The organism is Actinoplanes sp. NPDC051537, assembly GCF_055586105.1.
Window position 1 is genome coordinate 334,519 of record NZ_JBVJIU010000006.1, and the last position, 56,440, is coordinate 390,958.

The window sequence follows — 56,440 nt, forward strand, 5'->3', positions numbered from 1 at the left end:
GGTGCCGATGAACTTCCTCAACCCGCGCCCGGGCACGCCGCTCGGCGATCAGCCGGTGGTGGAGGGGAAGGACGCCTTGCGCGCCATCGCCGCCTTCCGCTTGGCGATGCCGAAGACCATCCTCCGGTACGCCGGGGGCCGCGAGATCACGCTTGGTGACCTGGGTACGCGCGACGGCCTGCTCGGCGGCATCAACGCGGTGATCGTCGGAAACTACCTCACCACGCTGGGCCGCCCCGCCACCGAGGACCTGGCCCTGCTCGAAGACCTGAAGATGCCGGTCAAGGCCCTCTCGGCGACGCTCTGATGTACTGCGACCGGTGCGGTCTCGTGGCCGCCGACGGTGACCACGCGGAGTGTGCGGCGGCCCGCGCTTTCGAGCCGCCGCGTTACTGCGCCGAGTGCCGCCGCCGGATGAAGGTGCAGGTCGTGCCGACCGGCTGGACGGCCACCTGCGTCGAGCACGGCGTTATTGGACCGGCTCCTCGACCTTCTCCCGCTTCTCCTGGCCCGCGACCGGCAGCGTCACGCTGACCATCGCGCCGTCCCGCTCGGCCCGACCGGCGCCGAGCCGCCGCAGCGTGCGCAGCATCGCCACGTTGTCGGCGGCGGTGTGCGCCACCAGCGCGGCGAAGCGACCCTTCTCGGCCCACGCCAGCAGGCGGCGGACCAGGGCGGTGCCGATGCCGCGCCGCTGCCAGTCGTCCTCGATGAGCACCGCGATCTCGCCGAGGTCGCCCTCGGCCAGCAGGTTGGCCATCGCCACGACCCGGCCGTCGGCGGCGACCGCGAGCAGCGTGCGCCCGCCGGCCGGCTCGAGCAGCCGGCGCAACCGGGACTCGGCCGGCGCGCCGCCGCCCAGGTAGCGGCTCGCGAGCGAGTCGGCCGAGGCGCGCCGGTGCAGGTCGATGACGCCCTCGGCGTCCTCCGGCGTGGCGGTGCGGACGGTCAGCTCGCGGCCGTCGGGCAGCAGCAGCACGGTCTGCTCCTGCCGGTGCCGGCTGCCGGCCACCTCGACCAGGGCGCGGGCTCGCGCGTACTCGGCCGGGGTGAACGCGGGGCGAGCGCGCAGCACCTCGTAGGACCCGCCGGCCGGGTCGGCCAGCGTCATGCGCGCGTCGTCGTAGCCCGGGCGGCCCGGCAGCGGCTCGGGCCGCCAGCGCACCTCGGCCGCGTCGAACAGGGCGACCAGCGCCTCGCCCAGCGTGTCGGGGTCGCGCACCAGCCGCCCGGCCAGGGCGAGTGCCCGGGTCGGCTGGTCGGCGAGGCCCTCGGCCTCGGCCCGGGAGACGAACGCGTTGCGGCCGCGGCCCTTGGCGATCGCCGCCAGCAGGTCGGACTCGCTCAGCGCCTCGGGCGCGTCGACGAGGAAGTCGTCCACGGCGCCGGCCTCGGTGGTGTGCACCTGGACGGCGAGGATGTTGACCGATTTCAGCGCCAGGCTCGCGGTCAATACGGAAAGGTAGCCCGGCCGGTCGTCGACCGTTGCCCGGATCCGCCACAGCGCCATGTTCGGCACCCCTTTCAGGTTCCTACCGAACTCCATCCTCCACGTCAGGTGTTAACCGCACATTGCTTGAGCTGGGCCTATACCGAGAGTCCCATCACATGACGGCGGGCACACCGGCGGTGTCGAGCCGGTCGCCGAGGATCACCGCGGCGGCGCGCACCAGCTGCGCGATGCGGTCGACCTCGGTCACGTGGAAGCCGGCCGCGGGCAGGTCGTCGTCGTCCTGCCGGGCGATCACCAGCACCAGGCCGGCCCGGCCGAACGGGGCGACCGCGTAGCGCGTGCCGTCGGGGCCGGTGAGCGGGCGGGCCCGCAGCGGGGTGATCTCGGGCAGCGCCAGCGGGCCCGGGGCGCGCCACGAGGCGTAGACCACGGTCGGGTCGGCGCCGAGGCTCGGCGACGGCTCGGCCGGCAGCGGGCGGGGCACGCCGCTGCGGGACGCCCAGTCGGCCGGGACCACCGCGGCGGCGGCCCAGTCGGCGGCGAGCAGCCCGGGGACGGCGTCGATCAGGGTGGCGAGGCCGTCGGCCGGGTTGGCCGCGACCTGGGCCAGCAGCTCGGCGTCGTGACCGCCGTTGACCGGGGCGCCGATCGCCTTCCACACGCCGTCGACCTGCACGCCGGGAATGGCGGCGAGGCCGGCGAGAAGCCGCTCCACGCGCGAGGCGCCCGGCCAGACCACGGTGAAGTCGTCGACGGCCCGGCCACCGAGCCGCTCCAGCACGACGACCTGCACGATGTCCGCGCCGGCGACGCCCAGTGTGCGCGCCACCTGGCCCAGGGCACCGGGACGGTCCGGCAGAGTGACTCGAACCCGCAGCAACATGCGACTCCTCCCGTCGTACGAACGCTGATGTCGTACACCTTGCCAAGGTGGCGTTTCGCACCGGTTGCGCGGTCGTGTCCCGCGGGTCAAGACACCCAGTAGGGTCGAGGGGTGATCTGCCAGGCCTGCCGGGAACGACGCCACGAGGAGTGCCGCGGCGGCTCGTGGTGCGACTGCCAGCACCGGGCGCCCGAGCCGACGCCGCCGGTGACCGGCCCGCCCGGCCCGTGAGCGTCTTCCGCTCCTGGCCGGAGTCCGATGACGGCCTGGTCGAGCTCTATCCGCGGAACCCCGATCCGACGCTGCGGGTCAACTTCATCGCGAGCGCGGACGGCGCGGTGACCGTCGACGGGCTCTCCGGCGGGCTGCACGGCCCCGGCGACAAGCAGATCTTCGACACGCTGCGGATGGTGTGCGACGCCCTGATCGTGGGCGCCGGCACCATAAAAGCAGAAAAATACGACGCCTTGCGCCTGTCGCCGGACGCCCGCGCGTGGCGGCTCGACCGGGGCCTGCCCGAGTTCCCGCTCATGGTGATCGTCTCGGGCTCGCTGCGTCTCGACCCCGACCAGCTGATCTTCAGTGACGCCCCGATCTGGCCGATCGTGCTCACCCACCGGCGCGCGCCGGCCGCTCGTGTAGCGCACGTCGCCGAGGTGATCGCGGTGGGTGACGACGAGGTCGACCTGGCCGCCGGGATCGCGGCGCTGCACGAGCGCGGCGCGACCCAGCTGCTCTGCGAGGGCGGTCCGGCCCTGCTCGGCGCCATGACTGCCGAGGATCTGGTGACCGAGCTCTGCCTCACGGTCTCGCCGCTGCTGGTGGGCGGCGGCCCCGGCCGCATCGCGACCGGGACGCCGGGCCCACCGCGGAAGATGTCACTGCGGCACATCCTCTCCGTCGAGGACATGCTTTTTCTGCGGTACGCCCGTCAGGGCGCCTGACCGGCCCGGTCGACGATGGCGACCTGCAGCCGGGCGGTCCACCGCGAGACCACACCCTGGGGGTACGGCGGGAGCTCGCCCACGACCACGATCCGTTCACCCAGGAAGTCGTAGGTCCCGGCGTCGAAGATGTAGTCGAAGCGGACCTCGTGCTCGACCCGGGAGACCGCCACGCCCTTGCGCCCGGCCAGGTCGGCCTGCCGCACCACGGTCGTGCCGGGGAACCGCGCGGCCGCCTCGAACAGGGCCGCCTGCTCCCGCGGCGTGAGGTACTGCTCGCGCAGCACGTCGCCGATCGTGCCCCACGCGGCGGCGTCCGAGCCGTCGCCCTGGACGTGCAGCCATCGCCACATCCCCGTCGCGTCGGTGGGCAGACTCGTCACGTACGCGGGCACGGTGTTCTTGTCGAGCGTGAGGTCCTCGTCCTGCTTGCCGGTCCGCACGTCGGTCACGCGCAGCAGCCCGGCCGCGACCCCGTCGACGGCGAGCCAGATCTCGCGGTTCTTCGGCCGGGGCGGCACCCAGACCGGGCCGCTCTCGAGGCTCTCGACGGTGTCGGTGGCGTCGATCGACTCGACGTAGACGAACTGCCCCGGCCGGGCCGGCAGCGCGGGCTCGTCGCGGATCTCGGCCGCGGCCAGGCGCAGCACCCCGGCGGCGTCGGTCGGGGCGCCGGGATCGGGGCGTGGCGTCGTGCCGCTGACGACCACGGCCACGACCACGGCTACCGCCACCGCTCCCGCCGGGACCAGGCTCCACGCCCACCGGGCGCGGCGGCGGGGCTCCGGCTCGCGGAACATGCCGGCGCGGGCCCGTGCCAGCACCGCCGGGCCGGCCGGCGGCAGGTCGTCGCGGAAGCGCTCGACCAGGTCGAGGTCACTCATCGTCGGCTCCTTCGGAAAGCGTGGGGAGGGCCTCGCGGATGCGCCGGCGGGCGCTATGCAGCCGGGAGCGGACCGTCCCGACCGGAATGTCCAGCGCCCGGGCCACCTCGGGATAGCTGAGCTGGGCCTGACCGACCAGGGTCAGGACGTCGCGCTCGCCGGGTGGCAGCGTCGCCAGCACGCCGGCCAGCGCGCGCACGTCACCGGCGGCGATCACCCGGTCGTCCGAGTCCGCGTAGGCGTCGACGACCGGGTCGGCGCCGGTGCGGGCGAGCGCCCGGTACTGCCGGATCTCCGCCCGCTGGTGGCCGTGGAGCAGATTGGCGGCGATGCCGTAGAGCCACGGCCGGCTGTCGACGTGCGACGTGTCGTACTTCAGGCGCCCGCGGAACGCGATCAGGAAGGTCTCGGCCATCAGGTCGTCGGCGAGCGAGCGGCCGGCCCGGCGGGCCAGGTACCGGTGGATGGTCGCGGCGTGCCGGTCGAAGATCTGCCCGAAGGCCTCCGGGTCGGCCGCGGACTGCCGGATCAGGTCGTGGTCGCCCACGACCTCCACGGCGGGTGGACTCATGCGGGTCCCCTTCTCGGAAGTCGTCACCCGTCATTGGCCGATCGGCTCGGATCGGTTCGATTGCCGGGCGCGCCTCCACAATCTGGGCCAGATCTTGTGGATAAATCTGTGGATGGCCACCAGAAGTTGTGGACAACCCGTGCCAACCCCCGCCACCTGCTGGTTCTGTCGTACCCCTGGTGCACGATGATCGGCGTGTCTGACGAAGCTGAGCTTCCCCGCGGCGGAAAACTGAATGACAAATCGGGCGTTGACCCCGTCGGGCGGGTGCTCGGAACAGCTGATGCCACACCGCTCCAGTTCTGGACGGCCGTGACGCCCGGGAGCTACCTCCAGCTCGACGACGTCGTGGTGACCAAGCGTGACCTGCCCGATCGCGAGCCGGTCACGATCGCCGGCGTGGTCACCCAGGTCCGGGCCCGGCACGAGGGCGCGCAGTTCGACTCCGACGTGTTCGCCATCGCCGAGGGCACGCTGCCGGCCCTGGTGCAGGAGGCGGCCGAGATCACCACGACCCGGGTCGACCCCGAGCTCTACGTGCCGCCGGCGCCGGGCGCGGTCGTGCACCGGGCCACCGGCGAGGCCCGCGACGCGGCGCTGCACTTCGACCGCATGGAGCGGCGCATCCCGATGGGCACCGGCCGCGACGGCGTCCCGGTCTTCCTCAACGCCGACTTCCTCGACGGCACCCGCGGCGCGCACGTGTCCATCTCCGGCATCTCCGGCGTGGCGACCAAGACCAGCTTCGCGACGTTCCTGCTCTACTCGGTCTTCCGCTCGGGCCAGCTCGGCGCCGACGGGGCCAACGCCCGCGCGCTGATCTTCAACGTCAAGGGCGAAGACCTGCTCTTCCTCGACCACGCGAACGTCAAGCTCGACGAGCAGACCACGGCGGCCTACAAGCTGCTGGAGCTGCCGGCGACCCCCTTCTCGGACGTGCGGGTCTACGCGCCGCCCCGGGCCGGCGACTCCTCCGGCGCTCCGGATGTCAGCAGCCGCCTCACCGGGGTCGACGCCTTCTACTGGACTCTCGAGGAGTTCTGCGACAAGAAGCTGCTGCCGTACGTGTTCGCCGACGCCGACGACGAGCGCCAGCAGTACACGATGGTCGTCCACTCGGTGACCGCCCATCTCAACCGGTTCGCGGTCCCGGCCGAGGGCGGCATCAGCATCGACGGGCGGCGCATCTCGTCGTACGGCGACCTGGTCGATCACATCGTCGAGCAGCTCACCGACGACGAGACCCGGTCGACGTGGGCCGGCAGCGCGGTGAACATGGGCACCGTCAACGCCTTCGCCCGCCGGCTGATCGGCAGCAAGCGCGACCTCGCCCGGCTGATCCGCGGCGACCTCGCCCAGCGCCGGCCGCACCAGATCAAGACCGCCGAGTCGGCCCAGGTCACGGTCGTCGACCTGCACAACCTGCCGGACCGCGCGCAACGTTTCGTGGTCGGCGTGACGCTCAAGACCGAGTTCGAGGAGAAGGAGAAGGCCGGCACCGGCCGCCCGCTGCTGTTCGTGGTCCTCGACGAGCTCAACAAGTACGCGCCGCGCGAGGGCAGCTCCCCGATCAAGGAGGTGCTGCTCGACATCGCCGAGCGCGGCCGGTCGCTGGGCGTGATCCTGATCGGCGCCCAGCAGACCGCGAGCGAGGTCGAGCGCCGCATCGTGACCAACTCGGCGATCCGGGTCGTGGGCCGGCTCGACCCGGCCGAGGCGGCCCGGCCGGAGTACGGCTTCCTGCCGCCGGCCATGCGGCAGCGCGCCCTGCTGGCCCGGCCGGGCACGATGTTCGTGAACCAGCCGGACATCCCGGTCCCGCTCTGCGTCGAGTTCCCGTTCCCGGCCTGGGCGACCCGCAAGTCCGAGTCCGGCCCGCCGCCGGCGGGCTCGATGCGCTCGATCGTCCAGGGCATCGATCCGTTCGCCGTGGTCGGGCGGGCCTCCGCCGCCGACGACGACATTCCGTTCTAGGGTTTCGCGATGCGCATCCTGCACACCTCCGACTGGCACGTCGGCAAGGTACTCAAGGGCCGCACCCGGCATGAGGAACACATCCGGGTGCTGGCCCAGGTCGTCGAGATCGCCCGGGCCGAGCGGCCCGACCTGGTCATCGTGGCCGGCGACCTCTACGACACCGCCGCGCCGACGGCCGAGTCCACCCGGGTGGTCACGCGGGCGCTCTCCGCCCTGCAACGCACCGGCGCCCAGGTCGTCGCGATCGGCGGCAACCACGACAACGGCGCGGCCCTGGATGCGCTGCGGCCGTGGGCCTCGGAGGCCGGCGTCACCCTGCGCGGCTCCTTCCGGGAGAAGCTCGACGATCTGCTCATCTCGGGCACCACCGCGGATGGCGAGCGCTGGCAGCTGGTCGCCCTGCCGTTCCTCTCGCAGCGCTACGCGATCCGCGCGACCGAGATGTACGACTTGTCGGGCGCGGAGGCGAACCAGACCTACGCCGACCACGTGGCGCGGCTGATCGAGAAGCTGAGTGAGCCGTTCGCCCAGCCCGGCGTGATCAACCTGGTGACCGCCCACCTCACGATCGTCGGGGCGGCGGCCGGCGGCGGGGAACGCGAGGCGCACACCATCATGGGGTACGCGGTGCCGGCCACCGTCTTCCCGAAGAACACCCACTACGTGGCGCTCGGCCACCTGCACCGCGCCCAGTCGGTGATCGCGCCCTGCCCCACCCGGTACTCCGGCAGCCCGCTCGCGGTCGACTTCGGCGAGGAGGAGAACGTCGCGTCGGTCGCGATCGTCGACGTGGCCACCGACAAGGCGGCCCGGGTGCGGGACGTGCCGGTCACCTCGGCGCGGGCCCTGCGGACCGTTCGCGGCACGCTCGAACAGCTCACAAAGGTGAACCTGCCGGAGGCGTGGCTCCGTGTCTTCGTGCGCGAGACGCCCCGGGTCGGCCTCCGCGAGGACGTGCAGGAGCTGCTGCCCAACGCCCTCGAGGTGCGGATCGACCCGGAGATGATGCCGACCAGAGCGGGTGAGCAGATGGCGCAGCGGGCCGGCCGATCGCCGCGCGAGCTCTTCGGCGACTACCTGGACAGCCGCGGGAACGCCGAGGACGGCGTCCGCGAGCTCTTCGACGAGCTGTACGACGAGGTGAGCACCGCGCAATGAGCGAGCAGAGCGAGCGCCAGTGGCTCAGTGGCCGGGCCTCTGGCCCTGCCGAGCGCAGCGAGGCGGGGTCATGAGGCCCATTCGTTTGGACATGTCGGGGTTCACGGTCTTCCGTGACGACACCACGGTGGACTTCACCGACACCGACTACTTCGCGCTGGTCGGGCCGACCGGCTCGGGCAAGTCGACCGTGCTCGACGCGATCACGTTCGCGCTCTACGGCACGGTCCCGCGCTGGGGCGGCACCCGGGGCATCACCAACGCGCTGGCGCCCTCGGCCGCCGAGGCCAAGGTGCGCCTGGTCTTCGAGTCGGCCGGCGACCGCTACGTGGCGACCCGGGTGGTGCGCCGCGACGGCCGGGGCAACGTCAAGACCGCCGGGGCCGGCCTGCAGTTGATGCCGAAGGGCTTCGACGTCGGCAAGCTGGACACCGGCATGGACCTCGACGACCTCGGCGAGGTGCTGGCCGGCACCCCGGCCGAGATGGACGAGGCGGTGCTGCACGCGGTCGGCCTGCCCTACGAGCAGTTCACCAGTTGCGTGGTGCTGCCGCAGGGCCAGTTCGCCGACTTCCTGCACGCCAAGCCGGCCACCCGCCAGCAGATCCTGGTCAACCTGCTCGGCCTGCACGTCTACGAGCGGGTGCAGGCCCAGGCCACGGCCCGGTCGAACGCGGCCGAGGCCAAGCTCGGCGTGGTCGACCAGCAACTGGCCGGGCTGGCCGAGGCGAACGACGAGGCGGTCGAGGCGGCCGAGCGGCACCTGACCCGCATGCGTGAGCTGACCGCGGCCGTCGAGGCGGCGGTGCCGGGTCTGCGCACGGCACGCGAGGCCGAGGCGGCGGCCGCGGCGAACCGGGACGCGCTCGATGCCGAGTTGCGGGCGCTGGCTTCCGTCCGTACGCCCGAGGGAAGTGCCGAGATCGCGGGCGCGACGGCCGCGGCCCGCGCGAGTGCCACCGAGGCCGCGGACGAGGTACGCGCCGCCGAGGAGCGCGAGGACAAGGTGCGCGGCGAGCTCGCCGCCGCCGGCGACGCCGGATCGCTGAAGCTGCTGCTCGACCGGCACGCCGAGCTCGACCGGCTGCTCGGCCAGGAGGAGTGGTTCGCGGGCGAGGTGCAGGTGGCCGAGGTCGAGTTCAAGGACGCGCAGGCCGCGGCCGAGCTCGCGCACGGCGCCCGCCTCGGCGCCACCCAGCTGCTCGAGCAGGCCCGCCTCGACTACACCGAGGCCCAGCGGATCGACCGGGCCGCCGCCCTGCGCGCCCACCTGAGCGCCGGCGACCGCTGCCCGGTGTGCGAGCAGACCGTCGCCACCGTGCCCGAGATGCCGGTCGGCTCGGCCGTGCGCGAGGCCGAGGCCACCGGCAAGGCCGCCCGCGCCGCCGCCGAGGTCGCCGAGTCGGGGTGGAAGCAGCGCGACGCGGTGGCCCGCAAGCTCGAGGGCAACCTCGAGCGCAAGCGCGCCCAGCACGAGCACCACGTCGCGCGGCTGGGCGAGGTGCGCGCCGTGGTGGCCGGCTCGCCCGGGGTGCCCGCGCTCGAGCGGCAGCTGGCCGAGCTCGACCGTCTGCAACGCAACCTCGACCAGGCCGGCGTCGCGGTGCGCACGGCCCGCGAGGCCCAGCGCCGGGCCCAGCAGGCCGCCCATCAGGCCGAGGAGCGGGAGCGCGCGGCGTGGCGCACGTTCGACGGCGTCCGCGACCGGGTGGCCCGGTTCGCCCCGCCGCCGGCCGAGCGCGACGACCTCGCCGCCGCCTGGGCGACGCTGGTCGACTGGGCCCAGGGTGAGCACCGCAGCCGGGCCGCGGCCCGGGAGGCGGCCGAGGCCGCCGTCGCCGCTGCCCACGAGGCGACCGTCCACGCGCACGCCGCGGTGGCGGCGCTGTTCACCGCGGCCGGCCTCACCACGCCGGCCCACCGCGAGGGCGACCTCATCCGCGCCGCCGCGGTGGCCGCGACGGCCGCCGAGGGCGACTGGAAGAAGATCGTCGACCTGCGCGAGCGGGCCCGGGAGCTGAGCGAGCTGCGCATCACCCTCCAGCGCGAGGGCCGGGTGGCCAAGGCGCTGGCCGGGCACCTGCGGGCCAACAACTTCGAGCGGTGGCTGCTCGAGGAGGCGCTCGACCTGCTGGTCGACGGCGCGTCGCGGATCCTGCGGGAGCTGACCGGCGCGCAGTACGACCTCGTCCACGACAAGGGCGAGTTCTACGTGATCGACCATCACGACGCCGGCCTGCGCCGCGGCGTGCGCACGCTCTCCGGCGGCGAGACGTTCCAGGCGTCGCTGGCGCTGGCGCTGGCCCTCTCCGAGCAGCTGGCCGGCCTGTCGACCACCGCGGCGAGCCTCGAGTCGATCGTGCTCGACGAGGGCTTCGGCACGCTCGACGCCGCCACCCTCGACGTGGTCGCCGCGACGCTGGAAAACCTGGCCGCCCGCGGCGACCGCATGGTCGGCGTGGTCACCCACGTGAACGCGCTGGCCGAGCGGGTGCCGGTGCGCTTCGAGGTGAGCAAGGACGCCCGGTCCGCCCGGGTCGAACGGGTGGGCCTGTGACCAGGATGTATGTCGACGCCTGGGATCCGTCCTACGGCTCGTCGTTCGAGGGCAGTGGCGACGACGGCCCGGCGTCGCCGTCGAGTGCGCAGGTCGACACCGATGTCGAGGTGCCGGCCGCGGAGTGGGCGCCGATCGACGCCGGTCCGTCGGCGCGGCCGCCGGATGTGGTGTTCCTGGTCGACGGCGTGCGGCGCAACGACGCCGGACTGTGGACGGCGGAGGAGGACGGCACCTCGTACGCGGGGCTGGCCGCCTCGTTCGCGGCCGGGGTCGTGCGCTGCGACCTCGCGCGCGGGTCGGCCGAGCTGGTCGACGCGAGGGTCGGGCGTGGACTGTTCACGGCGAGCCCGTCGGCCGGCGACCTCCAGGCCGGCTCGGTGCGCTACGAGGTGCACCGGGTCTCCGGCACCGGCGAGGCGAGCAAGCTGCCGGCCGCCGTCCAGCCGTCGCTGACCGCCCTCGAGATCGACATCTCCGGCACCGCCCGGGACGGCGGCGACGACCTGCTGGTGGTGGACGGACCGTTGCGCAACCGGCGCCAGCTGCCCCGGACGATCGGGTACGTGAAGACGCAGCAGAAGCAGTACCTGCCGGCCGCCCTGACCGCCGTCGTCACCGCGCTGCGCCCGGGGCAGCGCACCCCGGTCTTCCACCTCGGCACGGTCTGGGGCGGCTGGTCCTGGTACCTGCGTCTGCCCGGCGGCACGGGCGCGCCGTGGTCGGGGATCGTGCGGGTGGAGTGCTCGCCCGACCTGACGCCGGAACAGGCGATCGAGCTGGCCGAGTTGTCCAGCGCGACTTTGCCCCGTTTCGCGTCCTCGGCGTACAAGGACCCTCGCGCTCCGCAAAATCTTGTGCCGATCGCCGGGCTGGAGCGCCGGCTGCGCGGGATGCTGGGCGACTCGCGGGTGCTGCACCGGGCGTTGACCCTGGCCACGGCGCGAAATCGGGCATAGCGACGGCCCGTCGGCGAATGGTCCGACCGGCGGCCGAACATCCTCCGATCGGAGTGGGTGAGTCCATGGGAGCGCTCCCAAATGCTGAGAACTCAACGCTCCGAGAGCGCTTGCCTACACACCGGTAATTTCGCACCGCCAGTGCGTCGCCCCTGCTCAGGAGGGCGTTTTCTGGGACGCGTGTGGCTGAGTATTATTCGGCTGCCCTGGTAGGTATATCGGTGTAGATGGATGAATTTGATCGTCCCCGATGTGCCCCGTGACGCCCCCACACGACACCGGAGGACAGTTGATCACCCGCGTCCCGGAAATTCTCGCGCCACCGTTGATCCCGACGGCCGCCCCCAGCCGTATCTCAGGCGACGGGGAAAGCGCCGGGCGGAGGTATCAATGCATGCGGTGGTCGCGGAACGACGCGCGCCGGACAGGGAGCGCCTGATGACACAGCAGCGTTCTGGTGGTCATTGGCAGTCTCTCGACGGAGGCCGCGGCGTGAACGACGGCAGTTCTGTTATTCCGCGACAGGCGCCCCGGCACGGCGCGACCGAGCCCAGCCACGAGGACACCCTCGTCAAGATGCTCTACGAGGAGCACGCGGGTCCGCTGCTGATGTTCGTGCTGCGGCTGACCGGCGGCGACCGGCAGCGCGCCGAGGACATCGTGCAGGAGACCCTGCTGCGGGCCTGGCGCAACGCGCACCGGCTCGGCGCGCAGGGCCAGCAGTCGCTGCGCCCGTGGCTGGTCACGGTGGCCCGGCGGATCGCGATCGACGATCACCGCAGCGCCAGCGCCCGCCCGGCCGAGACCTACGACCGCGAGCTGGAGAGCTTCCCGAGCACCGCCGACGACACCGACCGCGTCCTGCAGTCGATGACCGTGTCCGACGCGCTGCGCGAGCTGTCCCAGTCGCACCGCGAGATTCTGATCGAGACGTACTTCCGGGGCCGGACGGTGCCGGAGGCGGCGGAGAAGCTCAACCTTCCGTTGGGTACCGCCAAGTCACGGGTGTATTACGCTCTGCGTGCGCTGCGGACAGCGCTCCAGCAGCGGGGGGTGACGGAGTAATGACGCAGGAAGAGCACTACGACGTCGCGTCGTACGCGCTGGGGGTGCTGGACGACCACGACGCCGCGCGGTTCGAGGACCATCTCATCGAGTGCCCGCGTTGCGCGTACGAGTTGGAGTCCTTCGTGCAGGTCGCCGACCTGCTGGCCGATGTCGACGCGGGCGCCGTGGTGGCCGCCGAAGAGGTCAAGCAGGACGGCGTCGTGCTGCACAAGATGCTCGGCGAGGTACGCCACGAGCGCCGCCGGGCCAACAGTCGCCGGCTCTACTCGCTGGCCGCCGCCGTGGTCATCTTCGCGATGCTGTCGATCGGCGCGCTGTTCGCCGGCGGCAAGTGGTTCGCGCCCGACCAGAAGGCGACGACCAACACGGCCCAGCGCGGCAGCAGCCAGCTCGACCCGCTGCCGAACTCGGACGATGCCGGCTTCGGCGGCCCCGACCTGACCGGCCAGCGGTACAGCGGCAGCGACCCGCGCACCGGCGTGCACCTCGACGTGGCGATGGAGAAGAAGGACTGGGGCACCCAGATCTCGTTCGCCATCTCCAACATCAAGGGGCCGAAGGAGTGCCGGCTGCTCGCGGTCCACACCGACGGCACGACCGAGCCGCTCATCTCGTGGAACGTGGGCGAGACGGGCTGGGGCACCCCGGCCAAGCCCGAGCCGCTGCTGCTCCAGGCGATCACCGCGACCCCACGTGAGGACATCGCGCACATCCAGGTGCAAGAGGTCACGACGGCCGGCGCCGGCGACACGCTGGTACGCGTACCGTAAAAAGATCTTGAAGGAAGCGGGGCCCGGCCATATCGGCCGGGCCCTTGCTGTTTTGTGTTCGCGCGACCACACGCCGTACTTCAAACAAAATTAAGGGAATTGATTCCGCCGATTGTTCAACCGTCGTGACCCCGCCCTCGTACTACTGCCCGGAAACGCCAGTTGTACTGAGTCACTGGAGGGCACGTGGTACCGCAGAAGCGAAAGTTGACGGTTGTCGGCGCCGGCATCGCAGCCGCGTTCGCGCTTGCTGCCTGCGCCCCGTCCGGATACAACGCCGCCGACTACGGAAATGCCGCCGAGCCGGCGTCGAACGACGTCGCCGCCTCGCCCGGCGCGACCGCCGACCCGGCGGCCACGAGCGACCCGGTCGCCCAGGCCGACCCCGACGCCACCGCCCCTCCCGGATCGGATGAGAGCACCGAGCTCACCGACGCCCAGGTCACCAACAAGCTGACCGGCACCGCCGTCAAGCGCATGGGCCAGGTCGTGGAGAACGAGGACGGCTTCGTCCTCTACCGCTTCGACGGCGACGACAACGACCCGGCCAAGACCAACTGCAGCGGCGACTGCGCCAAGATCTGGAAGCCCGCGCTGACCAACGACGGCAAGCCGACCCTCAAGGGTGTCTCGGCGAGCGTCGTGGGCACGGTCACCCGGGCCGACGGCACCAAGCAGCTGACCATCAAGGGCTGGCCGCTCTACGCCTACATCGGCGACAAGGAGCCCGGGCAGTGGAAGGGCCAGAACGTCTCCGGCAAGTGGTTCGTGATCAAGCCGGACGGCGCGAAGAACCTCACCTGCCTGCCGTCCATCTCGAAGCCGGTCGCGCCGCCCGCCGACGAGTCCGCGGGCGCCGACGACTCCGGTGATTCCGATACCGGCAGTTCCGGTGGCGATTACAGCTACTGACTTAAGCGCCCTTTAAGAAACTGCTGATCCCGGAGGTTGAAAGAATGGTTGCCGCCCGCTCCTCTCGCCGGTTGTCGCGCTGGCTTGTGGGCATTTCGGCAATGGTCCTGACCGTGCTGCTGGCGCCGGTCTCGCCGGCCCGCGCCGACTCAGGGATTCCCGTTCCGGCCACGACGTTCAACGCCAAGGGCGCCGGCGCGGTCAGCCCCGCCGACCGCGACTTCGTGGTCAAGGTCCGGCTCGCCGGCCTGTGGGAGATCCCGGCCAGCAACATGGCCCAGGAGAAGTCGGACGACCCGCGGATCGTCAACGTCGGCAAGTCGATCTCGGCGCAGCACGTGGTGCTGGACAAGCTGGACCGCGAGGTCGCCAAGAAGCTGAGCATCGAGCTGCCGAACCAGCCGAACAGCGACCAGCAGTACTGGCTCAGCGAGATGAAGAACGCCAACTCGACGACGTTCGACCAGATCTACATCGACCGGCTCCGCGCCGCGCACGGCAAGATCTTCCCGGCCATCGCGACCATCCGGGCGAGCACCCGGAACGACTCGGTCCGTCAGCTGGCGCAGCAGGCCAACCAGTTCGTCATGACGCACATGACGCTGCTGGAGTCGAGCGGGATCGTCGATTACGGCGCGCTCCCGACGGCGGCGGCCCCCACCACTCCCGGCGCGGGCCCGGTGCCCGTCGACGGGCAGATGCTCGCTGCCGCACACAGCAGCACCGGCGGCATCCCGGGTGTCAACACCACGGTGATCCTCCTAGTCCTCGCCGCCGCACTCGTGGCCGGCGTCATTACGACCATGCGCATCTTCCGGGCGAGGTAGTCCCCGTAACCCCGTCCAGGTCGACGAGACAGAGAAAGGTGTCCCCCCATGCGAAGGTCCAAGTACCGGCGCGCATCATCCAGGAGTTCGGGTTGGTTCAGCGGCCGACGCCGGATCATCGCGGTCGCCGCCACCTTGGTGGCGTTCGGCGGCATCGTGACCGTTACCCAGGTCTCGAACGCGGCGACCAACCGGACCCAGAAGAAGGCCCTGACGGCATGTGACCGAGTCGCGACGCCGCCGCCGGCCAAACTGTCCACGAAGACCCGGAAGGGCACCTGGACCCAGGACAACGGCACCGTCACGCAGCACGCGGACGACGGCGCCGGCGACGTGGTGACGATCGCCGAGCTGCGGGCCCGTTGCCGCCGCTGGGTGATGAACAACGTCGGCAACAACAATGGTGGCGGGGAAGCCACCACTGCGCCGACCCAGGCTGCCACGTCGACCGCCGCCGACCCGAACGCCGGGGACCCCTCGGCCGACCCGACCGCCGCCGACCCGTCGGCCGACCCGAGCGCCTCGGGCGACACCGGCAACAACGGTGGCGGCGACAACAACGGTGGCAACACCGGCGGCGACAACAACGGCGGGAACAACGGCGGGAACAACGGCGGTCAGCAGACCACCGCGCCCGCGCCGGACCCCTCGGCCTCGGACGCCGGCACCACGCCGCCGCCCGGCGCCGGCCTCGGCATCCTGACCAACAACTGCGACACCAGCAAGCTGCAGCTGCACGATGGCTTCCAGGTCGGCGACCGCTGCGTCACCACCGAGTTCGGTGAGGTCTCCACCGCCGCCAACAACTCCTCGCTGCTGATCACGCAGGCGCCGCGCTCGGTCACCGTGAACACCCCGTTCACCCTGACCGTCAGCACCCGCAACCTGATCCGTGACCGCTTCCTCGCGGCCGGCAAGGGCGGCTACTACGTGGAGAGCTCGGTTCTCCAGGACGGCATCGTCCGCGGCCACTTCCACACCGCGTGCCGCATGCTGCCGAACACCAACGAGGCGCCCGACCCGTCGCCGGTTCCCGCGTTCTTCGTGGCCACCGAGGACAGCAAGGGCGGCAAGGCTCCCGACTCGGTGCAGATCCAGGTGGCGGGCATGCCCACCACGGGCATCGCGCAGTGCGCCTCGTGGGCCGGTGACGGCTCGCACCGCATTCCGATGATGGAGCGGGCCAACGAGACGCCGGCGTTCGACGTCGTGCGGATCCCGGTCCGGGCCGCCCGCGGAGGCGGCGGCAACTGATCGAGGAGCGTTGCCGCTAAAGCCGGAGCCGAACCTGGCCGGGCGTGGTCGCCGACACGACCCCGTCCGATTCAGGACCCCCCGTCGGCAACGGTGGTCGCCCTTCCCCCTGACGGACGACGCCAGCGGCCTGCTCCACCGGCGACCCGGATCACTCGGGTGTCCGGTCGCCCCACCGATGGCCCTGACCGGGAGCGCGGTCAGGGCCATCGGCCTGTGTCCGGCCGGGCCGGCCTGTGGCACAGTTGCCCGGTGACCCGCCGCCTGACCCCGCCCGAGCGATTCGCCTTCGGCGCGTCGCTCTCGGTGCTTCAGGCGCCCAAGCACGACCCGTGCGTGCGCGTCACCGCGGACGAGCTGTGGATGGCCGCCCGCACTCCGGATGGGCCGGGCACCTTCCATCTGGCCCGGTCGTCGGGCGAGCTGCTGGCCGAGGCGTACGGGCCGGGAAGAGACTGGCTTCTCGATCGGGCCGATGCGATCGCCGGCCTGCGCGACGACGTGAGCGGCTTTCCGGCCCTCGCCCGGCAGAATCCGCTCGTCCACCGGCTGGCGCACACCTTCGCCGGGCACCGGATGCCGGCCACCGGGCTGATCTTCCATCGCGTGCTGCGGGCCATCCTCGAGCAGAAGGTCACCGGCGTGGAGGCCTTCCGCGCGTACCGCAAGATCTGCCGGAAGTTCGGCGAGCCGGCGCCGGGTCCCGCCGATCTCCTGCTCCCACCCGATCCGGCCGCGATCGCGGCCACCCCCTACTGGGTCTTTCACCCGTTCGGGGTGGAGCAGCGCCGCACCCAGGCCCTGCTGCGGGCCGCGAGCGAGGCCGCCCGCATCGAGCGCTGCGCCGACGCGGCCGAGGCCGCCCGCCGGCTGACCGCGCTGCCCGGCATCGGGCCCTGGACGGCGGCCGAGGTGACCCGCGTGGCGTTCGGCGACGCGGACGCGGTGAGCGTCGGCGACTACCACGTGCCCAACACGGTGGCCTGGGCCCTGGCCGGCGAGGCCCGCGGCACCGACGAACGCATGCTCGAGCTGCTCGAGCCGTTCCGGGGGCACCGCGGCCGGGTCTGCGACCTGTTCGCCCACGGCGGCATCGGGGCGCCCCGGTTCGGCCCGCGCATGTCGATTCGATCCTTCGCGAAGTTCTGACGGGCGTATCGGTGCCACTCTGTGTACGTTGATCCCTTCGTGATCGCTTTGGCCCGGGAGAGCTGACGATGGGTGGCACAGGCGGAGAGATCGTCCTGGTCCTGGTGCTGGTGCTGGTCAACGCCGCCTTCTCGGGCAGCGAGATGGCGCTGGTGTCGCTGCGGGAGAGCCAGGTGCAGCGGCTCGAGCGGCAGACGCGCAGCGGCAAGGTGCTGGGCCGGCTCACCCGCGACCCCAACCGGTTCCTCGCGACGATCCAGATCGGCATCACGCTGGCCGGCTTCCTGGCGTCGGCGGCCGCGGCCGTCTCGCTGTCGAAGCCGCTGCTCGGGCCCCTGAGCTTCCTCGGTGACGCGGCCCAGCCGGTGGCCATCGTGATCGTCACGATCGCGCTGACCTTCGTGACCCTGGTGATCGGCGAGCTCGCGCCCAAGCGGATCGCCATGCAGCGCACCGAGGGCTGGGCGCTCGTGGTCGCCCGGCCGCTCGACGTGCTCTCGATGATCTCCCGCCCGGTCGTGTGGCTGCTCGGCGTGTCGACGAACCTCGTCGTACGGCTGGCCGGCGGCGACCCGACCGCCCAGCGCGAGGAGGTCACCACCGAGGAGATCCGCGACATGGTCGCCGCCCAGCAGGACTTCTCGGCCGAGCAGCGCACGATCATCAGCGGCGCGTTCGAGATCGCCGACCGGATCCTGCGCGAGATCCTGGTGCCCCGTCGCGACGTGCTCACGCTGGCCACCGGCGCGCCCGCCCACGAGGCGCTCCGCGCGCTGATCGCCGGCGGGCATTCCCGGGCTCCCGTGGTCGGCCCGGCCGGCCTCGACGACGTGATCGGGGTCGTCCACCTGCGCGACCTGATCGACGCCGAGGGCCCGGTGGACGGGCTGTGCCGGTCCGGGCTGTTCCTGCCCGAGACGCTGCGGGTGTCCGACGCGCTGCGGCAGATGCGCGGCGAGCACGTCCAGCTCGCGCTGGTGGTCGACGAGCGCGGGGCGATCGACGGCATCATCACGATGGAGGACCTGGTCGAGGAGATCGTCGGCGAGATCTACGACGAGACCGACCGGGACGTGGCGGCGGTGGTACGCGAGGCCGACGGCGCGCTGCTGATGCCCGGCTCGTTCCCGATCCACGACCTGCCCGACATCGGCCTGCACGACGAGTCGAACGCGCACGACGACGGCGACTACACGACGATCGCCGGCATGGTGCTGGCCGCGCTCGGGCACATCCCGACCGAGCCCGGCGAGGTGGTGACCCTGCCCGGGTTCACGGCCGAGGTGGTCGAGGTGACCGGGCGGGCCATTACCCGGGTCCGGTTACGTCCGCTTTCCGCGGCCGCCGAGAAGGACGGATAGCGGGCGTACGGGTCACAATTGCTGTGCGAGGAGGTGACCTCCATGCAGACTGGCGGCGTGGCTTTCACCCTGACGATCGACTGCGGCGGCGGCGGCATCAAGGGCTCGGTGCTCGACGAGGCCGGCACGATGCGCGCTCAGCCGCTGCGCGTGCCGACGCCGTACCCGCTGCCACCCGATCTTTTCGTCAAGACGCTCGTGCAGCTCGGCGAGCGCCTGCCGACCGCCGACCGGGTCACCGTGGGCATGCCCGGGATGCTGCGCCACGGCGTCGTGGTGGCCACCCCGCACTACGTCACGCGGTCGGGGCCGCGTACCAAAATTGATCCGGAATTGATCGACGCCTGGCACGGGTTCGACGCCCGCACGGCGCTGGCCGAGGCGTTCGGGCTCCCGACGCTCGTGCTCAACGATGCCGAGGTGCACGGCGCCGGCGTGGTGGCGGGCACCGGCTGCGAGCTGATGCTGACCCTCGGGACCGGCCTGGGCTGCGCGCTGTTCGACGGCGGCGTGCTGGCCCCGCACCTGGAGATGTCGCAGGCGCCGGTGCGGTGGGGGATGTCCTACGACACGTACATCGGCGAGCACGAGCGCCGGCGGCTCGGGGACGCGCTCTGGTCGCGCCGGGTGCGCAACGTGGTCGAGGGCCTGCGCCCGGTCTTCCTCTGGGACCGCCTCTACCTCGGCGGCGGCAACTCGCGCCTGATCACCCCGACCCAGCTGGCCCGGATGGGCGATGACGTGGTGGTCGTGCCGAACACGGCCGGCATCGTGGGCGGGGTCCGCGCCTGGCAGTTGGGCACCGCCCGCTGAGATGCGCCCCGCGGCACTACTCCTCGACTTCGGCGGCGTCATCGCGGACGCGCCGCCGCAGCGCTCGGCACCACCCGCCCTGGTCCTGCGGATCTACAACCTCGCGCGGGGCGCGCTGACGCCGGGGGAGATCCAGCGGTCGCTCACCTCGGGGGCCGAAGCGTGGGCGCGCTGGCGGGACGAGGACTGGCCGGACGAGCTGTCGCAGGCTTCGGTGTGGGAGCGGTTCGTGCTGCCGGGGTGGCCGCCGGCCGCCTCGGTCCCGGTGCGGGGCGCGGTCAAGCGGCTCAGCTACGAGTGGGCCTGGCGGGACAATTGGAAGATTCGGCCCGGGATTCGGGAGGCGCTTCTGGCCGCGTCCGATTTGTCGGTTCCGTTGGCGGTCGTCAGCAACACCCTCAGCGGCGCCGCTCACCGGGACTTTTTGGACAAATCGGAAATAAGTGGATCTTTTGCGGCGCAGGTCTACAGCGATGAGGCCGGGGTGCGGAAGCCCAACCCGCAGATGATCTGGAATGCCACCGACGAGCTCGGGGTGCCGCCGGAGGGCTGCTGGTTCGTCGGGGACACGCCGCGCCGCGACATCCTCTGCGCCCGGCGGGCCGACGTCGCCCGGGCCATCCTCATGCGGTCGCCGCGTACCGACTCCGAGCCGTCCGGGCCCCCGCCCGACGAGACCGTCGACGACGGCTTCGGGCTGCGGGATCTGTTAATTCGAGAGCAGTGCTCTTGACTGTGTGCGGTGTTCGGGTGTTCACTGGTTCCAAGAGAGAGCACTGCTCTCCATTTGAGCCAGGGAGCCCGTCATGCGATACCTCGCCCCGAACCGCACCGCCCACCTCTTCAACGCCCTGACCAAGTGGCTCACCGCCCGCGGCATCAGCCTCATGGGCAGCCGGGTTCTGGCCGTCCGCGGTCGCAAGAGCGGCGCCGTCCGCACGACGGTGGTCAACCTTTTCACGTACGAGGGCTCGCGCTACCTCCTCGCGCCCCGGGGCCACACCCAGTGGGTCCGCAACCTCCGCGCCGTCGGCGAGGGCGAACTCCGCCTCGGCCGCCGGGTCGAGCGCTTCACCCCGGTCGAGATCGCCGACGCCGACAAGTCCCCGCTGATCCGCCTCTACCTGCGCAAGTGGGCCTGGGAGACGGGCGCCTTCTTCGACGGACTCAAGGCCGACTCGCCGGAGGCCGACATCGAGGCGGCGGCCCCCGGCTTCCCGGTGTTCCGCATCGTTCCCGCCTAGCGGCGCGGAGCTTCCCGCTCGACCGGACGGTAGGGCCGGCTGTTCCACGCTCCCGCGGCCCATTCCCAGTTGGCGTCCTCCCCGACTCCAGCCACCGGGCGCTCCTCGAGGTTGTCCCCCCGCGTCGCCACCCGGTCGGCCCGCAGCCGGCGCGCCTTCACCGCCACGTCGAGGGCGGTCCAGAAGCGCAGCTTGCGCGAGCTGTCGCAGGCCGCGAGGAGGCCGGCCAGTTCCCGCCGCTCGTGCGCCGGAACAAGCGTGATGACGATCAGAAGCGGAACCGCCGCCGCGACGATCTCGGCGAGCACGATGACGAGCACGACGGCGGCAACGACGAACGGCAGAACCGGGTTGTTCATGGGGTACCTCCAGAGCGGACCATCCCGAAATAGGTGTGCGGGTCGCGCCGCCCGATACACGGGCGGTGCCTTTGGTTGCGGGGAAGCCCGCTCAGCGCGCGGTCAGAGCCGCGGCCGCGAGCAGGGCGACGGCCAGCGCGATCGCGACGAAGACGAGAGCCGCCGCGCCGACCGCCTGGACGAGCGCCTCGATGGGCGCGAAGGCGCGCTTCATGAAGCGCAGCGCGATCAGGAGCAGAAGCACGGCAAGGACCAGATAGACGGTCCGGGTGCCGGCGTGGCCGAGGGCCTGGATGAACATCGTGCACCTCCAAGTCGGGCGCCTAAGGGTGGGCGGTGCCCCATGCGGAGAGCCGAGAGCCGCGAGCGTCGTAGGTCGCGCCTCCTGACATTCATCGTGAGCGCTGTCGGCGTGAATCTCAATGACTATTCACCAGCCGTGAATAGTGCTTGACTCGCTACGCACTGTTGATCTGCGGCGTATCGTTATCCAACGGTGATGCCACCTCGGCATCCAGTACTGGCCCCTGGCTCGTTGTCCGAGTTGGATATTCACGGCTCGATGAATGTCCGGAGCCTCGCTCTACTGCATATTCCTGACTGGAGCACTTGTGATCGATCCGGAAACGCCGGTCGCACTGACGCGGCTGGCAACGGTTTGCGGCGGGGGAACGTGCCCGACGCTCTATGAGACCAACCGAGGCACGTACGTCGTGCAGGGTTACGTCGTCGGTTCGGATGTCGGCGTCGACGTGCCCGAGGGGGAGTCTCTCGTCGAGATCCCCGCCGAGCTTCTGGCGGAGGCCGTTCGTACGCTGCGGTGACTTGAGTTCGTGCCGCTTCGAGAAAGGGGATGGGATGACCGAGGATTCGACGGGCACCCCATCCCCTGACGAGTCTCTGGGTTCGATTCTGGCGCGCCTGCGGCACCGGGCGGGCCTGACCGGAACCGGGCTGGCGCGGCGGGTCGAGATGAGCCAGGCCAAGATCTCCCGGTTGGAGAACGGCGTCGGCGTCCCGGCGGTCAAGGACGTCCGGCGCATCGCGGCCGAGCTGGAAGCCTCGGCCGCCGAGGTGGAGCGGCTCGTGGAGCTGGCCGAGCGCGCGGGCGACCAGATGATGGATCTTCGTTCGTTCCGCGGTCCGGCGGTGGTGGGCGTGCAGCGTGGAATCGAGCAGCTCGAGGCTTCCACGCGGGTCTACCGGGTGTTTCAACCGGCGGTGATCGTCGGATTGGCTCAGACCGTCGAGTACATGAGCGCCATCTTCGCCTCCAGCGCCACGGAGAACAGCCAGAATGTGGCGGAGGCGGTCTCGATCCGGGTCAGTCGGCAGGAAGTGCTGTCCGATCAGGAGCGTGAGTTCCGGTTCGTGATGACCGAGTCGGTCCTGAGTAACCGGGTCTGCAAGCCCCCATACATGCCGGCCCAGATTCAGCGGCTGCGTGACCTGGCCGGGTTGCCGAACGTGTCGTTGCGCCTCATCCCCGCCGACGCGGATCTGGATGTCCCGCCCTACCACGGCTTCGAGCTGCTGGACGACCGCGTCGTCACCGTGGATACCTTCAATACCGTGGTGCGAACGCACGGGCGGGCCGACGTCGAGTTCTACCAGGGTGTGTTCGATCGGCTGGAGCGAAACGCTACCGAGAACATCGACCCGATCCTCGACAGATACCTCGAGCGGTACCTTGAGCTTGCCTGGCCCAGGCAGCGTCAGCAGGCCTGATGCCCTTGTCGCGCTGTCCGGACATCCTTAACGTTGGTTCATGACGAAGGATGACGACCGCGACCAGGAGGTCACCCTCCGACCCATTGCGACCGTGTGCGGCCACGGGTCCTGCCCGACGATCTACCGCACCGACCGGGGCACCCTCGTGATCCAGGGGTATCCGGTCTCCGCCGAGGCTGTGGGCGTCGTTCTGCCCGACGGTGAGGTGCTCGTGGAGATCCCTGAGGAACTGCTAGGCGGGGCTGCCTGAGGGGGATCTGCCCGGCCGCAGGGCGGCGGTCAGGGCGATTGCCGCCACGGCGCACGCCAGGCCGGTCCAGTGAGCGACGCCGGCGAACGACTCGTAGACCGGTGCCGGGTCCGAAGGAGCGCCCGGGCCGGTGGTGAAGACCGCTATCACCTGGCGATAGACGAATTGCGTGGGCAGGGCCAGCACGTCAAAGGCGCCCAGGGCCAGCAGCGCGGGGGCGATCCGGTGGGCGCGGGGCAGGGCGCGCAGGCGATAGCCCGTCCATCCGGTCAGCAGCCAGCCTGCGACCAGGCCGAGCAGGAGGCCCGTGCCGGTCAGCCAACCTGTGCGGGGCGGCTCGGCGACCGTCAGCGCCAGCATGGTGGTCATTTCACCGTGGAACGTCGTTGACGACAATCGCTGGCGAATGCCGTCCCGCACGGCCACGATCGTCGTCCGGGTGGCGGGGGCCGCCTGCTGAGCGGTGCCGTAACCGACGGTCGTGGTCGTGGTCGATGCAAGATCTACGCGCCAGCCCGCCTCGCGCATCCGGGCGACGGCCAGCTCCGGCGTCCAGCCGGGGAAGGCCTGCGCCACGGTGACCTCGGGGCCAACTCCGGAAGCCCGCCCGCCCACGGCCGACGCGGCGGCCGCCCGGGCCGCGGGACCGTCGGGTGGTGGGGGTGCGGTCGCCCAGCCGAGCGCCGAGCCCGTCGCCGCGCCCAGGGCGCCCACGGTCAGAGCGGCCAGCACGGCCACGACGACATAGGCGCGGCCGAGCGGCAGCCGGAAACGCTGTCGTAAGCCGTTCAGGAGCAACGCCAGGGCCTCGCCGAGGTGCGGGCGGGGACCACCCGACTCCGCCAGCGTCGTGAGGATCTCTTCGCGGTGTGCTCGGCGGTACGGGCGCGGGTAGGCGAACAGCAGCAACCGGTACAGGGTCACGTCAGAAGACAGTAAGCCGGCCGCTATATATCGTCAACCGGTATACAGGCCCAGCTCGGCCAGTGACTTGCCCAGGTCGCCGGTGGTGGGGTGGCGGTACAGGAAGGCGTCCCACGTGTGCAGGTCGTGCGTCCAGGCCGAGACGAAAGCCTCGCACAGGTGTGGCGTGATGAAGGCGCTCGCGCCCTGGGCTGCCTTGAGGGCCGACCGGATGGCGGCGGACCGGGCCGGGTCGGCCACCCGCGTGCCGACCTCGGCCAGCACGTGGTCGAGCAGCGCGCGCCGGCGGAAGACGAAGTCGCCCCAGAAGGCGCGGTCGCACGTGGCCGGGTCCTGGCGGTTGTCGAGCATCCAGAACAGACCCTCGGCGAGGGTGTCGCCCAGCTCCTCGTTGGCCGCTCGGCGCGGGGAGGCGAACGGGTCGTACGAGCGCTGGATCATCGTTCCGGAGCGGGCGGCGCGGAACGGGACGCCGTCGCCGAGCAGGAAGAACCAGTCCTCGTTGTAGATGTTCGGGAAGAACGAGCGGGTCGCCAGCGGGTTCACGATCATCGCGCCGCCGCCGATGAAGCTGTCCTGCTCGGCGCCGATGGCCCGGTAGGCGTGGCAGACGACCGAGTTGTCGGGGTAGCCGTCGTTGCGGAGGCCGACCGCGCGATAGCGGCCCGAGTCCAGGGTGGCCGCGGCGCCCTCGAGCTCCTCACCCCGTACGCCGAAAATGTCGTCATCGAGAAAGAGCACGCGATCCCACCCGGTCAGCCGGGCGATCAGCAGGCCGAGATTGCGTTTGAGGCTCAGGTCGCCGGTCGGGCCGAACCCGGCGTCGCGCAGCACCGCGTCGGCGCGGAAGGCGGGCAGGCGCGGGTGCACGTCGTGGAGGTCGACCGCGTGCGCCTCGGCGCCGAACAGGACGGCCAGCGCCGACACCTGCCGGGCCTGCGCCTGACCGCTGCACAGCGCCACCAGCGGACGGCCCAGGTCGCGGGCGAGCGCCAGCGAGTCGCGCAGGGCGTCGGCCGCGCGGAAGGTCGGCACGATGATCGCGTCCAGCCGCCCCGACGACGCGGGCGGCACCTCGTCGAGCAGGTGGTTGTGCGAGGCGTGGTGTAGCTCCGACATGGACAGAACCGTCATGTGGTCTTCTCCGACCAGGTGTGCAGCACGGCGTCGGGCGCGGTCCAGTCGGGGGTCACCACGACTCGTTGGTCGATGATCGGGACCCGGAACAGGATGCTGTACGAGTCGTGATCACCGAAGGCGCGCGAAATGTATTCCGCGTTGCCGTCGCGAAGCTGCTTGTCGGTGAGCGCGCGCACCGCGCCCAACACTCCGCGACTGAACATGCCATTGCACAGCGTAACGGTCCGCTGCTGATTGAACGGGTTGGGTCCGCGGAAGAAGTAGCCGACGTCCTCGAGCAGCATGTCCTCGCCGGCGACCTGGTCGATCACCGGCGGGAACGAGGTGGTCTCGTCCCCGGCCACCTGGAAATAGCCGCGGCGCAGCGGGTCGTCCCGGGAGACCTGCTCGACGGGCGCGTCGATGCGCTTCATGACGAGCCGCTGGGCGGGATTCCAGTCCACGCCTCCGAGAACGACCAGATGCCCGGTCGAGTCGTCCCGGCGCATGTTCTTGACACTTCGGTACTCCACCCGGACGTCCGGGTTGACCGCCCGGATGTGGCCGTGGAGCTCGAACAACGCGTCCAGATCGGTGAGCCGGGAGAGCTCGGAGTAGTCGAGGTCGGACTGGTGCGCGTGCGGCATGTGCGCGAGCACCGGCGGCGGGAGCTCGGGGCACACGATGACGATCGGCCGGTCGTCGTCGTAGTCGGGGAAGCGCCAGGGGCCGTGGCCGACCAGCGTCTCGACAACGGGAACACCGTTCGTAATCGACTGGCGCAGCCCGAGCAATTCGTCACGCAGAGTGTTACGGGTGGCGATCTCCGTCTGGTTCAACTCGCCCTCGGCCGGCACCCGGTAGGGATGGCCGGCCACCGACCGGGTCGAGCTGAAGAACGTCGCGTACTTGACGAGTTGCTCGGCGGGCGGGGTGACCGGGTCGGCGCGCCGCTCCCACGAGGAGATCAGCGCCTCGCTGCGACCGAGGGCCTCGGCCAGCTCGGCCTGCGTGATCTTCACGCGGAGCGCCGTCTGGCGAAGGGATCGGAGCCGCCGGGCCAGCGCGACGGCGGCACCTTCAGTCGGCTGCACCACGCCTCCCTTGAACTTCAGTTACGGGCGGAGAAGGTATATCGCAGGTGACCGGCAAAGTCGAGTATCACGATTGCCTAACGGGCCTACTGAAGTCTAGCCTTATCTCAAGCCACCCGGCTGAGGAACTGAATTTCCAACTGAAGTTCACTCCCGGAGGTGCACATGCCGCACCGGAAGATCAGAGCTCCGACCGCGAAGACAGCAGCGCAGCCGTCGTAGAGCCAGAGCGAGAGCCGGCGCCAGAGCCGTGTGAAAACGGCGAAGCACCCCCGGTCGGCCAACCGGAGGTGCCCCTGAAATGCGAGCAGTCCCTCTCGGCATGAAAGGCGCTACCCAAATGCACACTCTAGCCCTTTTTCTCAGCAACTCGACCGGCGCCGCGGCCACCGAAGCCGCCCCCGGCGCCGGCAAGGTATTCGCGATTCTCGGCGCCTCCGGGGTGCTGGTCTTCGCGTTCGCCTCGATGCGCCGGGCGGTCGCGCCCTTCGCCGAGGTCCTCAAGGCCGCCCTCTTCGCCGTCTCCACCTTCCTGCTGATCGGACTGGCCGTGGTGCTCCTGCTGGTCTCCTTGATCAAATAGGAGACCCGCAGTGAGACAAAGCACGCGGCTGTCTCTACGGATCGACAGTCGCGTGCGGCGCGGGGAGGATCGAGGTCGCGGCGGTTGGCGGGGAGGACGGGCGGGTCTTGACCAAAGTGCGCATTGAGACGGCGACCAAGAAGGAGGTGCTCGAATGCGTCACCGAGGAGGCCGACCGGCGGTTCTTCCTGGATCGCCTTCGCCGGCGCTCCTTCCGGCGCGGCCGGGTCTACCTCGCCTTCGACGGTTCCGCGCTCGTCGGCTACGTCTACCTGCGACTCGAGGAGGCCGAGGAGGCCGATCTGCGCGACCGTCTCCCGCGTACCCCCCTGCTTCAACGCCTCCGCGTCTTCCGGGGCTATCGCCGGCAGGGCATCGGCCGGGAGCTGGTGGCGGCGGCGGAAGAGGGCGCCCGGCAGAAGCGTCGCCGGGGCATCGCTCTCGGAGTTGACGAGCACGAGGCCGATCCGATCGGCTTCTACCTGCGTATCGGGTATCAAGAATGGCCGCACGGCCTGGTCGAGACGTTCAAGGAAGAGCGGCGAGACGATGGGACCTGGACACGCAAGACCGAGTACTGCCGGATATTCGTCAAGGACCTTCCGCGCGCGTAAGTTACCCCGGTGACCTGGATCGTGACCGGCGGCGCCGGTTACATAGGCGGGCATGTCGTGCATCGGCTCCACGCCGCCGGGCACCACGTGGTCGTGTTCGACGACCTGTCCACCGGGCGTCCCGAGCGGCTCCCCGCGGGGGTCGAGCTGGTGCGGGGCTCGGTCACCGACCCGGAGAGCCTGGCCCGTCTGTTCGCCGGCCGCGAGGCGACCGGCGTCGTCCATCTCGCGGCGCTCAAATCGGTGGCGGAGTCGGTCGCGGACCCCGGCCGCTACCTGAGGTGCAACGTGGGCGGGGTGCACAACCTGCTGGCCGCGATGGGCGCTTCGGGCGTACGCCGGATGCTGTTCTCCTCCTCGGCATCGGTCTACGGGGAGCCGGCCGGCGAGACGGTCGACGAGGATTCGCCCGCCGAGCCCACCAATCCGTACGGCGAGACGAAGCTCCGCGGGGAGCGGGCCATCCGCGACGCCGGCATCCGCTCGGTGGTGCTGCGCCAGTTCAACGTCATCGGGGCGGGCCGGCACCCGTACGCGGCCGACACCGGCGCCACCAACCTGCTGCCGGCCGCCTTCCGGGCGCTGACCGGCGGGCCTCCCGTGGCCGTGCTCGGCGACGACTACCCGACCCCCGACGGCACCGCGGTCCGCGACTATCTGCACGTGGAGGACGCGGCCGAGGTCTATCTGCGCGGCGTCGAGCACCTGCTGGCCGGCGGCGACGAGCCCCAGCTCGTGGTGAACATCGGGGCCGGCGCCGGCCGCTCGGTCGCCCGGATCCTGCGGGACGTCGCCGCCGCCTCCGGCCGCCCGGTGCCGCACGTCATCGCCGGCCGCCGCCCCGGCGACGCCCCCTGGGTGGTCGCCGACGCGGCCCGCGCGCTGATGCGGCTGAACTGGAAGGCCGGGCGCGACGTGGCCGGCGCGATCACCTCGGCCTGGCGCGCGTGGGAGTCAGCGGCCGCCGGTGAGCTGCCAGACCGTGGTGCGCCGGACCGGCACGCTCTCCAATGACTCGATCACCGGCACGTCGTACGCCCGCTGCTTGATCATGCCCTCGACCGGCAGATAGGCCCGGCCCGGATCGCCGACCAGCACGAGGCACCCGCGGCCGGCGGCCCGGCGCAAGAAGGGCAGCACGCGCGCGGCCATCGCCCGGCTGTAGAAGACGTCGCCGGCCAGGATCACCTGCTCCTCGGGGTCGGTGTCGAGCACGTCCGCCTCGACCGTCGCCACCCGCACCCCGTTGGCCTCGGCGTTCACTTCCGCCGCGGCCAGCGAGTACGGGTCGATGTCGTTGGCGACCACCGGATCGGCCCCGGCCAGCGCCGCCGCCACCGCCACCAGCCCGGAGCCGGTGGCCAGATCGAGCACGCCGCGCCCGCCGACCAGATCGGGCTGGTCGAGCACGTGCCGGGCCAGCGCCTGCCCGCCGGCCCAGGCGAACGCCCAGAACGGCGGCGGCTGCTCGGCGCCCGACTCCTCGGTCTTCGCCCAGAGCTCGATCGGCTCCGCGGCCTGGAACAGCTTGACCTCGGGCACGAACGGGACCGGCGCGAGCGTGGTGTGGGTGCGAATGAACTCCAGGAGCACCCGCCGATTCTCTCAACCTCCGGTTCCGGATACCGAACAGGTGACGTCAGGCAACTCGAAGGGAGCAGGATGCCGGTCTTCGGCGGCTGGATGCTGGCGCTGACGCTGGCGTTCGGCCTGGCACCCGACGCTCGCCCGGCCCTTCGCCTGGCGGCGGGCCTCTCCGCGGTGGCAGCGATCTGGTGGGGCGTGCGCCGCAACCGAGCCCTCGACCGTACGCCGTGGAGCTGGCTCGCCGCGGCGACCGGCGCCTCGGCCCTGGGCACCTTCGTCTGGTTCGCCCTCCCGTCGCTGCGCGTCCCCGCCTCGGCGCTGATCGTCGCGGCCTACCCGGCGATCGCGGCGGTCCTGCTGATCTTCATCCGGCGGCGGACCGGCGGCGGGCGCGACCGGGCGGCGCTGCTCGACGCCCTCGCCGTGACGGCCGGCGGCGGCCTTCTGGCCTGGACGTTCCTGCTCGGCCCGAGCGTGGCCGACCGGGACTGGACCATGTTCGCCTGCACCCTCGGCGACCTGCTCTGCCTCGGCGTGCTGGCCCGGCTGCTCACCAGCTCCGGCCCCCGGGTGCCGGCCGCGAACCTGCTCGGCGCCGGCCTGCTGGTCCTGCTGCTGGCCGACGTCGCGTACGAGCTGTCGTGGCTCGGCGACAGCGCCGGGCTCGGCCGGTTCGCGTTCTACGCCGGCGCCGGCCTGGCCGCCCTGCACCCGTCGATGAGCACGCTCGCCGTGCCCGCCGACGAGCCGCCCACCGAGATGGGCCGCGGGCGGGTGGCGCTCCTCGGGCTCGCCTCGCTGGTCGCGCCCGCGGTGCTGATCGGCGTCGGCGGCCCGGCCGTGGTGGCCGTGCTCAGCGGGCTCACGGTCCTGCTGGTCCTGGCCCGGATGACCGGGATCGTCGCCAACCACCGGCTCGCCCTCGCCCGGGAGCGCGGCCTGCGCCAGGCGTCGGCCGCGCTGGTCTCGGCCGCCGACGTCGAGGCGGTGGGCGACGCCGTACGCCGGGCGGTCGCCCAGCTGCTGCCGGCCGACACCCCGCACGGCGTCGTCCTCGCCCTGGCCATCGAGCAGGACGGTCCGCTCTCGGCCGAGGCCGCCGCCCAGGCCGCCGTCGACCGGGCGGCCGGCACCGCGGCCCGCAGCGTCGCCACCCGCGACGTGGACTGGGCGGTCGCCGTCCGGCTCACCCACTTCAGCACGACGCTGCGCTGCCCGATGGTGCTCAGCGACCGGCCCACCGGCGAGCCGCTGGTCGGCGTGCTGCACGTGGGCGCGCCCGCCGAGACGCTGCCGGGGCTGCGCCGCGCCATCGAGGTGCTGGCCGGGCAGGCGGCGCTCGCCCTCGAGCGGATCCAGCTCAGCCACGAGGTGATCCGCCGCAACAGCGAGACCTATTTCCGGACGCTCGTGCAGCACACCGCCGACGTCATCCTGATCGTGGACGACGCCGGGACCATCCGGTACGCGAGCCCGTCCGCCGTACGCGTGCTCGGTTTCGATCCGACCGCGACGCCGCTGCCGGAGCTGTTCCACCCGGACGACCGCGCGCTGCTGACCGGGCCCTACGACGGCCTCGACCTGCGCGGGCCGCGCGATGTGCTGCTCGAGGCGCACTGCGACGACCTGCGGGCCGAGCCGACCGTGGCCGGCCTGGTGATCACCCTGCGGGACGTCACCGAGCGCCGCCGGCTCGAGAAGGAGCTGACCCACCAGGCGTTCCACGACTCGATGACGGGCCTGGCCAACCGGGTGCTCTTCCACGACCGGCTCGGGCACGCGCTGGCCCGCGGCGCCCGGGACGGCTCGGTGGTCGGCGTCCTCTTCATCGACCTGGACGACTTCAAGATCGTCAACGACACGCTCGGCCACGCGGCCGGCGACGCGCTGCTGATCGGCGTGGCCAACCGGATCGCGGGCGCGCTGCGGGCCGACGACACGGCCGCGCGGCTGGGTGGCGACGAGTTCGCGGCCCTGATCGAGAACGTGCAGGACCCCGGCGCCGTCGAGGAGACCGCGGCCCGGATCCTCGCCGCCCTGGCCGAGCCGATCGTGATCGACGGCGAGACCTCGCTCACCGCGGTGGCCAGCATCGGCATCACCACGACCCCCGAGGCCGACACCGCCGACGAGCTGCTGCGGCAGGCCGACCTCGCGCTCTACGTGGCCAAGGGCGCCGGCAAGAACCAGTGGCGCCGCTACCAGTCCCACCTGCACGGCGCCATGGTGGAACGGCTCGAGCTGCGGTCCGCGCTGGATCATGCCGTCAACGAGGGGCACTTCCTCCTCGCGTACCAGCCGATCGTCGATCTTTCCGACGACCGCCCGGTCGGCTTCGAGGCTCTGGTCCGCTGGTTCCACCCGACCAAGGGGGTGGTGTCGCCGGCCGAGTTCATCGAGGTGGCCGAGGAGAGCGGGCTGATCGTGCCGATCGGGCGCTGGGTGCTCCAGCAGGCCCTGCACACGGTCGCCCAATGGCGGCGCATCCTCCCCGCCGACCGGCTGCCCTACGTGAGCGTGAACGTCTCGGTGCGGCAGTTCCGGGAGAGCGGCTTCGTCGACGAGATTCTGCAAGCGCTCGCGTACGCCGAGGTGCCGCCCGCGGCGCTGATGCTCGAGCTGACCGAGACGCTGCTGGTCGGCGAGCACGAGACGGTGTGGCAGGACCTGGCCACGCTGCGGTCGCACGGCGTGCGGGTGGCCATCGACGACTTCGGCACCGGCTACTCGTCGCTCGGCTACCTGCGGCAGCGCCCGATCGACGTGGTGAAGATCGACAAGGTGTTCATCGACGACATGGTCGAGAGCCGCCAGCAGCTCGCGCTGGTCACCGGCATCGTGAGCCTGGCGCAGTCGCTCGGCCTCACGGTGATCGCCGAGGGCATCGAGTCGGCCCTGCACCGTGACGTGCTGGCCCGGCTCGGCTGCCCGCTCGGCCAGGGCTACCTCTGGTCGAGCCCGGTCGACGGCACCGAGGCCCTATCCCTGCTGACCTCGGGTATTTCGATGGCCGCCTAAGGTCTACGTTGCGAGGTATGAATATCTCCGCACTCCGCACACCCCGGCGGATGGCCGTTGCGGCGGCCGCCATCACGGTCGCCGTCCTCGGCGGCGCCGGCGTCGGCTGGGCCGCCGCCGAGACGACCGCCCAACCGGCGATCAAGACCATCACCCCGCGCTCCGAGAAGGACGTCACCAACATCGACGTCCTCCGGCAGCAGCTGCGCAACTACTACGGCGACGCGCTCGGCACCGGCACGTTCGGCGCGGACAGCAACTACGCCCGCGAGGCGAGCGGCGTGGCCGCCGACGGCGCGCGCTACCTGAGCCACAACCGGTCGCACGGCCACGGCACCCGGGCGATCGTGCTCGACGTCGACGACACGACGCTGGCCACCTGGAACTACGAGGTGTTCAGCAACTGGGCGTACAACCCGGTCACCAACGCCGACTACGTCACCGGGCAGAAGTTCCCGGCCGTGCCCGGCATGGTCGCGACCGCGAAGGCGGCCGAGCGCGAGGGCTACGCGATCTTCTACCTGACCGGGCGCCCGACCTCGCAGGAGGCCGCGACGCTGGGCAACCTCACCGCCGACGGCATGGGCGTGGACGCCGGCTACCCGAAGCCGACGACCCTGCGCGGTGGCGAGGACGGCCTGTTCACCAAGCCGGACGTCAGCGTGTACCCGGACTACCTGCAGAAGGCGTGCGCCGCGGACCCGGGCGGCAAGTGCACGACGATCCACTACAAGTCGGCGACCCGCGCGCACATCGAGTCGCTGGGCTACGACATCGTGGCGAACTTCGGCGACCAGTACAGCGACCTGAAGGGTGGCTACGCCGACAAGACCTTCAAGCTGCCGAACCCGAACTACTTCCTGCCCTGAGTTCCAGCCTTGAGTTCCAGCCTTGAGTTCTAGTAACTCTCATCATTAGAGTCGTCCGATGAGGACGACGTCGTTCGCCGGCATGACCTGCTCCATCGCGAGCACGATCGAGGCGATCGGTGATCGGTGGGGCTTCCTCGTGCTGCGCGACGTGATGCTCGGTCTGTCGCGCTACGAGGAGCTCCGCCGATCCACCGGGATCCCGGCCCAGACGCTCGCCGACCGCCTGCGCCATCTCGAGGCGAACGGGCTGATCGAGCGGCAGCCGTACGAGACGAGGCCGCGCCGCGACCGGTACCTGGTGACCGATCGCGGCCGCGATCTGTGGATCATTTTCGTCGCGCTGCGGGACTGGAGCGACCGCTGGGGCGAGTACGGCGAGGGCGGGCCGCCGCTCGAGCTGGTGCACCGCGAGACCGGCCGCCGGCTCGAGGCCCGGGTCGTCGACCCGGCCACCGGCGAGATCGTCGAGCCGCGGGACACGGCGCTGGTGGCCGGCCCGGGCGCCGACGAGCTGATGCGCTGGCGCCTCGCGATCCGCGCCGCCCGGTGACCCGCGTTCCGCGCCGCTCGATCACCGCGTCAGGCGCCGCCGTTGCGGTTGGCCCGGCCGCCCCGGGCCGACAGCGTCGCCGGCGGCAGGTTGACGCGCTTGGAGAGGTTGAAGAACGTGGGTGGCCCGCTGCTCACCGTCTCCTTGTAGAGGATCGCCGCCCGCCCGGTGAGGTAGAACCGCCGCGGCGTGTCGTCGGCCCGGGTGAACTGGATGACGGCGTCCCGGCGGCCGAGCGACACCGGCTGGTGGATGTACCCGAAGCGGAACGGCCGGGGCGTCCGGCCCCGCATCCGCGCGTCGATGGCGTCGGCGGCGTAGGCGCCGGTCGGGATGCCGCTCTGGCAGGTCCCGTGGATCATGCCCCAGGACTGGCGGACGGCCGCGGCGTCGCCGACCGCGTACACCGACGGGTGCGACACCGACCGCAGCGTGGGATCGACCCGGATCCGCCCCCGCTCGTCGACCGCCAGGCCGGCGTCGGCGGCGAGCGGCGGCACGTGGAAGCCGGTCGTCCACAGCACCGCGCCGGCCGGCACGATCTCGCCGCCGGCCAGCTCGACGCCGTCCGGCAGCACCTTGGTGATCTCGACGCCGGAGCGGACTCGGACGCCGAGCCGCTCCAGGCCCCGGTCGAGGTAGGCGCGGGCCGGTGCGGACATCATCCAGCCGGGACGGTCCCGGGTCAGCACGGTCACGGTGGCGTCCGGGAAGCTCTCGGCGATCTCGGCGGCCGCCTCGACGCCGGTCAGCCCGCCGCCGCCGACCACCACGGCGCCGGCCGGGTTCGCCCGCAGCCATCCGGCCAGCCGGGTCGCGGCCCGGGGGTCGTCCAGGGTGTGCGTGTGCACGGCCGCTCCCGGCACCGTGATCGTGTCGGCGACGCTGCCGATGGCGTACACCAGGACGTCGTAGTTGATCTTTTGATCGCCGACCGTGACCGCCCGGCGCTTGAGATCGACGGCCGTCGCCCGGCCGAGCACGAAGCGGACGCCGGTTCCCTCGAGGATCCGCGGGATGCGCCGGTCGGCGAGCGTCTGACCGGTGGCGATCTGGTGCATGCGCAGCCGCTCGGTGAAACGGTCGGAGGGGTTGACCAGGGTGACCCGCCCGCCGCGCCGCCGGGTGCGATGGGCGGTCCGGATCGCCGCCAGCATGCCGGTGTAGCCGGCGCCCAGGACGAGTATCTCGGTGTTCCGCATGGGACTGCTCCTTCGGTTCGGGTTCGCGCTTCCTCTCGATGGCAGCAGCGCGGCGGCCCGGCGGTCCAACAGCAGTCGTGGTCGTGGCGCCAACGATCATTTGTCGTCCGAGGCCGGGCGCGGTTCGTTTCTGGCCGGGCGGCGCCGTGAACTTCGACCTCGGCCAGGTGGAGGCCTTCGTGGCGGTCGCCGATCACCGGCATTTCGGCCGGGCCGCGGCCGCGCTGCACCTCACCCAGCAGGGGCTGTCGCATCGCGTCTCCCGGCTCGAGCGGGTGTTCGGCGAGGCGCTGTTCACCCGGGGGCCGGGCGCGGTCGAGCTCAGCGCGGCCGGGCACCGGTTCCTGCCGCGGGCGCGGGAGCTGCTCGGGACGGCGCGGCGCGCGGTCGACGAGGTGCGCTCGGTGCGGCGCGCGCTGCGGGTCGACGTGTGGGGGCAGGTGCACGCCCCGCTGCGCTGGCTACGCCGGCTGAACTCGCCGGCCGTGCGCTTCGACGTCGAGGTCAGCATGCGCCGCAGCACCCTCTCGGCGGCCGAGGCGCTGGCCCGCAACGAGATCGACCTCGCCTTCGGCCGGGTGGGCGACGCCGGCCGGCTGCCGGACGGCCTGGCCGTGGCGGTCGTGTGCCGGGAACCGCAGGGGCTGGTGGTGGCGGCCTCGCATCCGCTGGCCGGCGCGCCGGTGTGCCGCCCGGCGGACCTGGCGCCGTACGGGCTGTGGTGCCCCGCCGGTGGCACCGCGCCCGAGGTCCTCGGCTTCGCCCGGCACTTCGCCGGCGACTTCGGCGTGCCGCTCGACGAGTCCGGCCTCAACCTCGGTCTCGACCAGCTGCTCACCGAGCTCGAGCGGAGGCCGGACCGGGCGGTGCTGGTGCCGCCCGGGCTGACCGTGCCGCCGGGCGTCGGGCTGGTTCCGGTCGCCGGGCCCGAGCCGCGCTACACCCACTCGATGATCTGGCGCCGCGACGACGGCGAGAAGACGCTGACCGCGCTGCGGCGGGCGGTGATCGCGCTCGCCACCGCCGAGGGCTGGCTCGACTGGGATCCGGATCGCCACTGGATGCCGGCCGTCGATCATCCTTGATCCATTAGCATCGTCGGCGTGGCGACTCGACTGGTGCAGATCAACATGAAGGCCCACGACGACGCGGCGCTGGGCGGCTTCTGGGCGCGGGCGCTCGGCTGGGCCGTGTCGAGCGAGGCGCCCGGCGTGACCAACCTCGAACCCGAGGGCTTCGCCTACCCCGACCCGATCGCGGTCTGCATCGACCTCGTCACCTCCACCGAGCCCAAGACGGTGAAGAACCGCGTGCATCTCGACCTCGCCGCCCGATCGGCGGACGACCAGGCGGCGCTGGTCGAGCGCCTGACCGGCCTCGGGGCGACCTTCGCCGACGTCGGACAGGGCGACGACGTCTCCTGGACGGTCATGGCCGACCCCGAGGGCAACGAGTTCTGCGTGCTGGACTCGCTCTACGAGGAGACCGGCCCGATCGCCTCGGTGGTGGTCGACTGTGCCGACCCGCGGGCGATGGCCGGCTTCTGGGGCGAGGCCATGGACTGGACGCTGGTCAAGGTGACCGATCACAGCGCGGTGCTGCGCTCGGCCGCGGGGGTCGGCCCGTACCTCCAGTTCCTGCGCTCGCCCGACCCGAAGACCGTCTGGAACCGGGTCCACCTCGACATCCGCCCCTACCCGGGCGACGACGTCGAGGCCGAGGTGGCCCGGCTACGGACCCTCGGCGCGACTTCGGTCGACGTGGGGCCGGCCGAGATCTCGTGGAAGGTCATGGCCGACCCGGAGGGCAACGAGTTCTGCCTGCTCGCACCGGGCTAGCGTTTGGGCGCCGCTTTTCCGGCGTAGATGCGGTCGGTCAGGAACGGCAGCGCGTTCGACAGCGTGATGGCCGCGCGGTACCTGGCCGGGACGACCATGCGGCGGCGGGGGCGGCGCAGCGCGCGCTCGACCGCGGCGGCGACGATCTCGGGGCCGGGGAGGTTCGTGCGGCTGTTGAAGCCGGTGTCGATGTAGCCGGGCTCGATCAGCGTCACGCCGATGCCGGTGCCGGCCAGCTCGCGGCGGACCGAGTCGGTCATGCCGCGCAGGGCGAACTTCGTGGCCGAGTAGGCGCCGCTGATGCCGACCTCGCCGGCCACCGAGCCGATGTTCACGATCGAGCCGGAGCGCTGCTCGCGCATGATCGGGACGACCGCGCGCATGAGCCGGATCGGGGCCATCAGGTTCACGTCGATCATCTGGGCGACCACGTCGTCGTCGGCGAGGACGGACGCCTTGCCGCCGACACCGGCGTTGTTGACCAGGCCGTCGATGCGGCCCTCGACCTCCCGGGCCCGGGCCACCAGCGCCGTGATCGCCGACGGGTCGCGCACGTCGGTCGGCACCGCGACGGCGGCGCCGATCTCGCCGGCGACCGCTCGCAATTCGTCGGCGCGGCGGGCGGCGAGTACGACCGTGACACCGCCCCGGCCGAGACGCAGGGCGGTGGCGCGGCCGATTCCGCTCGACGCTCCGGTGACGATTACGACCGGCATCGTGTCCCTCTTTTCCGCAAAACGGCGCCGCCGATACCGGCGGCGCCGTTTTTTATCCGGCGATGGGGATCAACCTATCGCTTGCTGTGGTACGCCTCGACGATGTGGCTCGGGATGCGACCGCGCTCGGACACCTCGTAGCCGTTCTTGTTGGCCCACTCGCGAATCGCCTGATTCTGGTCGCGGCTGGCGCGGCCGGTGCTCGCCACGGCGCTGCGGCGAGCGGGCGAGACGACGCCGCTGCGCCCGACGCGGGTGGCCGCGTTCAGGAACGGGTCGAGCGCCTTGCGCAGTTTGCCGGCGTTCTTCTCGGAGAGGTCGATCGTGTAGTTCACACCGTCGAGTCCGAACTCGACGGAGCGATCAGCCTCTCCGCCGTCGAGGTCGTCGGTCAGGAGGGTTATTACCTGCTTGGCCATGGTGTGCCTGCTCCTACAGCGATGTCATTTGAGTGACGACTATGCGCACGCGGCGTGGCGCCGCGAATGTCCATACACATTCATTCTGTCTTCCGTCAGTTCTCAGTGCAAATTGCGGCCGCGCATGTCGCAATTCTGTCTCCGCCGAGGCGACACCGGGAAGACCCGCGGAAGACCGTCGCCGTCACACACTTTTCATGAAGGTCAATGTCCTGTAACGTGTCGTGGGAGCGCTCCCACCGACCCGTCCCCGCGGGAATCCCCTCTCAAGGAGCTTCGCAATGAGACGTGCCATCCGTGCCCTCATGGCGGCCGGCCTGCTGGCCGGCGCCGCCCTGACGGCCTTCGCCGTCGCCGGACCAGCGGCGGCCGACACGCAGATCTGCGACCAGTACGGCTCCACGACCATCGGCGGCCGATACGTGGTGATGAACAACCGCTGGGGCACCTCCGCCCAGCAGTGCATCAACGTCACCAGCACCGGCTTCTCGATCCAGAGCCAGCAGGGCACCGGCAGCACCAGCGGCGCGCCGGTCTCCTACCCGGCCGTCTACTACGGCTGCCACTACACCAACTGCTCGCCCGGCACCAACCTCCCGATGCAGGTCAGCTCGATCTCGAGCGCGACCAGCAGCATCAGCTACCAGTTCGTCTCGGGCGCCACCTATGACGCCGCGTACGACATCTGGCTGGACCCGTCGCCCAAGAAGGACGGCGTCAACCAGCAGGAAATCATGATCTGGTTCAACCGCCAGGGCTCGATCCAGCCGATCGGCTCGGTCGTCGGCAACGCCACCATCGGCGGACGCAGCTGGGAGGTCTGGCGCGGCAGCAACGGCTCCAACGCGGTCGTCTCGTACGTGGCGCCGTCGCCGGTCGCGAGCTGGAGCTTCAGCGTCCTCGATTTCATCAACGACGTGAAGAACCGCGGCGCGATCACCAGTTCCTGGTACCTGACCAGCATCCAGGCCGGGTTCGAGCCGTGGATCGGCGGCGCCGGCCTGGCCGTCACCAACTTCTCGGCGGCCGTGAACGGCGGCGGTACGACCAACCCGCCGCCCACCACGCCGACCACCCCGCCCAACGGTGGCAACGCCTCCTGCCGGGTCAATTACGCGACGAATGTCTGGAACAGCGGATTCACCGCGAATGTCACGGTGACCAACACCGGAAGCAGCGCGGTCAACGGCTGGGCCCTCGGATTCACCCTTCCGAGCGGTCAGTCGATCACCAGTTCGTGGAACGCGAGCCTGACCGGCTCGTCCGGCGCCATCACGGCCCGCAACGTCACCTACAACGGCGGCATCGCCCCCGGCGGCAACCAGTCCTTCGGATTCCAGGGGACCTACTCGGGCAGTTTCGCCAACCCCGGGAGTTTCACGCTCAACGGATCGACCTGCACCACCGCCTGATAGCCAGGCTCGCCAGACCCGAGCCGCCTCGTCGCCGATTCTCCGGTGCCGGGGCGGTTCGTCCAATTCTGCATTCTTCACCGGTGGGAAAGTCGCAGGGCGGCCGGAGCGTGTTCCGGAACGGCCGGCGTTCGCGGCGCGATCGGGTCGAGCCGGCGATAATCGTCGCCGGCTGGTGGGCGTACGTCCGCCTCGCCTTTGTTGGGCCATAGGGACATCGCACGCTCGGCCATCGCCGTGATGGTCAGCGACGGATTCACCCCGAGATTGGCCGGGACCGCCGAGCCGTCGACCACGTGCAATCCGGTGTACCCGTAAACGCGGTGATAGGGGTCCACCACGCCGGACTCCGCCGAATCCCCGATCGTCGCGCCGCCGAGAATATGTGCGGTCATCGGAATGTCGAAGATGTCGCCGACCGTCCCGCCCGGGAATCCGCCGATCTTCTCGGCGATCCGGCGCACCGCCTCGTGCCCCTGCGGAATCCAGGTCGGATTGGCCTCGCCGTGGCCGGGACCGGTGGTGAGCCGGCCGCGCCGGGTGCGCCGCACGGTCAGCGAGTTGTCCAGCGTCTGCATCACCAGCGCGATGATGGTGCGCTCACTCCAGCGCCGCACGGACAACGAGCGGAGGAGGACGTACGGGTGACGCAGCGCCTGCCCGAGAAACCTCACCGGCCTCGGCACCCCGCTGCCGCCATCTACCAACAGGGTGGCGAGCAGTCCCATGGCGTTGCTGCCCGGGCCGTACCGGACCGGCTCGATGTGGGTCGTGGCGTCCGGATGGAACGAGGACGTGATCGCCACGCCGCGCGAGTAGGGCTCGGCCGGCACCTTGGCGGCCTGGGCGCCGAGCAGGGCCTCCGAGTTGGTCCGGGTGAGCGAGCCGAGCCGCGCCGAGACCTTCGGCAGTACGCCGGTGTCGCGCATCGCGTGCAGCAGCCGCTGCGTGCCGAGCGCCCCCGCCGAGAGGATCACGTGATCGGCGGTGAAGTGTCCCTTCCGCGTCTGGACGATCCACCGGTCGCCCGTTTGCCGCAGCGCCGTCACCTCGGTGTCCGGGTGCACGGTGGCGCCGGCCCGCTCGGCCAGATACAGGTAGTTGACGTCGAGCCGGTTCTTGGCGCCGACCTTGCAGCCGATCATGCAGTTGCCGCACTCGGTGCAGCCCGTGCGGTCGGGTCCGGCGCCGCCGAAGAACGGGTCCGGGACCGTCTCGCCCGGCTTTCCGAAGAAGACACCCACGGGCGTACGCCGGAAGGTCGCACCCACCCCCATGTCCTCGGCGACCTCTTTGATCACCACGTCGGAGGGCGTCATGGTCGGCTGCTGGGTCACCCCGAGCATGCGCGAGGCCTGGTCATAGTGCGGCGCGAGCTCGGTGGCCCAGTCGGTGATGCCGGCCCAGTGCCGATCGTCGAAGAACGTCGCCGGCGGGCGGTAGAGCGTGTTCGCGTACACCAGGGAGCCGCCGCCCACCCCCGCCGCCGACAGCACCACGATGTCCTTGAGCAGGGTGATCCGCTGGATCCCGCGGAGCCCGAGCTTCGGCGCCCAGAGGAAGTTGCGCAGATCCCACGAGGTCTTGGGCAGCATCGCGGGGGTGAAGCGCCGGCCGGCTTCGAGCACGCCGACCCGATAGCCCTTCTCGGTGAGGCGCAGAGCGCTGACACTGCCGCCGAAGCCGCTGCCCACGATCACGACGTCGTAGTCCGCCATCGACACACCCTGTCATTACCGACCGGTAACCGAAAGGGGTGCCGCCCCTCATTTCCATGTCCGAATACCCGCCGCCCGATATGCCGGGCCGATTTGTCGGTGCTGTCGCTCGTCGTCCCCTGGTGCTCGTGGTCCCGCCGCCCGCTGCCCCAGCTGCCCGCTGCCCGCTGCCCCAGCTGCCCGCAGCCCGCCGCCCCGGCCGCCCGGCTGCTCGCTGCCCCGGCTGCCCGCCGCCCCGGCTGCCCGCTGCCCGCCGCCCCGGCGGCCCGGCTGCCCGCCGCCCCGGCCGCGCCGACCGTCGGGCCGCCCGGGCTGCCCGCCGCCCAGCTGTCCGTCGCCCGGGCTGCCTGCCGCCCAGCTGTCCGTCGCCCGGGCTGCCCGTCGCCCCGGCTGCCCGTCGCCCGGCCGCCCGTTGCCTGCCGCCCGCCGCCAGTCGGCGCCGACCGTGTTGGCCGGCGCCGGCTCTCACCGAGGCAGCGCCAGTCGATCGGCCGACCGCGAAACCTCCGTAGGCCCCGCCGCCGCCCTGGATGTCGCGCTTGAACGCCGTGCCGACCGTCCCGAGCCGGAAAGAATCTCCGTCGCGCCTGTGGACAACGCCGGAAATCTGTCAGACCCGGCTGCTTTAGTCACCCCCACCCGAAACGGGGTGGGGGTTGGGTTGGGCGGGGTTGGGGTCGAGCGAGGCGGGTTGGGGTCGAGCGAGGCGGGTTGGGGTTGAGCGAGGCGGGTTGGGGTCGAGCGAGGCGGGTTGGGGTCGAGCGAGGCGGGTTGGGGTCGAGCGAGGCGGGTTGGGGTTGAGCGAGGCGGGTTGGGGTCGAGCGAGGCGGGTCGGGGTCGAGCGAGGCGGGTTGGGGTTGAGCGAGGCGGGTTGGCGTTGAGCGCGGTGGGGTCGGGGTCGAGCGAGGTGGTGCCGGGCGCGGTGGGGCACCCTTCTTTCCGGCGGTGCCGGCCGACCACGACGGCTCGCCTGCCGAGCCGGACAGGATCGGCCGGCCTCAACCGGCCAAGGTGGCCCGCAGGCGTCCGGCCTTCTCACCCACCGCGCCATCGCCGCCGCCCCACGGATCCTCAGCGATGCGGTCGGCCGAGAGCACCTCGCCACCGCGAACACCACCCGCTGTCGTGGCCGGCCCCGGTCCACCGCCCGGCCGCCGACGGTCGCCGCAGCGGGCCCAGCACCCCCAGGCGGCCGCTCAGCCCCGCAACAGCACCTTGATGTGCTCGCCCGAGGCGGCGTCGGCGAACGCCTCGGCCGCCTCGTCGAGTGGCCGCTCGGCGGTGGCCAGCGCCGAGACGTCGACGGCGCCGGAGACCAGCAGGTCTATCGCCTCCGCGAAGTCCTCGGGCAAGTACGTGGCGCTGCCCTGGATGCGCAGCTGGCTGTCCTGGATCGTCGGCAGCGGGATCGTCACCGGGGCCGGCGGCACGCCCACCACGATGACCGTTCCGCCCTTGTTCGCCATCGCGAGCGCCTGGTCCATGGTGGACTGCTCGGCCACGCAGTCGAAGACGACGTCGGCGCTCTCGCCCAGTGCCGCGAAGGCCAGAGGCACCGTCTCGGCGCCGGTTGCGTCGATCACCGCGTCCGGGCCGAACTTGGCCGCCCGCTCGCGGCTGCGCGCCGAGCGGGCCGTCATCACCACGCGGGCGGCGCCCTGGGCCCGCGCCACCATCAGCGTCAGCAGCCCGATCGTGCCGGCGCCGAGGATTGCCACGGTCTTGCCGGTCAGGCCGCCGGCGAGCCGGGACGCGTGCACCGGCGTGCCCAGCGGTTCGATGAACGCCGCCGTCCGCCAGTCGAGCGCGTCGGGGATGACGTGCAGCCGGCGCTGGTCGACGGTGAAGTAGTCGGCCATCCCGCCCTGGTCGTGGGCGCAGCCGAAGAAGCGCAGATTTTCGCAGACGTTCTGCCGGCCGGCCACGCACTGCTTGCACCGCCAGCACGGCAGGAACGGCTCCATCGTGACGCGCTGCCCGGTTCGCACCGACGAGACGCCCGGGCCCAGCGCCTCGATCGTGCCGCTCACCTCGTGGCCGGGGGCGTAGGGCAGCACGATGAACGGGTGCTTGCCCTGGAGCGCGTGCACGTCGGAGCCGCAGACGCCGGCCACCGCCATGCGGACCAGCACCTCGCCCTCGCGCGGCTCCGGGATGTCGGCGGACGTCAGCGACACCCCGGACGGGGTCACGACGACCCGCCTCACGGCAGGTATCCCAGGCGGCGTGCGGTCACGATCGTCTCCATCCGGCCATGTGTGCCCAGCTTGCGCATCGCGTTGCGCAGGTAGCTCTTCACCGTCTCGGGCAGCAGGCCCAGCCGCCGCGCCGCCTCCGCGTTGCCGCAGCCGACCGCGGCCATGGCCAGCACGTCGAGCTCGCGCGGCGACAGCGGGTTGGGGGCGGCGCCGCCGGAACGGCACGCGATCAAGCGGTCGGAGATCTGCTCGAGACGCGCCTTCAGCGCGGGGTCGGCGGTCTCGGCGGCGAGCGTACGCAGATCGGCGTGGGCCAACCGCACCTCCTCCCACTCGCGCGCGCCGGCGTCGGCCGAGCCCCGGGCGGCGGCGGTGGCCAGCTCGGCCAGCCGGCGGTCGACCTCGCGGCGGACGGTCACCTCGGTGCCGAGCCGCAGCGCGACCTGGTTCATCGACTCGAGCGCCCGGCCGCCGACCGCGATCGGCTCGCGCGTTCCCGCGTACAGCACCGCGAGGACCGTGCCGCTCATGGCGACCGGCACGGCGGCGATGGCGCGCAGGCCCTCGGCGGTGACCGGGCCGTCGTACTCGTGGCTGATCCGCGGGTCGGCCGCGTAGTCCTCGACCCGGTCCGGCCGCACGGTCGTCACCACCCGGCCGCCGAGCCCGTTGCCGGCGCTCACGATCAGCCCGTGCAGGGCGACCGTGGCGGTGCCGGCGAAGTCGCTGAGCTTCATCTGGCGGGCGTCGACCGTCACCAGACCGCCGAACGCCACCGGAAGGCCGGTGATCCGGCGGATCCGGCCGAGCGCGGCGGGCAGGTCGGCGGTTTCGAGCACGTGGACAGCATGTCACGACGACCCGGGTCGGCTCCTACCCCCGAACAGGGGTGGCGGCGCGCGGCCGAGCGGCTCATGCTGCGGAAATGTTGTCCTACGCGTCCGGCACCAGCAACGCGCCCCTGCTCGGCGAGACGATCGGGGCCAACTTCGAACGCGCCGTCGCCCGCTTCGGCGATCGGGAGGCCCTGGTCGATGTGGCGGCGGGGCGGCGATGGACGTACGCCCAATTGGACCTTGAAGTGAATCGCCTGGCTCGCGGCCTGCTCGCCCGCGGCATCGCCAAGGGCGACCGGGTCGGGATCTGGGCCCCGAACTGCGGCGAATGGGTGATCACGCAGTATGCGACCGCGAAGATCGGGGCGATCCTGGTCAACGTGAACCCGGCTTACCGGACGCACGAGCTCGAGTACGTCGTGAAGCAGTCGGGGCTTTCGCTGCTGATCAGCGCGGTGTCGTTCAAGACGAGCGACTACCGGGGCATGATCGAGTCGATCGGGTTCGGCGATGTCGCGTACATCGGAGAACCCTCCTTTGATGATTTGTCGCTCGACGGTGACATGTCCGAGATATCGGGACGGGCCGCCACGCTCGCGTTCGATGATCCGATCAATATTCAGTACACGTCGGGGACGACCGGCTTCCCCAAGGGCGCGACGCTCTCGCACCACAACATCCTGAACAACGGCTACTTCGTCGGCGAGCTGATCAGCTACACCGAGCAGGACCGGGTCTGCCTGCCGGTGCCGCTCTACCACTGCTTCGGCATGGTCATGGGCAACCTCGGCGCGACCTCGCACGGCGCCTGCATCGTGCTGCCCGCGCCCGGCTTCGATCCCGCTGCGACGCTCGCCGCGGTTTCCGCCGAGAAGGTCACCTCGCTGTACGGCGTGCCGACGATGTTCATCGCCGAGCTCGGGCTGCCGGATTTTGCGAGTTATGACCTGTCATCGTTGCGCACCGGGATCATGGCGGGCTCGCCCTGCCCGGTCGAGGTGATGAAGCGCGTGGTCGCCGAGATGAACATGGCCGAGGTCGCGATCTGCTACGGCATGACCGAGACCTCGCCGGTGTCGACGATGACCCGCCCCGACGACAACCTGGCCCGGCGCACCGAGACCGTCGGCCGGGTGATGCCGCACCTCGAGTCCAAGGTCGTCGACCCGGCCACGGGGCTGGTCGTCGAGCGCGGCGAGCCGGGCGAGCTGTGCACCCGCGGCTACTCGGTGATGCTCGGCTACTGGGAGCAGCCCGACGCCACGGCCGGGGCGATCGACGCGGCCCGCTGGATGCACACCGGCGACCTGGCCACCATGGACTCCGACGGCTACCTCAACATCGTGGGCCGGATCAAGGACCTGGTCATCCGCGGCGGCGAGAACGTCTATCCACGCGAGGTCGAGGAGTTCCTGTACGGCCACCCGGACATCGCCGACGTGCAGGTGATCGGCGTGCCCGACGCCAAGTACGGCGAGGAGCTGATGGCCTGGATCGTCATGCGTCCGGGGGTGACCGCGCTGACCGCCGAGTCGGTTCGCGCGTACTGCTCGGGCCGCCTGACGCACTACAAGATCCCGCGGTACGTGCACGTGGTGGACGGCTTCCCGATGACCGTCACCGGGAAGGTCCGCAAGGTCGAGATGCGGGAGCGGGCGGTGGAGATCCTCGGGTTGGGGGATGCCGCCGCGATCCGGAACGCGTAGTCGCCCCGGGCCTACCGGCGCGCGGCGTAGGCGTCGATCTCGGCCAGAATCGTCGCCTTGCCCGGCTCGTCGAGGAACGAATATCGCACCGCCGCGCGGGCCAGCCCGGCCACGCCCGCCTCGTCCAGGCCGAGCAGGTCGGCCGCCACCCGGTACTCCCGGTTCAGGGTGGTCGAGAACATCGGCGGGTCGTCGGAGTTGATGGTGACCGGTACGCCGGCGGCCACCAGCGCCGGCAGCGGGTGCTCGGCCAGGGACGACACCGAGCGGGTGCAGACGTTGGAGGTCGGGCACACCTCCAGCGCGATGTCGTGCTCGCGCAGGTGGGCCATCAGCTCGGGGTCGCGGGCGGCGGCGATGCCGTGGCCGATGCGCTCGGCGCCGAGGTGGCGCAGCGCGTCCCAGACCGTCTGCGGACCGGTCGACTCGCCGGCGTGCGGCACGCTGCGCAGTCCGGCGGCCCGGGCGGCGGCGAAGTGGCCGGCGTACCGGTCGCGCGGCACCCCCGCCTCCGGCCCGCCCAGCCCGAAGCTGACCAGCCCGTCCGGCCGCTGCTTCAGGGCCACCTCGAGCGTCACGTCGGCGGAGGTCATCGTCGGCTCGCCCGGGATGTCGAAGCACCAGCGCAACTCGATGCCGTGGTCGCGGGCCACCCGGCGGCGGGCGTCCTCGACGGCCTCGCAGTACGCCTCGGCCGGGATGCCGCGCCTGACCGACGAGTACGGCGTGAGCGTCACCTCGGCGTACCGCACCGACTGCGCCGCCAGCCCGGCGCCGACGTCGTAGGTGAGCGTCGCGATGTCGTCGGCGTCCCGGATCAGGTCCACCACCGACAGGTAGACGTCGACGAAGTGCGCGAAGTCGGTGAACGTGAAGTACTCGGCGAGCAGCCCCTCGTCGGCCGGCACCGCGGTGCTGCCGGCGTGCCGCGCGGCCAGGCGAGCCACGGTCTGCGGCGTTGCCGACCCGACGTGGTGGACGTGCAGCTCCACCTTGGGCAGTCCGGCGATGAATGCGGTCAGGTTGGTTGCCATGCGTTGGCCTCCCACGATGCGGAGGCGCCCTTGTGACAACGCGCGAGCCGAGCGTGGCGGATGGCCATCCGTCGCAGCGCCCCTCGGCCCACACCCGGAACGTTACAAAGACCGGCGGAACTCCGCAAGGCAATTCGCCCGAGGGTTGGCACGATCAATTACTGACATGCGCGGCTCGGGTTGCGGGACAATTTATCCATGCGGCAGATGCAGTTGTTCACGGCGGCGGAATTGGCCGCCATGCGTGATCGGTCTGCGTCGCGTCGCCATTCCGCGCGGGGCGATGAGTTTCGCCGGGAGCATGAGCGTCATCGCGCGTGGGGTTTGGCTCGGCGGCATGCTGGACGGCTGCGCCGGGCGTGGGGTGGGGCGTGCGTGAGCCCGGCGCTCAACGGGACAATGGACTGCCGCGGTGGGCGCCGGACCGAGGCGGAGCAGGTGGGGTCCGGCCAGGTCGAGCAGGCTCGCGCCGAGTCCGAGCAGGTGGAGCAGGGTCGCGCCGGGGTCGGCCAGGTCGGGCAGGCTCGCGCTGAGGCCGGCCAGGTCGAGCAGCGTCAAGCCGGGTCCGGGCAGGTCGTGCACGGTGAGATCGGGCGGAATGTTCGCGGGTCGAGCCGGGTCCGGGGAATGCGGCTTTCGGGAGGCGGGCAATTCGGGAATCGGCGCTGCGTTTTCGGTGGCGCGCTCATGAATGGCGAGAAGGGCCCTTCAGGACGGCATCACGCGCGCTATTTTGATGGAGCTGGTCGTGCTTCCGGCGGCTGGGTAGGCGGCGCTGCCATCGGCGTACGACTTGAAGGCCTGGTAATGGTGATCCTTGACGGCGATGGTCAGTTGTCTGCCGACGGGCGAGCCGGTGCCGGCGTCGTAGACCTGCGCGCGCATCGACGTGCCCGAACCCCAGGTCAAGAGCATTCTTGCGCCGTACGTCACCAGATGCGGATGCTGCGACGAGGCGGCCGTGGTGATGTTCCTGGTGGCGGCCGCGCTGCCGGTGAAGCGCGCGAGCCGGACCTTGCCGCCCTGGCTCCACGCCGTCCAGTAGCCGGACGACTTGGCCAGCACGAGGTCGCCGCCGAAGAGGGTGCCGTCGCAGGTGCCGGACGCGACCGTGCGGTAGGGGCTGGGCTGCGCTATCCGGCAGTCGTTGTCGGTGGCGCACACCATCGCGAACTTCTTGGCCCGCGGGTCCCAGACGATCCGCGACGTCCACGCGTGGCTGCAGCCGACCTCGAAGCTGCCGTGCCCGCTCAGCAACGCGCCCGACTTGCTGACCACCTGCATGCGGTCGCCCTCGTGGATGTCGACGCAGCTTCCGTTCCGGACGGTGATGGCGACCCCGAAGTACGCGGCGTAGTTGCTTCCGTCGTACGCGAGCCGCCCGTGATGCTGGTACCACCAGACGAACCGGGCGCCGTCGTCGTAGCCGCCGCGGCTCGCGGTCAGGTTGGTGACCTGCCGCTCCCAGACCTGGTGGCCCGCGTTGTCGAAGCGGACCATCCACATCGTGTTGCACGGGCTGGACTCGCCGCCGCAGAGTGGCCCGGTGTGGCAGTCGCCCTTGCGGGTGAGCAGCAGGACGCCGCCGGTCGCGTCGGCCTGTACGTCCTGGAGGTCGATCCCGGTGAAGCTGGTGGGCGTGCCGGTGAGCTTGTCGTCGCAGCCGAGCCTGCCGAGGTGGACCTTCCCGTCGGCGCCGAGCCAGGCCAGCCAGGAGGTCCCGTCGGGGGCGGCGGCGATCGCCATCGGGAGGGGATCGGTGTCGCCCTCGGCGCCGTAGCTCTTGACCGCCGAGCCGACGCCGACCTGGGTGATCCGGGTGGCCGGTGCGGCGCCGACCGGGCGGGCGCAGCCGCCGGCGGTGGCGGGTTTTCCGGCCGCGGCGGCGGGACCGGACGCGGAGGCCGATGCGCCGGCCGCGCCGAGGCCGGGGCCGGAAGACGTCGCGCCGGAGGCCCCGCCCGATTTAACGGATAAATCCGGTGTGGAGGTGGGGTGGGAGGCCGCCGGGCGGGAGGAGTTCGCCGAGGACCACCAGCCGCTGGCGCCGGCGGGTAGGACAAAAGCCGCGATCGCGGTCGCGGCCACCACCCCGGCCACGACGCCGATCAGCGCGAAGCGGCGGAACCGCGTTCCGTTTCTGCGGTGTCCGGCGGGTGCCGGGGGAGTGGCTGGGGAGACCGCCGATCCGGGCGGGGACGCGAAGCCGTGGGGGGCTGCTGCGCCGGGCGGGAACGCTGGACCGTGTGACGGCGCCGCGCTGGGCGGGAACGCGGAGCCGTGGGGTGCCGCTGCGCTGGGCGGGAACGCGGAGCCGTGGGGCGTCGCCGCGCTGGGTGGGAACGCGGAGCCGTGGGGCGTCGCCGCGCTGGGTGGGAACGCCGGACCGGGTGGGGTCGCGCCGGGTGGGGGCGCGAAGCCGCGCCGGGGCGACGACCCCCGCGGGGCCGGGGAGCCGGGCGGGGCTGGCGAAGCGGGCGGGTCGTCATGCGTGCTCATCAGGGCGGGACTCTAATGGGAACGCTCCCACCCCGGCATGCCCCGGAGCTTTGGGCAGACTTAAATTCAGCGGCGATAAATGGTGATGGAATAGCCCACCTCGTCGATCTCGGTGCTCGAGTCGATCAGCTGGCGGAGCTTGCCCGTCGCCAGGGCCACCCGGGAATCGGAGACCACCAGCAAACCGTGGACCTGATCACTGGGCACGCTGAGCGGATTTTTCGCATTTATCCCGTAATAGCCGGGGACGCTGGCGCCCTTGTAGACCAGCCACACGGGCTGATCAGGGTACTTCTGCCGCAGATGCGTGCCGAGGCGGGCCAGGTCCTGGCCCCAGTCCACATTCGAGTCGTGCAGGCGCAGGTGGGTCTTCGACGTGCCGCCGAAGGCCTCGTTCGAATAGGGCAGGTAGTACGGGAACGTCAGCGCCGAACTCACCGCCACCCAGCCGACCAGGGCCGCCGTCGCCGCGTGCGCCCAGCGTGGGCGGAGCAGCACCACCGTGCTCGCCACCACGGCGCCGAAGATCGGCATGAAGATGACGTAGCGGCTGCCGTAGTCGCGGGCGCCGGTCATCGCCACCAGCATCAGGACGCCGGCCGGGACGATCAGGTAGAGCGTCGCCACCCGCAGGGCCGGCCGCACCAGCATCGTGATCGCGCCGGCCAGCCACAGGGCCATCATGGCGAGCGGGGTCTTGATCACCAGGGCGGCGGGGGCGTAGTACCAGAGCGACCCCCGATAGGCGTGCCCGAACAGGAACCCGTTGAAGGTGCGCGACTCGAACTGGAACTGGACCAGCACCCCGTCGCGGTACGCCTTCGGCAGCGGCAGCAGGTCGACGGCGAGCCCCTTGAGGCCGCCGGGATCGACCGCCAGCGCCGGCGTGGTCCAGCGCAACCGCGGGTCGACCGCCAGGTAGACCACCCAGACCACGGCGATCGCGATGAGCCCGACCCCGATCGCCCCGGCCACCCGCCAGGCCAGGGTCTTCCACCAGCCGACCGGCTTCCCGATCGCGAACGGCGACAGCAGCGCCAGCAGCATGACGACCGGAACCGCGGGCAGCGCGCTCATCCGGGTCGCGAGCGCGGCGCCCAGCGCGAGGCCGGCCAGCGGCAGGTACAGATGGGGCCGCTTTCGGGAGCGCCACAGCATCCAGAGCGCGGTGAGCAGCATGCCGGCGGCCGGCACGTCGAGCGTGGCCAGCGAGCCGTGCGCGATCACGTCGGGGGAGAAGGCGTAGAGGGCCAGCGCGACCAGCCCACCCCACGGCCCGGCCAGGTCGCGGGCGAAGCCGAGCACCACCAGCCCGAACGCCAGGGTCAGCACGATCATCGGCAGCCGGGCGGCGAGCATCAGCCGGTACGGGTTGTTCCCCGTCTCGTACAGCAGATGGCGCCCCAGCAAGGTCTGGTCGTCGTTGTAGCCGGGGTCGAGGTAGGGGTGCGCGAAGGCCAGCCCGGCCGCCATCACGAGCTTGCCCAGCGGCGGGTGCTCGGGGTTGTAGCGCAGGCTGTGCTGCTGGACGAGCACCTGTGACGTGGCCACGTAGACCGGCTCGTCGATGGTCGGCGACTGCTGCAGCGCCGTGGTGACCATGGCGAACGCCATCTCGCCCAGCAACGCCGCCACAACGAGCAGGTAGATCAGGCGTCGGCGCGGCACTGCGCAAACTTAGCCGGTGAACTCGCCGTCCGGCCGCGAGGAGGGGTCGGCGTGCTTCTCCCGCTCGGCGGCGCGCAGCTCGACCCGCCGAATCTTGCCCGAGATCGTCTTGGGCAGATCGGCGAACTCCAGGCGGCGGATCCGGGCATAGGGCGGCATGTGCTCCCGGGCGTACGCGAAAATGATCTCCGCGGTTTTTTGATCAGCCGACCAGCCGGAGGCCAGCACCACATACGCCTTGGGCACCGCCAGCCGCAGGGGATCGGGCGAGGGCACGACGGCCGCCTCGACCACGGCCTCGTGCTCGATCAGCACGCTCTCCAGCTCGAACGGCGAGATCCGGTAGTCGGACGCCTTGAAGACATCGTCGGTGCGCCCGACGTACGTGATGTAGCCGTCCTCGTCCCGCGAGGCCACGTCGCCGGTGTGGTAGTAGCCGCCGGACATCCGCTCGGCCGTCAGCGATTCGTCGCCGTGGTAACCCACCATCAGGCCGGTCGGTCGTGGGTCGAGCGCCACGCAGATCTCGCCCTCGGCCGCCGGCGAGCCGGTCAGCGGGTCGATCAGCTCGATCGTGTAGCCGGGCACCGGGCGGCCCATCGAGCCCGGCTTGACCGGCTGGCCGGGGGAGTTCGCGATCTGCACGGTCGTCTCGGTCTGCCCGAAGCCGTCCCGGATCGTCACCCCCCACGCCTTGCTCACCTGGTCGATGACCTCGGGGTTGAGCGGCTCGCCGGCGCCGACCACGAGTCGCGGCGGGGTGCGCAGCGCGGAGAGGTCGGACTGGATGAGCATGCGCCAGACGGTCGGCGGCGCGCAGAAGCTGGTCACGCCGCAGCGCTGCATCTCGGCCATCAGGCGGCCGGCGTCGAAGCGGGTGTAGTTGTAGATGAAGACGCAGGCCTGCGCGTTCCACGGGGCGAAGACGTTGCTCCAGGCGTGCTTGGCCCAGCCCGGCGACGAGATGTTGAGGTGGACGTCGCCGGGGCGCAGGCCGATCCAGTACATCGTCGAGAGGTGCCCGACCGGGTACGACTGGTGGGTGTGCTCGACCAGCTTGGGCCGCGCGGTCGTCCCGCTCGTGAAGTAGAGCAGCAGCGTGTCGGTGGCGTACGTGACCGCGTCGGGAGCAAAACCGACATTTCCGGAATAGGCATCCGAGAAAGACAGCCAGCCCTCGACCGGGTCGCCGACGGCGATCTTGGTGGCGTCGACATTCAGGAACTTGGCGGCGGCGGACGAAGCGGCGATCACGTGCTTGGCGCCGCCCCGGGCCACCCGCTCGGCCGAGTCGACCGGGCCGAGCAGGGGCGTGGCCGGGATCAGCACGGCGCCCAGCTTCATGGCGGCGAGGATCGTCTCCCACAGCTCGGTCTGGTTGCCGAGCATCAGCACGATCCGGTCGCCCCGCGCGACGCCCTGCGCCCGCAGCCAGTTCGCCACCTGGTTCGAGCGGCGGGACATCTCGGCGAACGAGACGCGCTGCTCGGTGCCGTCCTCCTCGACGATCCAGAGCGCCGGCGCGTCGTTGCCCTCGGCGATCACGTCGAACCAGTCGAGCGCCCAGTTGAACTCGTCCAGCTCGGGCCAGGCGAACCCGTCGCGGGCCGCGTCGTACCGGTCGGAGTGGGCGAGCAGGAAGTCGCGCGCCGCCCGGAATGCCGTGGTGCCGTCCATCCGCTCAGACTGCGCGCGGCCGCGTCACCGCGCCACCCCCGGACGGGGGTGGATCAGATCGCGACGGTCCGGGTGGCGACCAGGCCGCGCCGGACGTCGCCGGTCATGCAGGCCATCTCCAGATGGGCGCCCGGGTGCACGTGCGCCTTCTGGTAGACGTCGGCCGGCAGCATGACCGCCGCGGTGTGCAGCCGCCCGGCGCCGGACAGATCCGGGTAGACCTCGAAGTGCAGGTGCGGCCAGCGGCCGTCGTGCCCGCCGGGGAAGATGCTGGCGAACCGCACCCAGCCGGCCGAGTCGGCGACCTGGACGCCGCGCAGGTAGTTCTCGGCGGCCAGCTCGGGAGAGGTCAGCGAGTAGTTGCCGTCCCGGTCGGCGTGCCAGAGGTAGACCGCGTGCCCGGGCAGCGGGCGGCCCGAGTTCGCGCTGGTCAGGCGCAGGCGGATGTCGAGCGGGACGCCGCGGGCCACGCCGTGGGCGGTGCCGAAGCTCCGCCGGATGTCGCCGCGCACGATGCCCGAGCGGCCGATCGGGCCGGCGCCGCCCCGGGTCAGGGCGGCGACCGTGGTGCCGCCGGCCAGACCCGTCATCCGGCGCCGCCGCAGCAGCCGGAAGTCGTGCGCCAGGCCACCCTCGTGTCGCGTCTCCAGCTCGATCATGCCGCCCATTCAGCCACCCGCCGGTTGCGCCGTCCGGCCGGTTCCGGTTGCGGGACGGTTGTTTTCGCTCCCGTCCAGTAATGTCCATTCATGGGCGGTGATCGATATGTTGCCGAGAGCGACCCACCCGCCGTGCACTACGACGACGAGGAGCTGCCGGCCCGCGACCTGACCGGCCGGATCGGTCTCGGCGTCTCGATCGTGGCGTTCCTGGTCGCCCTGCTGGTCCTCTGGCAGGTGTTCCGCCCGCTGGCCCGGGGCAGCCAGTTTTACCTGATCATCTTTCTGGCCGGCACGCTGCCGCTGGTCTTCCTCGCGTACCGCGCCCGGTCGAGATCGCCCAAGATCCCGACGCTGCTCGACTGGCTCCTGGCCGGCGCCGCCCTCGTCGTGTGCCTCTATCCGGTCAACCCGTTCCGGGGCGGCTACGACGGCTTCCTCGACCGGCAGGGCCTGCTCGAGCCGATCGACGTGATCTTCGGCGCGGTGCTGCTGGTGCTGGTGGTGGAGGCGTGCCGGCGAACGACGGGACTCGCGCTTCCGATCGTCTGTCTCGCATTCCTGGCGTACGGGTACTACGGCGGGCTGCTTCCGCAGGACTGGCCGATCGCGCACGCCGGGCTCGACTTCTCCCAGATCATCGACGCGCTCTACAACTCGGGCAGCGGGTTCTACGGCACGCCGCTGGACGTCGCGGCCACGTACATCGTGCTGTTCACCATCTACGGCGCCGTGCTCGACCTCTCCGGCGCGAGCCGCTTCTTCGTCGACCTGTCGGTGGCCGCGTTCCGCAAGTCGCGCAGCGCCGCCGGTCGCACCGCGGTCGCGGCCGGCTTCCTGCTCGGCACCGTCTCCGGCTCGGGCACCGCCACCGCGGTCAGCGTCGGCGCGGTCACCTGGCCGATGCTGCGCCGGGCCGGCTACCCGGCCGAGCAGGCCGGCGGCATGCTGGCCGCGGCCGGCGTCGGCGCGATCCTGTCGCCGCCCACCCTCGGCGCCGCCGCGTTCATCGTCGCCGAGTACCTCGACGTCTCCTACCTGACCGTCCTCGGCTGGGCGACCGTCCCGACGCTGCTCTACTACCTGGGCATCCTGCTCGCCGTCGAGATCGACGTGCGGCGCTTCGGGGTCCGCGCCCTGGCCGTGGGCGACGTGAGCGCCCGCCACCTGCTTCTCCGCTTCGGCTACCACTTCTCGTCGCTGATCCTCATCGTCGTCCTGCTCGCGCTGGACGTGAGCGCCCAGCGGGCGGTGGTCTACGCGACGCTGGCCGCGTTCCTGCTGTCCTTCCTGGACCGCCGGGCGTGGCTGACCCCGCGGCGGATCTTCGCGGCGCTGTCGGCCGGGGTGCGCGGGGTGCTGCCGGTCGTGGCGGTGTGCGCGGCCGCCGGCATCATCACGGCCGTCACCACGAAGACCGGGCTGGGGGCGCAACTGGCCTCGCTGCTGGTCTCGGGGGCGCGCGCGGTCACCGACAACCCGACCGCGGTGCTGGCGCTGACCGTGGTGCTGGCCGCCGTCGCGCTGGCCATCCTCGGGCTGGCCGTGCCGGTGACGGCCAGCTTCATCATCGGCTGGGTCATCATCGGGCCGGCGCTGCTCGGGCTGGGCGTGCCGGCGCCGGCCGCGGCGATGTTCGTCTTCTACTACTCGGTGCTCTCCGAGGTGACGCCGCCGACGGCGCTGGCCGCGGTCGGGGCCTCGGCGATCACCGGTGGCCGGACCGTGCCGACCATGTGGCAGGCGCTGAAGTACGCCCTGCCCGCGTTCCTGGCGCCGATCGCGTTCGTGCTCACCGACGCCGGCTCGTACCTGCTCGGGCGCGGCTCCTTCGTGGACATCCTGTGGGCCACGGCGGTCGCGATGCTGGCGGTGGCCGGGCTCGCGATCGCGAGCGGCGGCTGGGTGTTCGGCATCGGAGCGGCCGGTACGCCCGCCCGGGTCCTGGGCGGCGCCGCCGGCCTGCTGCTGCTCTACCTCTCGCCGATCGCCATCGCGCTCGGCGTCGCGGCCCTGATCGGGGCCGTGGTCCTGACCGCATTCACCACACCAAGAACGGGGACGACATGAGACGAACGGCAGCAACCGCGCTCACCCTCGTACTCCTCGGGGGTCTCTTCGCCTGTGGCGGCCGTCAGGACGCCGCCTCCACCGACGCCGGCGGCGCCGTCACCTGCGAGGTCACCAAGGACACCCGGGTCGGCATCGCGACCGGCAACGCGACCGGCGTCTACTTCGCGCTCGGCAACGCCTACGCCGAGCAGATCGGCGAGACCGGCGGCAAGCTCAAGGCCACCGCGGCCGAGACCGGCGCCTCGGTGCAGAACATCCAGCAGGTGGTGGCGGGCACGTACAACGTCGCCTTCTCGCTCGCCGACACCGCCGCCGACGCCATCAACGGCACCGGCAGCTTCACCGCCAAGCAGCCGATCGCCGCGCTGGCCCGCATCCACACCAACTACACCCAGGTGATCGTGCGCAAGGCGGCCGGCATCAAGAACGTGGCCGGCATGAAGGGCAAGCGGGTCTCGACCGGCTCGCCCAAGTCCGGCACCGAGGTCATCGCCAACCGCGTCCTCAAGGCGGCCGGCCTCGACCCGGCCAAGGACATCAGCGCCCAGAAGCTCGACCTCACCAAGACCGTCGACGGCATGAAGGACGGCTCGATCGACGCCCTCTTCTGGTCCGGCGGCCTGCCCACGCCGGGCATCACCGACCTGCTCACCACGTCGGCCGGCAAGGTCGAGTTCCTGGACGTCACGTCCGTGCTCGGCGACCTTCAAAAGATCAATCCGGTGTACGAGACGGGCAGCATCCCGGCCACGACCTACAAGACGCCGTCCGACGTCCCCACGATCATCGTGCCCAACCTGCTGCTGGTGCGCGACGACCTCGACCCGGACGTCGCGTGCGCGCTGACCAAGGTGCTCTTCGACCGCAAGGCCCAGCTCGTCCAGGCCAACGCCGCGGCCAAGGAGATCACCCTCGGCAACGCCCGCAAGACCGACCCGGTCCCGTTGCACCGCGGCGCCGTGAAGGCCCTCGACGACCTGGGCGCCCCCAAGTAGCGCTACGGCAGACAGGAGTCGAGGGCGTTCCGGGCGATCGCCTGGAGCGCCGGGTCCTCGACCAGGCTGCCACCGAAGGAGATGGAGCCGATCGCGAACACGAAACCGCCGGCGTCGTTCTCGTAGTAGGTCACGTGTCCCGTGTAGCCGTCGGCCGTGACCAGCTCGCCGTGCGCCAGAATCTGCTCGCCGGCGGGCGCCGCGCCGTTTCCCTCGCCGAAGTCGATGGCCGTGTCGACCTCCCAGCCACACGCCCCGCCGCCGTTGCGGCCGAGGCCGCCCACCACCTCGCCGGCCTTGAGCCC

General features: G+C 71.5%; 54 protein-coding genes, 1 pseudogene and 1 riboswitch (2 of these 56 running past the window's edge). Of the genes and pseudogenes, 32 read left to right on the top strand and 23 right to left on the bottom strand.

Translation table 11 applies throughout. The annotated features are described in order from the left end of the window. Positions 1-307, top strand: the end of a protein-coding gene (gene bioB / locus ACZ6TB_RS16735) for a biotin synthase BioB (protein WP_465555195.1). Its footprint begins 668 nt before the window's first position; 307 of the gene's 975 nt are visible here — the last part of the coding sequence; its start codon lies beyond the left edge, outside the window; the stop codon is at positions 305-307. Then, a pseudogene (gene bsaP, locus ACZ6TB_RS16740) lies at positions 247-534 on the top strand (biotin synthase auxiliary protein BsaP); the annotation flags it as partial. The gene bioB and the pseudogene bsaP, both read left to right, overlap by 61 nt. On the opposite strand, the gene ACZ6TB_RS16745 reads toward bsaP, so the two are convergent. Further along, the gene (locus ACZ6TB_RS16745; protein ID WP_465555197.1) at positions 470-1,510 is read right to left on the bottom strand and encodes a GNAT family N-acetyltransferase; all 1,041 of its coding nucleotides are present in this window, start codon (positions 1,508-1,510) and stop codon (positions 470-472) included. The pseudogene bsaP and the gene ACZ6TB_RS16745 overlap by 65 nt on opposite strands. Positions 1,511-1,604: 94 nt before the next feature. Continuing rightward, entirely contained in the window at positions 1,605-2,336 is a 732-nt protein-coding gene (locus ACZ6TB_RS16750; protein ID WP_465555199.1) for an ACT domain-containing protein, read from the bottom strand. Positions 2,337-2,563: 227 nt separating this feature from the next. Here ACZ6TB_RS16750 and ACZ6TB_RS16755 point away from each other — a divergent pair, with 227 nt between their 5' ends. Continuing rightward, entirely contained in the window at positions 2,564-3,280 is a 717-nt protein-coding gene (locus tag ACZ6TB_RS16755) for a pyrimidine reductase family protein (RefSeq protein ID WP_465555569.1), read from the top strand. Here ACZ6TB_RS16755 and ACZ6TB_RS16760 read toward each other — a convergent pair. Both ACZ6TB_RS16760 and ACZ6TB_RS16765 read right to left on the bottom strand, forming a co-directional pair. Further along, positions 3,268-4,164 (bottom strand): CU044_5270 family protein, encoded by an 897-nt coding sequence (locus tag ACZ6TB_RS16760; protein ID WP_465555201.1) that lies wholly within the window; start codon positions 4,162-4,164, stop codon positions 3,268-3,270. The genes ACZ6TB_RS16755 and ACZ6TB_RS16760 overlap by 13 nt on opposite strands. After that, entirely contained in the window at positions 4,157-4,735 is a 579-nt protein-coding gene (locus tag ACZ6TB_RS16765; RefSeq protein ID WP_465555203.1) for an RNA polymerase sigma factor, read from the bottom strand. Before ACZ6TB_RS16765 ends, ACZ6TB_RS16760 begins: the two co-directional genes overlap by 8 nt. A 231-nt stretch (positions 4,736-4,966) precedes the next feature. On the opposite strand from ACZ6TB_RS16765, the gene ACZ6TB_RS16770 reads away from it, so the two are divergent. From ACZ6TB_RS16770 to ACZ6TB_RS16835, 14 genes are all read left to right on the top strand, one after another. Beyond that, positions 4,967-6,709: an ATP-binding protein gene (locus ACZ6TB_RS16770; protein WP_465555570.1), complete on the top strand. Its 1,743-nt coding sequence runs from the start codon at positions 4,967-4,969 to the stop codon at positions 6,707-6,709. Positions 6,710-6,718: 9 nt separating this feature from the next. Further along, complete coding sequence (locus tag ACZ6TB_RS16775) at positions 6,719-7,870, top strand: exonuclease SbcCD subunit D (RefSeq protein ID WP_465555205.1); 1,152 nt, start codon at positions 6,719-6,721, stop codon at positions 7,868-7,870. A 70-nt stretch (positions 7,871-7,940) separates the two neighbouring features. Then, positions 7,941-10,427: an AAA family ATPase gene (locus ACZ6TB_RS16780; protein ID WP_465555206.1), complete on the top strand. Its 2,487-nt coding sequence runs from the start codon at positions 7,941-7,943 to the stop codon at positions 10,425-10,427. Then, positions 10,424-11,386 carry a hypothetical protein gene (locus tag ACZ6TB_RS16785; RefSeq protein WP_465555208.1) on the top strand — a complete coding sequence of 321 codons (963 nt, stop codon included), beginning with the start codon at positions 10,424-10,426 and terminating at the stop codon, positions 11,384-11,386. The genes ACZ6TB_RS16780 and ACZ6TB_RS16785 overlap by 4 nt, the downstream gene beginning before the upstream one ends. 390 nt (positions 11,387-11,776) lie before the next feature. Next, on the top strand, positions 11,777-12,451 hold the full coding sequence (locus tag ACZ6TB_RS16790; RefSeq protein WP_465555210.1) for a sigma-70 family RNA polymerase sigma factor: 675 nt from the start codon (positions 11,777-11,779) through the stop codon (positions 12,449-12,451). Further along, on the top strand, positions 12,451-13,224 hold the full coding sequence (locus ACZ6TB_RS16795) for a zf-HC2 domain-containing protein (RefSeq protein WP_465555212.1): 774 nt from the start codon (positions 12,451-12,453) through the stop codon (positions 13,222-13,224). Before ACZ6TB_RS16790 ends, ACZ6TB_RS16795 begins: the two co-directional genes overlap by 1 nt. Positions 13,225-13,431: 207 nt before the next feature. Beyond that, positions 13,432-14,136 (top strand): COG4315 family predicted lipoprotein, encoded by a 705-nt coding sequence (locus ACZ6TB_RS16800; RefSeq protein ID WP_465555214.1) that lies wholly within the window; start codon positions 13,432-13,434, stop codon positions 14,134-14,136. A gap of 101 nt (positions 14,137-14,237) precedes the next feature. Next, on the top strand, positions 14,238-14,963 hold the full coding sequence (locus ACZ6TB_RS16805; protein WP_465555216.1) for a DUF4142 domain-containing protein: 726 nt from the start codon (positions 14,238-14,240) through the stop codon (positions 14,961-14,963). A 48-nt stretch (positions 14,964-15,011) separates the two neighbouring features. Further along, complete coding sequence (locus ACZ6TB_RS16810; RefSeq protein ID WP_465555218.1) at positions 15,012-16,217, top strand: Pecanex-like protein 1; 1,206 nt, start codon at positions 15,012-15,014, stop codon at positions 16,215-16,217. Positions 16,218-16,469: 252 nt separating this feature from the next. Next, complete coding sequence (locus ACZ6TB_RS16815) at positions 16,470-17,366, top strand: DNA-3-methyladenine glycosylase family protein (protein ID WP_465555220.1); 897 nt, start codon at positions 16,470-16,472, stop codon at positions 17,364-17,366. A gap of 68 nt (positions 17,367-17,434) precedes the next feature. Further along, positions 17,435-18,727 (top strand): hemolysin family protein, encoded by a 1,293-nt coding sequence (locus tag ACZ6TB_RS16820; RefSeq protein ID WP_465555222.1) that lies wholly within the window; start codon positions 17,435-17,437, stop codon positions 18,725-18,727. Positions 18,728-18,784: 57 nt separating this feature from the next. Continuing rightward, positions 18,785-19,540: an ROK family protein gene (locus tag ACZ6TB_RS16825; protein WP_465555224.1), complete on the top strand. Its 756-nt coding sequence runs from the start codon at positions 18,785-18,787 to the stop codon at positions 19,538-19,540. Position 19,541: 1 nt separating this feature from the next. Continuing rightward, entirely contained in the window at positions 19,542-20,273 is a 732-nt protein-coding gene (locus ACZ6TB_RS16830; protein ID WP_465555226.1) for an HAD family hydrolase, read from the top strand. Positions 20,274-20,346: 73 nt separating this feature from the next. Continuing rightward, complete coding sequence (locus ACZ6TB_RS16835) at positions 20,347-20,784, top strand: nitroreductase family deazaflavin-dependent oxidoreductase (RefSeq protein ID WP_465555228.1); 438 nt, start codon at positions 20,347-20,349, stop codon at positions 20,782-20,784. On the opposite strand, the gene ACZ6TB_RS16840 is transcribed toward ACZ6TB_RS16835, so the two are convergent. Both ACZ6TB_RS16840 and ACZ6TB_RS16845 read right to left on the bottom strand, forming a co-directional pair. After that, positions 20,781-21,143: a hypothetical protein gene (locus ACZ6TB_RS16840; protein ID WP_465555230.1), complete on the bottom strand. Its 363-nt coding sequence runs from the start codon at positions 21,141-21,143 to the stop codon at positions 20,781-20,783. The genes ACZ6TB_RS16835 and ACZ6TB_RS16840 overlap by 4 nt on opposite strands. A gap of 91 nt (positions 21,144-21,234) precedes the next feature. Further along, a complete protein-coding gene (locus ACZ6TB_RS16845) occupies positions 21,235-21,444 on the bottom strand; it encodes a hypothetical protein (protein ID WP_465555232.1) in 210 nt (69 codons plus the stop codon). A gap of 310 nt (positions 21,445-21,754) precedes the next feature. On the opposite strand from ACZ6TB_RS16845, the gene ACZ6TB_RS16850 reads away from it, so the two are divergent. The 3 genes from ACZ6TB_RS16850 to ACZ6TB_RS16860 are packed head-to-tail and all read left to right on the top strand — an operon-like array spanning position 21,755 to position 23,124. Further along, entirely contained in the window at positions 21,755-21,967 is a 213-nt protein-coding gene (locus ACZ6TB_RS16850; protein WP_465555234.1) for a hypothetical protein, read from the top strand. Positions 21,968-22,001: 34 nt separating this feature from the next. Continuing rightward, positions 22,002-22,871 carry a helix-turn-helix domain-containing protein gene (locus ACZ6TB_RS16855; RefSeq protein WP_465555236.1) on the top strand — a complete coding sequence of 290 codons (870 nt, stop codon included), beginning with the start codon at positions 22,002-22,004 and terminating at the stop codon, positions 22,869-22,871. Positions 22,872-22,911: 40 nt separating this feature from the next. After that, the gene (locus tag ACZ6TB_RS16860; RefSeq protein ID WP_465555238.1) at positions 22,912-23,124 is read left to right on the top strand and encodes a hypothetical protein; all 213 of its coding nucleotides are present in this window, start codon (positions 22,912-22,914) and stop codon (positions 23,122-23,124) included. Here ACZ6TB_RS16860 and ACZ6TB_RS16865 read toward each other — a convergent pair. Genes ACZ6TB_RS16865 through ACZ6TB_RS16875 form a run of 3 tightly spaced genes read right to left on the bottom strand, consistent with a single transcriptional unit; the run spans position 23,107 to position 26,261 of the window. Beyond that, positions 23,107-24,048: a hypothetical protein gene (locus ACZ6TB_RS16865; protein WP_465555240.1), complete on the bottom strand. Its 942-nt coding sequence runs from the start codon at positions 24,046-24,048 to the stop codon at positions 23,107-23,109. The two genes, ACZ6TB_RS16860 and ACZ6TB_RS16865, sit on opposite strands and share 18 nt — an antisense overlap. A 33-nt stretch (positions 24,049-24,081) precedes the next feature. Next, on the bottom strand, positions 24,082-25,182 hold the full coding sequence (locus ACZ6TB_RS16870; RefSeq protein WP_465555242.1) for a hypothetical protein: 1,101 nt from the start codon (positions 25,180-25,182) through the stop codon (positions 24,082-24,084). Further along, positions 25,179-26,261, bottom strand: coding sequence for a helix-turn-helix domain-containing protein (locus ACZ6TB_RS16875; protein ID WP_465555244.1), 1,083 nt, complete (start codon positions 26,259-26,261; stop codon positions 25,179-25,181). Before ACZ6TB_RS16875 ends, ACZ6TB_RS16870 begins: the two co-directional genes overlap by 4 nt. A gap of 340 nt (positions 26,262-26,601) precedes the next feature. On the opposite strand from ACZ6TB_RS16875, the gene ACZ6TB_RS16880 reads away from it, so the two are divergent. The 3 genes from ACZ6TB_RS16880 (at position 26,602) to galE (ending at position 28,472) form a co-directional block, all read left to right on the top strand. After that, positions 26,602-26,844, top strand: coding sequence for a hypothetical protein (locus ACZ6TB_RS16880; RefSeq protein WP_465555246.1), 243 nt, complete (start codon positions 26,602-26,604; stop codon positions 26,842-26,844). Between the two features lie 116 nt (positions 26,845-26,960). Further along, positions 26,961-27,458, top strand: a complete 498-nt coding sequence (locus tag ACZ6TB_RS16885; protein WP_465555571.1) for a GNAT family N-acetyltransferase — start codon at positions 26,961-26,963, stop codon at positions 27,456-27,458. Between the two features lie 9 nt (positions 27,459-27,467). Continuing rightward, positions 27,468-28,472, top strand: coding sequence for a UDP-glucose 4-epimerase GalE (gene galE, locus ACZ6TB_RS16890; RefSeq protein ID WP_465555248.1), 1,005 nt, complete (start codon positions 27,468-27,470; stop codon positions 28,470-28,472). On the opposite strand, the gene ACZ6TB_RS16895 is transcribed toward galE, so the two are convergent. Then, on the bottom strand, positions 28,413-29,051 hold the full coding sequence (locus ACZ6TB_RS16895) for a class I SAM-dependent methyltransferase (protein ID WP_465555250.1): 639 nt from the start codon (positions 29,049-29,051) through the stop codon (positions 28,413-28,415). The genes galE and ACZ6TB_RS16895 overlap by 60 nt on opposite strands. A 69-nt stretch (positions 29,052-29,120) precedes the next feature. Between ACZ6TB_RS16895 and ACZ6TB_RS16900 the strand changes: the two genes are divergently transcribed. From ACZ6TB_RS16900 to ACZ6TB_RS16910, 3 genes are read left to right on the top strand one after another with little or no spacing between them, the layout of a single operon-like run. Continuing rightward, entirely contained in the window at positions 29,121-32,063 is a 2,943-nt protein-coding gene (locus ACZ6TB_RS16900) for a putative bifunctional diguanylate cyclase/phosphodiesterase (RefSeq protein ID WP_465555252.1), read from the top strand. 17 nt (positions 32,064-32,080) lie between these two features. Then, positions 32,081-32,932: an HAD family acid phosphatase gene (locus ACZ6TB_RS16905; protein ID WP_465555254.1), complete on the top strand. Its 852-nt coding sequence runs from the start codon at positions 32,081-32,083 to the stop codon at positions 32,930-32,932. 58 nt (positions 32,933-32,990) lie between these two features. Further along, positions 32,991-33,485, top strand: a complete 495-nt coding sequence (locus ACZ6TB_RS16910) for a winged helix-turn-helix transcriptional regulator (RefSeq protein ID WP_465555256.1) — start codon at positions 32,991-32,993, stop codon at positions 33,483-33,485. 29 nt (positions 33,486-33,514) lie between these two features. Here the strand turns inward: ACZ6TB_RS16910 and ACZ6TB_RS16915 are convergent, their stop codons facing one another. Next, the gene (locus ACZ6TB_RS16915; RefSeq protein ID WP_465555258.1) at positions 33,515-34,687 is read right to left on the bottom strand and encodes an NAD(P)/FAD-dependent oxidoreductase; all 1,173 of its coding nucleotides are present in this window, start codon (positions 34,685-34,687) and stop codon (positions 33,515-33,517) included. 146 nt (positions 34,688-34,833) lie between these two features. Between ACZ6TB_RS16915 and ACZ6TB_RS16920 the strand changes: the two genes are divergently transcribed. Together ACZ6TB_RS16920 and ACZ6TB_RS16925 are read left to right on the top strand one after the other, a co-directional pair. Beyond that, the gene (locus tag ACZ6TB_RS16920; RefSeq protein ID WP_465555260.1) at positions 34,834-35,772 is read left to right on the top strand and encodes a LysR family transcriptional regulator; all 939 of its coding nucleotides are present in this window, start codon (positions 34,834-34,836) and stop codon (positions 35,770-35,772) included. A gap of 18 nt (positions 35,773-35,790) precedes the next feature. Beyond that, positions 35,791-36,525, top strand: a complete 735-nt coding sequence (locus ACZ6TB_RS16925; protein WP_465555262.1) for a VOC family protein — start codon at positions 35,791-35,793, stop codon at positions 36,523-36,525. Here ACZ6TB_RS16925 and ACZ6TB_RS16930 read toward each other — a convergent pair. Both ACZ6TB_RS16930 and ACZ6TB_RS16935 read right to left on the bottom strand, forming a co-directional pair. Next, positions 36,522-37,241, bottom strand: a complete 720-nt coding sequence (locus tag ACZ6TB_RS16930; RefSeq protein ID WP_465555264.1) for an SDR family NAD(P)-dependent oxidoreductase — start codon at positions 37,239-37,241, stop codon at positions 36,522-36,524. The genes ACZ6TB_RS16925 and ACZ6TB_RS16930 overlap by 4 nt on opposite strands. Before the next feature lie 74 nt (positions 37,242-37,315). Continuing rightward, positions 37,316-37,660 carry a histone-like nucleoid-structuring protein Lsr2 gene (locus tag ACZ6TB_RS16935; RefSeq protein WP_465555266.1) on the bottom strand — a complete coding sequence of 115 codons (345 nt, stop codon included), beginning with the start codon at positions 37,658-37,660 and terminating at the stop codon, positions 37,316-37,318. A 281-nt stretch (positions 37,661-37,941) separates the two neighbouring features. Here ACZ6TB_RS16935 and ACZ6TB_RS16940 point away from each other — a divergent pair, with 281 nt between their 5' ends. After that, complete coding sequence (locus ACZ6TB_RS16940; protein WP_465555268.1) at positions 37,942-39,072, top strand: glycoside hydrolase family 12 protein; 1,131 nt, start codon at positions 37,942-37,944, stop codon at positions 39,070-39,072. Positions 39,073-39,149: 77 nt separating this feature from the next. Here the strand turns inward: ACZ6TB_RS16940 and ACZ6TB_RS16945 are convergent, their stop codons facing one another. From ACZ6TB_RS16945 to ACZ6TB_RS16955, 3 genes are all read right to left on the bottom strand, one after another. Further along, entirely contained in the window at positions 39,150-40,790 is a 1,641-nt protein-coding gene (locus ACZ6TB_RS16945) for an FAD-dependent oxidoreductase (RefSeq protein WP_465555270.1), read from the bottom strand. A 1,196-nt stretch (positions 40,791-41,986) separates the two neighbouring features. After that, the gene (locus ACZ6TB_RS16950; RefSeq protein ID WP_465555273.1) at positions 41,987-42,997 is read right to left on the bottom strand and encodes a zinc-dependent alcohol dehydrogenase; all 1,011 of its coding nucleotides are present in this window, start codon (positions 42,995-42,997) and stop codon (positions 41,987-41,989) included. Next, positions 42,994-43,827 (bottom strand): helix-turn-helix transcriptional regulator, encoded by an 834-nt coding sequence (locus ACZ6TB_RS16955; protein ID WP_465555275.1) that lies wholly within the window; start codon positions 43,825-43,827, stop codon positions 42,994-42,996. Before ACZ6TB_RS16955 ends, ACZ6TB_RS16950 begins: the two co-directional genes overlap by 4 nt. An 86-nt stretch (positions 43,828-43,913) precedes the next feature. Between ACZ6TB_RS16955 and ACZ6TB_RS16960 the strand changes: the two genes are divergently transcribed. Continuing rightward, positions 43,914-45,530: an AMP-binding protein gene (locus ACZ6TB_RS16960; protein ID WP_465555277.1), complete on the top strand. Its 1,617-nt coding sequence runs from the start codon at positions 43,914-43,916 to the stop codon at positions 45,528-45,530. 11 nt (positions 45,531-45,541) lie between these two features. Here ACZ6TB_RS16960 and ACZ6TB_RS16965 read toward each other — a convergent pair whose 3' ends face one another. The 6 genes from ACZ6TB_RS16965 to ACZ6TB_RS16990 form a co-directional block, all read right to left on the bottom strand. Further along, complete coding sequence (locus tag ACZ6TB_RS16965) at positions 45,542-46,564, bottom strand: adenosine deaminase (protein ID WP_465555279.1); 1,023 nt, start codon at positions 46,562-46,564, stop codon at positions 45,542-45,544. A 15-nt stretch (positions 46,565-46,579) separates the two neighbouring features. Then, a riboswitch (S-adenosyl-L-homocysteine riboswitch) is annotated at positions 46,580-46,655 on the bottom strand. 101 nt (positions 46,656-46,756) lie between these two features. Then, on the bottom strand, positions 46,757-47,122 hold the full coding sequence (locus ACZ6TB_RS16970; protein ID WP_465555281.1) for a hypothetical protein: 366 nt from the start codon (positions 47,120-47,122) through the stop codon (positions 46,757-46,759). 150 nt (positions 47,123-47,272) lie between these two features. Beyond that, positions 47,273-48,664 carry a hypothetical protein gene (locus ACZ6TB_RS16975; protein WP_465555283.1) on the bottom strand — a complete coding sequence of 464 codons (1,392 nt, stop codon included), beginning with the start codon at positions 48,662-48,664 and terminating at the stop codon, positions 47,273-47,275. A 465-nt stretch (positions 48,665-49,129) separates the two neighbouring features. Beyond that, positions 49,130-50,731 (bottom strand): ArnT family glycosyltransferase, encoded by a 1,602-nt coding sequence (locus ACZ6TB_RS16980; RefSeq protein ID WP_465555285.1) that lies wholly within the window; start codon positions 50,729-50,731, stop codon positions 49,130-49,132. A gap of 9 nt (positions 50,732-50,740) precedes the next feature. Continuing rightward, positions 50,741-52,408: an AMP-binding protein gene (locus tag ACZ6TB_RS16985; protein WP_465555287.1), complete on the bottom strand. Its 1,668-nt coding sequence runs from the start codon at positions 52,406-52,408 to the stop codon at positions 50,741-50,743. A 53-nt stretch (positions 52,409-52,461) separates the two neighbouring features. Beyond that, entirely contained in the window at positions 52,462-53,067 is a 606-nt protein-coding gene (locus ACZ6TB_RS16990) for a dioxygenase family protein (RefSeq protein WP_465555289.1), read from the bottom strand. A gap of 90 nt (positions 53,068-53,157) precedes the next feature. Between ACZ6TB_RS16990 and ACZ6TB_RS16995 the strand changes: the two genes are divergently transcribed. Beyond that, positions 53,158-55,137, top strand: coding sequence for a TRAP transporter permease (locus tag ACZ6TB_RS16995; protein ID WP_465555291.1), 1,980 nt, complete (start codon positions 53,158-53,160; stop codon positions 55,135-55,137). Next, positions 55,134-56,135: a TAXI family TRAP transporter solute-binding subunit gene (locus ACZ6TB_RS17000; RefSeq protein ID WP_465555293.1), complete on the top strand. Its 1,002-nt coding sequence runs from the start codon at positions 55,134-55,136 to the stop codon at positions 56,133-56,135. The genes ACZ6TB_RS16995 and ACZ6TB_RS17000 overlap by 4 nt, the downstream gene beginning before the upstream one ends. Before the next feature lie 2 nt (positions 56,136-56,137). Here ACZ6TB_RS17000 and ACZ6TB_RS17005 read toward each other — a convergent pair. After that, positions 56,138-56,440: part of a N,N-dimethylformamidase beta subunit family domain-containing protein coding region (locus tag ACZ6TB_RS17005; protein WP_465555295.1), annotated on the bottom strand (this coding region is incomplete at its 5' end). 1,398 nt of the annotated region lie beyond the right edge of the window; the window shows 303 of its 1,701 annotated nt.

Coding starts and splice junctions, on each gene's coding strand:
- ACZ6TB_RS16960 (WP_465555277.1), top strand. CDS start 43,914: ATGTTGTCCTACGCGTCCGGCACCAGCAACGCGCCCCTGCTCGGCGAG.
- ACZ6TB_RS16810 (WP_465555218.1), top strand. CDS start 15,012: ATGCGAAGGTCCAAGTACCGGCGCGCATCATCCAGGAGTTCGGGTTGG.
- ACZ6TB_RS16855 (WP_465555236.1), top strand. CDS start 22,002: ATGACCGAGGATTCGACGGGCACCCCATCCCCTGACGAGTCTCTGGGT.
- ACZ6TB_RS16910 (WP_465555256.1), top strand. CDS start 32,991: ATGAGGACGACGTCGTTCGCCGGCATGACCTGCTCCATCGCGAGCACG.
- ACZ6TB_RS16905 (WP_465555254.1), top strand. CDS start 32,081: ATGAATATCTCCGCACTCCGCACACCCCGGCGGATGGCCGTTGCGGCG.
- ACZ6TB_RS16985 (WP_465555287.1), bottom strand. CDS start 52,408: ATGGACGGCACCACGGCATTCCGGGCGGCGCGCGACTTCCTGCTCGCC.
- ACZ6TB_RS16780 (WP_465555206.1), top strand. CDS start 7,941: ATGAGGCCCATTCGTTTGGACATGTCGGGGTTCACGGTCTTCCGTGAC.
- ACZ6TB_RS16900 (WP_465555252.1), top strand. CDS start 29,121: ATGCCGGTCTTCGGCGGCTGGATGCTGGCGCTGACGCTGGCGTTCGGC.
- ACZ6TB_RS16940 (WP_465555268.1), top strand. CDS start 37,942: ATGAGACGTGCCATCCGTGCCCTCATGGCGGCCGGCCTGCTGGCCGGC.
- ACZ6TB_RS16990 (WP_465555289.1), bottom strand. CDS start 53,067: ATGATCGAGCTGGAGACGCGACACGAGGGTGGCCTGGCGCACGACTTC.
- ACZ6TB_RS16790 (WP_465555210.1), top strand. CDS start 11,777: ATGCATGCGGTGGTCGCGGAACGACGCGCGCCGGACAGGGAGCGCCTG.
- ACZ6TB_RS16965 (WP_465555279.1), bottom strand. CDS start 46,564: ATGGCAACCAACCTGACCGCATTCATCGCCGGACTGCCCAAGGTGGAG.
- ACZ6TB_RS16840 (WP_465555230.1), bottom strand. CDS start 21,143: ATGAACAACCCGGTTCTGCCGTTCGTCGTTGCCGCCGTCGTGCTCGTC.
- ACZ6TB_RS16880 (WP_465555246.1), top strand. CDS start 26,602: ATGCACACTCTAGCCCTTTTTCTCAGCAACTCGACCGGCGCCGCGGCC.
- ACZ6TB_RS16845 (WP_465555232.1), bottom strand. CDS start 21,444: ATGTTCATCCAGGCCCTCGGCCACGCCGGCACCCGGACCGTCTATCTG.
- ACZ6TB_RS16745 (WP_465555197.1), bottom strand. CDS start 1,510: ATGGCGCTGTGGCGGATCCGGGCAACGGTCGACGACCGGCCGGGCTAC.
- ACZ6TB_RS16760 (WP_465555201.1), bottom strand. CDS start 4,164: ATGAGTGACCTCGACCTGGTCGAGCGCTTCCGCGACGACCTGCCGCCG.
- ACZ6TB_RS16830 (WP_465555226.1), top strand. CDS start 19,542: ATGCGCCCCGCGGCACTACTCCTCGACTTCGGCGGCGTCATCGCGGAC.
- ACZ6TB_RS16820 (WP_465555222.1), top strand. CDS start 17,435: ATGGGTGGCACAGGCGGAGAGATCGTCCTGGTCCTGGTGCTGGTGCTG.
- ACZ6TB_RS16930 (WP_465555264.1), bottom strand. CDS start 37,241: ATGCCGGTCGTAATCGTCACCGGAGCGTCGAGCGGAATCGGCCGCGCC.
- ACZ6TB_RS16995 (WP_465555291.1), top strand. CDS start 53,158: ATGGGCGGTGATCGATATGTTGCCGAGAGCGACCCACCCGCCGTGCAC.
- ACZ6TB_RS16775 (WP_465555205.1), top strand. CDS start 6,719: ATGCGCATCCTGCACACCTCCGACTGGCACGTCGGCAAGGTACTCAAG.
- ACZ6TB_RS16915 (WP_465555258.1), bottom strand. CDS start 34,687: ATGCGGAACACCGAGATACTCGTCCTGGGCGCCGGCTACACCGGCATG.
- ACZ6TB_RS16795 (WP_465555212.1), top strand. CDS start 12,451: ATGACGCAGGAAGAGCACTACGACGTCGCGTCGTACGCGCTGGGGGTG.
- ACZ6TB_RS16935 (WP_465555266.1), bottom strand. CDS start 37,660: ATGGCCAAGCAGGTAATAACCCTCCTGACCGACGACCTCGACGGCGGA.
- ACZ6TB_RS16835 (WP_465555228.1), top strand. CDS start 20,347: ATGCGATACCTCGCCCCGAACCGCACCGCCCACCTCTTCAACGCCCTG.
- ACZ6TB_RS16945 (WP_465555270.1), bottom strand. CDS start 40,790: ATGGCGGACTACGACGTCGTGATCGTGGGCAGCGGCTTCGGCGGCAGT.
- ACZ6TB_RS16805 (WP_465555216.1), top strand. CDS start 14,238: ATGGTCCTGACCGTGCTGCTGGCGCCGGTCTCGCCGGCCCGCGCCGAC.
- ACZ6TB_RS16870 (WP_465555242.1), bottom strand. CDS start 25,182: ATGACGGTTCTGTCCATGTCGGAGCTACACCACGCCTCGCACAACCAC.
- ACZ6TB_RS16860 (WP_465555238.1), top strand. CDS start 22,912: ATGACGAAGGATGACGACCGCGACCAGGAGGTCACCCTCCGACCCATT.
- ACZ6TB_RS16750 (WP_465555199.1), bottom strand. CDS start 2,336: ATGTTGCTGCGGGTTCGAGTCACTCTGCCGGACCGTCCCGGTGCCCTG.
- ACZ6TB_RS16765 (WP_465555203.1), bottom strand. CDS start 4,735: ATGAGTCCACCCGCCGTGGAGGTCGTGGGCGACCACGACCTGATCCGG.
- ACZ6TB_RS17000 (WP_465555293.1), top strand. CDS start 55,134: ATGAGACGAACGGCAGCAACCGCGCTCACCCTCGTACTCCTCGGGGGT.